40 protein-coding genes (2 of these 40 running past the window's edge) are annotated in these 57,671 nt (G+C 66.5%); 25 read left to right on the plus strand and 15 right to left on the minus strand.

The window, feature by feature from the left end; translation table 11 throughout:
* Positions 1-477 carry the end of a non-ribosomal peptide synthetase gene (locus tag LOY42_RS10495; protein ID WP_258600528.1) on the plus strand. The gene continues 5,865 nt to the left of window position 1, outside the view, so the window shows 477 of its 6,342 coding nt (coding positions 5,866-6,342); its start codon lies off the left edge, out of view; its stop codon occupies positions 475-477.
* 34 nt (positions 478-511) lie between these two features.
* Here the strand turns inward: LOY42_RS10495 and LOY42_RS10500 are convergent, their stop codons facing one another.
* Positions 512-1,156 (minus strand): metalloregulator ArsR/SmtB family transcription factor, encoded by a 645-nt coding sequence (locus LOY42_RS10500; protein ID WP_139670371.1) that lies wholly within the window; start codon positions 1,154-1,156, stop codon positions 512-514.
* Between the two features lie 312 nt (positions 1,157-1,468).
* Between LOY42_RS10500 and LOY42_RS10505 the strand changes: the two genes are divergently transcribed.
* The 7 genes from LOY42_RS10505 to ribD all read left to right on the plus strand — a co-directional run bounded on the left by LOY42_RS10505 (position 1,469) and on the right by ribD (position 8,411).
* Positions 1,469-2,512, plus strand: coding sequence for a methyltransferase (locus LOY42_RS10505; protein ID WP_110701543.1), 1,044 nt, complete (start codon positions 1,469-1,471; stop codon positions 2,510-2,512).
* Positions 2,512-3,405 carry a VOC family protein gene (locus tag LOY42_RS10510; RefSeq protein ID WP_139670373.1) on the plus strand — a complete coding sequence of 298 codons (894 nt, stop codon included), beginning with the start codon at positions 2,512-2,514 and terminating at the stop codon, positions 3,403-3,405. The genes LOY42_RS10505 and LOY42_RS10510 overlap by 1 nt, the downstream gene beginning before the upstream one ends.
* Before the next feature lie 65 nt (positions 3,406-3,470).
* A complete protein-coding gene (locus LOY42_RS10515) occupies positions 3,471-4,481 on the plus strand; it encodes an SUMF1/EgtB/PvdO family nonheme iron enzyme (RefSeq protein ID WP_139670375.1) in 1,011 nt (336 codons plus the stop codon).
* A 34-nt stretch (positions 4,482-4,515) separates the two neighbouring features.
* A complete protein-coding gene (gene ribA / locus LOY42_RS10520; RefSeq protein ID WP_102685058.1) occupies positions 4,516-5,112 on the plus strand; it encodes a GTP cyclohydrolase II RibA in 597 nt (198 codons plus the stop codon).
* Positions 5,113-5,136: 24 nt separating this feature from the next.
* On the plus strand, positions 5,137-6,828 hold the full coding sequence (locus tag LOY42_RS10525; RefSeq protein ID WP_139670377.1) for a WD40 repeat domain-containing protein: 1,692 nt from the start codon (positions 5,137-5,139) through the stop codon (positions 6,826-6,828).
* Positions 6,829-6,840: 12 nt separating this feature from the next.
* Positions 6,841-7,500: a cyclopropane-fatty-acyl-phospholipid synthase family protein gene (locus LOY42_RS10530; protein ID WP_102685056.1), complete on the plus strand. Its 660-nt coding sequence runs from the start codon at positions 6,841-6,843 to the stop codon at positions 7,498-7,500.
* Positions 7,497-8,411, plus strand: a complete 915-nt coding sequence (gene ribD / locus LOY42_RS10535; protein WP_139670379.1) for a bifunctional diaminohydroxyphosphoribosylaminopyrimidine deaminase/5-amino-6-(5-phosphoribosylamino)uracil reductase RibD — start codon at positions 7,497-7,499, stop codon at positions 8,409-8,411. The genes LOY42_RS10530 and ribD overlap by 4 nt, the downstream gene beginning before the upstream one ends.
* Before the next feature lie 123 nt (positions 8,412-8,534).
* Here ribD and LOY42_RS10540 read toward each other — a convergent pair whose 3' ends face one another.
* Both LOY42_RS10540 and LOY42_RS10545 read right to left on the minus strand, forming a co-directional pair.
* A complete protein-coding gene (locus tag LOY42_RS10540; protein WP_258600541.1) occupies positions 8,535-9,263 on the minus strand; it encodes a trans-aconitate 2-methyltransferase in 729 nt (242 codons plus the stop codon).
* Positions 9,264-9,265: 2 nt separating this feature from the next.
* Positions 9,266-10,687 (minus strand): MFS transporter, encoded by a 1,422-nt coding sequence (locus tag LOY42_RS10545; protein WP_139670382.1) that lies wholly within the window; start codon positions 10,685-10,687, stop codon positions 9,266-9,268.
* A gap of 135 nt (positions 10,688-10,822) precedes the next feature.
* Between LOY42_RS10545 and LOY42_RS10550 the strand changes: the two genes are divergently transcribed.
* The 3 genes from LOY42_RS10550 to LOY42_RS10560 all read left to right on the plus strand — a co-directional run bounded on the left by LOY42_RS10550 (position 10,823) and on the right by LOY42_RS10560 (position 12,003).
* On the plus strand, positions 10,823-11,143 hold the full coding sequence (locus LOY42_RS10550; protein ID WP_023632483.1) for a YbjQ family protein: 321 nt from the start codon (positions 10,823-10,825) through the stop codon (positions 11,141-11,143).
* 140 nt (positions 11,144-11,283) lie between these two features.
* Complete coding sequence (locus LOY42_RS10555; protein ID WP_023632482.1) at positions 11,284-11,472, plus strand: hypothetical protein; 189 nt, start codon at positions 11,284-11,286, stop codon at positions 11,470-11,472.
* Positions 11,473-11,697: 225 nt separating this feature from the next.
* Positions 11,698-12,003, plus strand: coding sequence for a hypothetical protein (locus tag LOY42_RS10560; RefSeq protein WP_139670384.1), 306 nt, complete (start codon positions 11,698-11,700; stop codon positions 12,001-12,003).
* Between the two features lie 53 nt (positions 12,004-12,056).
* Here LOY42_RS10560 and LOY42_RS10565 read toward each other — a convergent pair whose 3' ends face one another.
* On the minus strand, positions 12,057-12,389 hold the full coding sequence (locus tag LOY42_RS10565) for a hypothetical protein (protein WP_046855208.1): 333 nt from the start codon (positions 12,387-12,389) through the stop codon (positions 12,057-12,059).
* A 343-nt stretch (positions 12,390-12,732) separates the two neighbouring features.
* Positions 12,733-13,872, minus strand: coding sequence for a class C beta-lactamase (ampC, locus tag LOY42_RS10570; RefSeq protein ID WP_258600544.1), 1,140 nt, complete (start codon positions 13,870-13,872; stop codon positions 12,733-12,735).
* A gap of 133 nt (positions 13,873-14,005) precedes the next feature.
* Here ampC and LOY42_RS10575 point away from each other — a divergent pair, with 133 nt between their 5' ends.
* Entirely contained in the window at positions 14,006-14,998 is a 993-nt protein-coding gene (locus tag LOY42_RS10575; RefSeq protein WP_258600545.1) for a bile acid:sodium symporter family protein, read from the plus strand.
* A gap of 34 nt (positions 14,999-15,032) precedes the next feature.
* Here the strand turns inward: LOY42_RS10575 and LOY42_RS10580 are convergent, their stop codons facing one another.
* A complete protein-coding gene (locus tag LOY42_RS10580; protein ID WP_258600547.1) occupies positions 15,033-16,349 on the minus strand; it encodes a hypothetical protein in 1,317 nt (438 codons plus the stop codon).
* 219 nt (positions 16,350-16,568) lie between these two features.
* Here LOY42_RS10580 and LOY42_RS10585 point away from each other — a divergent pair, with 219 nt between their 5' ends.
* The 9 genes from LOY42_RS10585 (at position 16,569) to LOY42_RS10625 (ending at position 27,843) form a co-directional block, all read left to right on the plus strand.
* On the plus strand, positions 16,569-17,783 hold the full coding sequence (locus LOY42_RS10585) for a sugar transporter (RefSeq protein ID WP_102685047.1): 1,215 nt from the start codon (positions 16,569-16,571) through the stop codon (positions 17,781-17,783).
* Between the two features lie 240 nt (positions 17,784-18,023).
* Positions 18,024-18,509 (plus strand): DUF2165 family protein, encoded by a 486-nt coding sequence (locus tag LOY42_RS10590; RefSeq protein ID WP_110701571.1) that lies wholly within the window; start codon positions 18,024-18,026, stop codon positions 18,507-18,509.
* Between the two features lie 14 nt (positions 18,510-18,523).
* Positions 18,524-19,618 (plus strand): efflux RND transporter periplasmic adaptor subunit, encoded by a 1,095-nt coding sequence (locus tag LOY42_RS10595; RefSeq protein ID WP_258600552.1) that lies wholly within the window; start codon positions 18,524-18,526, stop codon positions 19,616-19,618.
* Between the two features lie 18 nt (positions 19,619-19,636).
* Positions 19,637-22,720, plus strand: coding sequence for a MexW/MexI family multidrug efflux RND transporter permease subunit (locus LOY42_RS10600; protein ID WP_102685044.1), 3,084 nt, complete (start codon positions 19,637-19,639; stop codon positions 22,718-22,720).
* Entirely contained in the window at positions 22,717-24,111 is a 1,395-nt protein-coding gene (locus tag LOY42_RS10605) for an efflux transporter outer membrane subunit (RefSeq protein WP_102685043.1), read from the plus strand. The genes LOY42_RS10600 and LOY42_RS10605 overlap by 4 nt, the downstream gene beginning before the upstream one ends.
* Positions 24,112-24,274: 163 nt before the next feature.
* Positions 24,275-24,496, plus strand: coding sequence for an MbtH family protein (locus LOY42_RS10610; RefSeq protein ID WP_054889282.1), 222 nt, complete (start codon positions 24,275-24,277; stop codon positions 24,494-24,496).
* Between the two features lie 4 nt (positions 24,497-24,500).
* On the plus strand, positions 24,501-25,220 hold the full coding sequence (locus tag LOY42_RS10615) for a thioesterase II family protein (protein WP_139670394.1): 720 nt from the start codon (positions 24,501-24,503) through the stop codon (positions 25,218-25,220).
* Positions 25,221-26,212: 992 nt separating this feature from the next.
* Positions 26,213-26,764 (plus strand): hydrolase, encoded by a 552-nt coding sequence (locus tag LOY42_RS10620; protein ID WP_139670396.1) that lies wholly within the window; start codon positions 26,213-26,215, stop codon positions 26,762-26,764.
* 8 nt (positions 26,765-26,772) lie between these two features.
* Positions 26,773-27,843, plus strand: a complete 1,071-nt coding sequence (locus LOY42_RS10625; protein ID WP_408981076.1) for a DUF1615 domain-containing protein — start codon at positions 26,773-26,775, stop codon at positions 27,841-27,843.
* 81 nt (positions 27,844-27,924) lie between these two features.
* Here LOY42_RS10625 and LOY42_RS10630 read toward each other — a convergent pair whose 3' ends face one another.
* The 9 genes from LOY42_RS10630 to LOY42_RS10670 form a co-directional block, all read right to left on the minus strand.
* The gene (locus LOY42_RS10630) at positions 27,925-28,794 is read right to left on the minus strand and encodes a metal ABC transporter solute-binding protein, Zn/Mn family (protein WP_139670398.1); all 870 of its coding nucleotides are present in this window, start codon (positions 28,792-28,794) and stop codon (positions 27,925-27,927) included.
* Positions 28,791-29,690 carry a metal ABC transporter permease gene (locus LOY42_RS10635; protein ID WP_110703812.1) on the minus strand — a complete coding sequence of 300 codons (900 nt, stop codon included), beginning with the start codon at positions 29,688-29,690 and terminating at the stop codon, positions 28,791-28,793. The genes LOY42_RS10630 and LOY42_RS10635 overlap by 4 nt, the downstream gene beginning before the upstream one ends.
* Positions 29,690-30,436 carry a metal ABC transporter ATP-binding protein gene (locus LOY42_RS10640; protein WP_110703810.1) on the minus strand — a complete coding sequence of 249 codons (747 nt, stop codon included), beginning with the start codon at positions 30,434-30,436 and terminating at the stop codon, positions 29,690-29,692. Before LOY42_RS10640 ends, LOY42_RS10635 begins: the two co-directional genes overlap by 1 nt.
* A complete protein-coding gene (locus LOY42_RS10645; RefSeq protein ID WP_139670400.1) occupies positions 30,433-31,344 on the minus strand; it encodes a metal ABC transporter substrate-binding protein in 912 nt (303 codons plus the stop codon). Before LOY42_RS10645 ends, LOY42_RS10640 begins: the two co-directional genes overlap by 4 nt.
* A 10-nt stretch (positions 31,345-31,354) precedes the next feature.
* Positions 31,355-31,924 (minus strand): DUF6162 family protein, encoded by a 570-nt coding sequence (locus LOY42_RS10650; RefSeq protein WP_111533129.1) that lies wholly within the window; start codon positions 31,922-31,924, stop codon positions 31,355-31,357.
* Complete coding sequence (locus LOY42_RS10655; protein WP_028692195.1) at positions 31,921-32,238, minus strand: hypothetical protein; 318 nt, start codon at positions 32,236-32,238, stop codon at positions 31,921-31,923. The genes LOY42_RS10650 and LOY42_RS10655 overlap by 4 nt, the downstream gene beginning before the upstream one ends.
* Entirely contained in the window at positions 32,235-32,771 is a 537-nt protein-coding gene (locus tag LOY42_RS10660) for a thiamine pyrophosphate-binding protein (protein WP_094012606.1), read from the minus strand. The genes LOY42_RS10655 and LOY42_RS10660 overlap by 4 nt, the downstream gene beginning before the upstream one ends.
* Complete coding sequence (locus LOY42_RS10665; protein ID WP_258600553.1) at positions 32,768-33,952, minus strand: PepSY domain-containing protein; 1,185 nt, start codon at positions 33,950-33,952, stop codon at positions 32,768-32,770. The genes LOY42_RS10660 and LOY42_RS10665 overlap by 4 nt, the downstream gene beginning before the upstream one ends.
* A 114-nt stretch (positions 33,953-34,066) precedes the next feature.
* Entirely contained in the window at positions 34,067-35,260 is a 1,194-nt protein-coding gene (locus tag LOY42_RS10670) for a PepSY domain-containing protein (RefSeq protein WP_139670404.1), read from the minus strand.
* A 246-nt stretch (positions 35,261-35,506) separates the two neighbouring features.
* On the opposite strand from LOY42_RS10670, the gene LOY42_RS10675 reads away from it, so the two are divergent.
* The 4 genes from LOY42_RS10675 to LOY42_RS10690 all read left to right on the plus strand — a co-directional run.
* Entirely contained in the window at positions 35,507-36,490 is a 984-nt protein-coding gene (locus LOY42_RS10675; RefSeq protein WP_139670407.1) for a TauD/TfdA family dioxygenase, read from the plus strand.
* A 383-nt stretch (positions 36,491-36,873) separates the two neighbouring features.
* The gene (locus LOY42_RS10680) at positions 36,874-40,278 is read left to right on the plus strand and encodes an amino acid adenylation domain-containing protein (protein WP_258600554.1); all 3,405 of its coding nucleotides are present in this window, start codon (positions 36,874-36,876) and stop codon (positions 40,276-40,278) included.
* Entirely contained in the window at positions 40,275-51,227 is a 10,953-nt protein-coding gene (locus LOY42_RS10685) for a non-ribosomal peptide synthetase (protein WP_258600556.1), read from the plus strand. The genes LOY42_RS10680 and LOY42_RS10685 overlap by 4 nt, the downstream gene beginning before the upstream one ends.
* Before the next feature lie 15 nt (positions 51,228-51,242).
* Positions 51,243-57,671, plus strand: the 5' portion of a protein-coding gene (locus LOY42_RS10690; protein ID WP_309475688.1) for a non-ribosomal peptide synthetase. It continues 3,243 nt past the right edge of the window; the window shows 6,429 of its 9,672 coding nt (coding positions 1-6,429); its start codon is at positions 51,243-51,245; its stop codon lies off the right edge, out of view.

Here is a 57,671-nt window from a genome sequence, read left to right on the forward strand (position 1 = left end):
AGTTGCCGCGATAACCACGACGCGCCAACACCTGAGGCGTTGCGTGGCTACCTGCTGGCGCGCCTGCCGGCCTACATGGTGCCGTCGGCCTACGTGCTGCTGGCCGAGCTGCCGCTGAGCGCCAATGGCAAGGTCGATCGCAACGCCTTGCCGGTGCCAGGCGCTGCGGCGGTGATCAGCCGGGCCTACCAGGCACCGCGTGATGAGCTGGAGCAGGCCTTGGCGCAGATCTGGACCGAAGTGCTGAAGATCGAGCAGGTCGGTCGCGACGACAACTTCTTCGAGCTGGGCGGGCATTCACTGCTGGCGGTCAGCCTGGTGGCACGCATGCGCCAGGCCGGCTTGCACGCCGATGCGCGGTTGCTGTTCAGCCAGCCGACCTTGGCGGGCCTCGCGGCCAATACCCGCCGCGAGCAGGTACAGGTGGAGATCGCTCAGACCACCATCCCGGCGCTCAAGGGCAGGCGGCGGATCTGATGGAGCGGCGTGACGAGCACTGCCTGGGGGCGGGCTACCGCGGCGAGATGCGATAGACGCAGCGCCGGTCCCCCGAGATCAGGTGCTCGCAGCGCTCCACCAGCCCTTGCTCACCGATTGCCGCCTGGAACACCTGCAGCTCGCTGCGGCAGAACCCTTGGCAACGGGTGGCGGCAATGCAGATCGGGCAGTGGTTCTCGACGATCAGCCAGTTGTCGCCGTCGGCCTGGATCTCGGCCATGTAGCCTGCGCGTTCACGCAATTGCACAAGGATGCGCACCTTGTCTTCCAGGCTTTCGGCTCCTGCGCAAGCTTGCTGATACTCGCGGCTGTTGCTGTCTTCCATGCGGCTGATCAGGCGGTCGACGCCATCGCTGCCGAACACCTGCTCGACACTCTCGATCAGTTGCAGGGTTAGCACGCTGTGGGAATCGGGGAAGCGGCGCTGGGCGGTGGCGGTCAACGCCCATTTCTGCGAGGGCCGCCCGGCGCCCTGGGCCGGCACGCTGATGCCGCTGATCAGCTCGGCCGCCTGCAGTTTCTGCACCTGCTGGCGGGCGGCTTCGAAGGTGATGGCGAGCAATTGGGCAAGATCGGCGGTCTTGAGCGGCCCGCGGGTCTTGAGCAGGAACAGGATGCGGTCGGCGGTGCAGTTCGAATCTACGGTGGTCGAGGTCATGGAGCGCTGGAAACCGGGCGTGAATGAGCGGATCGGGCACTCTCCTGGGCCATCCTTTGCGCAGGCAAGTGGGCGAAGGATAGCCCGGATTCGCGGTGATTTGTGCAAGGGGGAACGATTATCGATGAGAAAATTCATATGCGATAAAAATATAAAAGGTATTAGTTGTATTTATTAGATCCGCGTCTAGGCTGATCTGCGGAGCCTGTGCTTGCCGGTCCCAGGGAGGGGTGCGTGCAAGTGCGTCAACACCTTGCTGGCAAATGCCGGGCATGGGCCCATCAAACAACAACTCGACAGGGATGTGAGTGCATGAATGCCCAGAAACCCGTGACCATCTATGAACACGCCGATGAAGTGAGCAGCCTGCAGGGCGTGGTCGACCTGGTGAAGCTCTCCGACCAGTACCGCCAGTCCGCCATCCTGCATTCGGCGCTGGCCCAGCGCGTGTTCGACCACACCCGCCAGCCAGTCGGTGCCGAGGCATTGAGCGATGCGCTGGGTTGGGTGCCGAACAAGGGCCGTATCTTCCTCAACGCGCTGGTGGCCATGGGCCTGCTCAAGCGCACCGCACAAGGCTTCGAGAACCTGCCGCTGAGCCAGCGTTTCCTGGTTAGCGACAGCGCCGAGTTCATCGGCCCGATCATCGACCATCAGCGCCTGCAGTGGCACAACTGGCCACGCCTGGACGAAGTCCTGCGCAGCCGCGATTCGCTGGACTTCCAGCAGGAAAATCGCTTCAAGCACGACCTGGCGGCCCGCGATGCCTTCAACGACGCCATGGTCCGTTTCAGCCAGCCGATGGTGGACGTGCTGCGTGACCTGCCGCTGTTCGACAAGGCCCGTCGGGTGATCGACCTCGCCGGCGGCCACGGCACCTACCTGGCCGAGATCGCCAGCCGCCATCCGCAGGTCAAAGGGGAGGTCTGGGACCTGGAGCCCACCCGCGAGGCGGCCGCGGCCACCTTCGCCAAGTACCGACTCGACGAGCGCCTGGGTTTCCATGCCCGCAACCTGCTGGACCTGGCCCAGTACCAGGGCGAGCGCGCCGATGTGGTGATGCTCAACGACTGTCTGCACTACTTCACCCGCGAGCAGGTGCGCACCCTGATCGCTGGCGCCGCTGGCATGGTCGAGGGCGACGGCGCGCTGCTGGTGCTGAGCATGGCCCTGGAAGACGATGAGATTCATCCGGCCCTGTCGGCCGACTTCTCCCTGCACATGATGCTCAACACGGTCAACGGTGAACTGCACCCCAGCCGTTACCTGATCGACAGCATGGCAGCGGCGGGGCTCACGGTGGAGCAGGAACCGATCGGCCGCTACACCCTGCTGATCGGGCGGAGGGCTGCCTGATGTTGCGTCTATTGGCATTGCACGCCGCGCCGCTCGGTGACGCCGCTGCCCAGGCCCTGGACAGCCTGGGCAGCGCCGCGGCCGCAGCGGGTTTCAGCCTGCAGGTCAGCCAGAAGCCGGTCGGCCAGGGTCCGGTGGACGCGGTCTGCCTGTTGCTCGACAGCGCCACGCCCGCCACGGCGCTGAACACCCTGCTCAGTGAGGCCGCCGGGCTGTGCCGGAATACCGCGCTGGTGCTGGTGCGGGTGCAAGGCACGCTGGCGCAGCTGCCGTCCGCCACGGGGGTGATCGCCCAGTGGCAGCAGGCCAGCCAGGGCTTCCTCTACCCGTACCCGCTGGATATCGCCAGCGGGCAGGTACCCGGGGTGGCGATCAAGGACTGGCTGGCGGGCTTCGCCAAGTTCGCCGCGGCAACCAAACTGTGGCGTTCCCTCGACGGCCTGGAGCTGGACGAGGCGGCGCGGGCCAGGCAGCGTCCGGAAATGAACCACGTGAACATCCTGACCCGCGACCTGGAGGCGTCCAAGGCCTTCTACAGCGACATACTCGGCGCCAACTACTGCTACAACCTCGGCCCGCGCAAGGCAGTCATGGAGCTTAACGGCTTCGACTTCTTCATCGAACAGAGCGAGTCGTTCAGCTACCCGGCCGGCTACCACATCGGCATACGGGCACTACCCGAGGATGTAAGGCGCATTGCCGACCAGGTCACCGCCGCCGGCACCATCAAGCTGGTCAAGGGCAACGGCCCGGCACCGGGTTATCACCATGGGCCGGACAACGTGCGCAGCGCCGTCTACTTCGAAGACCCCGATGGGCTGGTGATCGAGGTGTACAGCGCCGAAGTGGAGATGATCGAAAGCAACCCGCGGTTGCTCCTCGACCGTCTCTGACCCCACGTCGTCACACGCCTGCCGTGCCTTTGCGCGCGCAGGTGTGTGCCCAGGCAGGTATTCGCATGAACAGCTACAAACAGTGGCATTGGCCACGGCTGCCCAGCCCGTTGCCCAAGGATGTCAGTGACCGGGCGTTGATGGGCTATTCCGAGCAGTACCAGGAGCATCCCCTGCAGGCCAAGGTCGGCGAAGCGTTCGCCGATCTGCTCCAGGCTCCGCTGGATGTCCTGCTCGCCATCCTGGAACAGCCGCGCCAGCCTTTGGCGCGTCGCATCGGCGCCGGCGAGGTGCTGGCGCTGCGCGGTGATCCACGCATCGACACCTTCGCCCCGGACATGATCGACATTCCCGCGGCGCGGGTGCACATCGGCCTGGACCCAGGCGCGGTGGCGCAGGTGATGGACCAGTTCGACGGGCTGGGCCTGGACCGCAGCTGGATCGAAAAGGAGACCCCGCGCCATGCGGTCGAGCTGGCGGCGTTCCGCATCGCCCGCTTCCCGGTGACGCACCAGGAGTATCGCCAGTTCCTGCTCGACAGCGGTCATGCCGGCATCCCCGACGGCTGGGCCTTCGGCCGTTACCCACGACACCATGCCAACCACCCGGTGTACAGCGTCTCGGCCAGCGATGCCGATGCCTATGCCCGCTGGCTCAGCGAGCGTACCGGCCGGCGCTTCGCCCTGCCCACGGAGGCGCAGTGGGAGTATGCCGCCGCCGGTGCCGAAGGGCGCCAGTTCCCCTGGGGCGACGCCTACCAGGTCGAGCACGCCAACACTGCCGAGCTGGGCTACCTGGACAGCACGCCGGTCGGTGTGTTCATCGATGCGGCCTCGCCGTTCGGCGTGCTGGACATGGCCGGCAACGTGGAGGAGTACGTTGCCGAGGACTACCAGCCTTACCCCGGTGGCCCCCGCATCGAGGACGACCTGGTGCTCGATGTTGGCACCCACCGCGTGGCCCGTGGTGGCAGCTTCACCCGTTTCCGCGACCTGGCGCGTACCGCGCGCCGCCACGGGCGTTACCCGCGACCGATCTACGTTATGGGTTTGCGCCTGGTTGAAAACCACAACTGAGTTTTTCCGTCTTCCGTGCAAGAGGTCTGATTACATGAACAAGGATGTTTCGCTTCACACCATCGTGCCGATTTCCATCCTCGGCGGCGATGTCGATGCTCATTTCTTCGGCTTCCACGGCTTCGAGCGTGACCAGGAGCATTTCGCCGTGGGTATCGGGCGCGATCAGTGCGACGTGCCGCTGGTGCGGGTGCATTCCGAATGCATCACCGGCGATGTGTTCGGCTCGCAGCGCTGCGATTGCGGCCCGCAGCTGCAGGAGGCCCTGCGCACTCTCAAGGAGGTCGGCGGCTACCTGATCTACCTGCGCCAGGAAGGGCGCGGTATCGGCCTGTACTCGAAGTTCGAGGCCTATCTGCTGCAGGACTCGGGCCTGGACACCTACGAAGCCAACCTGCGCCTCAACCACCTGGCCGACTCACGCTCCTTCGACCCTGCCGTGCAGATCCTGCGCGCCCTGGGCGTGGACCAGTGCCGGCTGCTGACCAACAACCCGGAGAAGGTCGCCCAGTTACGCGCCGGCGGCATCGATGTGATCGAGCAGGTACCCACCGGGGTGTTCCTGACCAACCACAACCGCAACTACCTGCAGGCGAAGGCCGTCAAGTCCGCCCATTCGATCAAGCTCTGACCCCCAGCGAAAAAGGATCTTTCGATGAAACACATTGGCCCTATCAGCGGTATCGCCGCCCATGCCGCGCACTTCGTCGCCACCGCAGGCTACGACAATCAGGTGATCCTGTGGAACGCCGCCACCGGCGAGCCGATCCACCGTGTGCACCATGACCACCTGGCCAACCAGTGCGCCTTCAGCAGCGACGGCAAGCACCTGGTCAGCGCCAGCAGCGACTACACCGCGCGTATCTGGGAAGTGCCGAGCATGCGCCTGAAGGCCGTGTTGCAGGGGCACAACGACGACGTCGAGATGGCGGTGTTCTCGCCTGACAGCCAGCGTGTGGCGACCTGCTCGCGTGACCACGTGCTGCGCATCTTCGACCTCGATGGCGTGCAGCTGCAGGCATTCCATGGCCACCAGGCCGACGTGATCTCGGTGGTCTGGTCGCCGGATGGCCAGCGCCTGATCTCCAGCAGCGATGACGGCACCGTGCGCCAGTGGGACACCCACAGCGGCCAGCAATGCGACGAGGTGGACATCGGCGGCGTGGAAACCGATACCATCGCCATCACCCGCGAAGGCGTGGTGTTCGCCGGCGATGACGAGGGGCGCATCTCGATCATCGCCGACGGCCAGGTGCAGACCGTGCCGGCCCATGCCGCAGGGATCAAGCGCATTGTCTGGAACGACGACAAACGCCTGCTGGTGAGCCTGAGCTACGATCGCTCGGCGATACTCTGGACCTTCGACGCCGGGCGCAACCTGGTCAAGCGCCGCAGCACCGCGCTGCCGAGCATCGTCTGGCCACGCAGCTGCGCCTTCGTCGGCGACGAGCAACTGGTGTTCGCCACCTTCGGCTCGCGCTACGCCACCTGGAACTACGAGCAGGACCAGTGGCAGGTATCGGGCATCGAGCCGGCGGTGAGCATCAATGCCGTGGTGCGCAGCGAAGAGCGCCAGTACAGCATCGGCGACGCCGGTATCCTGCACCGTGACGACCAGCCGGTGACCTGTGTCGGCAGCCTGTGCAACTTCCTCCTGCCGTTCGGGCCGCTGCTGCTGACCGGTGGTCAGATGGGCCAGGTGTTCGATGGCCTGTCCGGGCGCATGCTCTACCAGCACCGTTCGCCGCTCAACTGTGGCGCCACCTTCGTCAAGCAGGGCGAGGACCTGGCGCTGATCGGCACCTACACCGGCGAAGGCCTGGTGTTCGGCCATGACGGCAAGGGCGGCCTGCGCCTGGTGGCGTCGATCCCCATGCACGACAACGCGATCAAGGGCGTGGCCGCCGACGAGCGTCACCTGTTCAGCGTCTGCGCCTCGGCCGACGCCGCGTTGCACAGCATCGCCGACTTCAGCTGCGTGCGGCACATCGAGGCGGCGCACACCCGCATTTCCAACGGCTGCTGCCCGATCACCGGCGGTTTCGCCAGCATCGGCCGCGACCTCAAGTTGCGCCTGTGGCTGGAGACCGGCGACGAGGTGTTCGATTCGCCGCACCAGCACTCGATCAAATGCATCGCTGCCTCCAGCGATGGCCGGGTGATCGCCACCGCCGCCTACAACGGTACCGTGGCGCTGTTCGACCTGGCCTCGCGGCGCTGGCTGCCGGTGCAGCGACCCACCGCCAGCGGCATTTCCTGCCTGACCCATGACGCGGCCAGCGATGCGTTCCTGGCCAGTTCCTATGACGGGCGCATCTACGGCATCGACGCCCGCCTGGCATCCTGAAGGAGCAGCACGATGAGCAAGCAAGCAAGCGACTTCATGCCCCAGGGCGACTACCGCAAGGCCCTCGACACCTCGTTCGTGCACCGCTACAGCCATGGCGAGGACGAGTGGTCGTGGGATGTCGGCATGATCCAGGCGGCCCAGGCCTTCCTTGAACGGCTCGACCCGCAGGGCGACCAGCATGTGCTGGATATCGGCGTGGGTCGCGGCCGCGACGCCTCCACCTTTATCCTCGCCGGGCACCGCGTCACCGGGCTGGATATCGTCGAGAACTCCAGCTGGCCGTTGCTGCGCAAGCGTTGGGGCGATCGCCTGGACCTGGTGAACAAGGCCATGCAGGACTGGCAACCGGCGCCGGGAACGGTGTTCGACGCGGCCCTGGACAACGGCTGCTTCCACCACCAGCACCCGGATGAATGGGGCCCTTACCTGGCCCATGTGCGCCGGCTGCTGCGCCCCGGCGCCTTGGTGGGGCTGAACGTGTTCGGGGTTGATGATGCCCACCCCGAGGCGGGGTGGCGGGAAATGGACAACCAGCGCCAGGGCTATTTCTTCACCGACGATGGCATCCGCCAGACACTGGAGGCCCACGGCTTCACCTGGCAGGGCCTGGAGGTGATCGAGCGTCAGCATGGCGAGGCCCGCTATCTGCTGGCGCTGGTCCGCACGTGAGTGCGCTCGACCGCCATTACCTGGACATGGCCCTGGCGCTTGCCAGCCAGGGCCTGTACAGCACCATGCCCAACCCGCGCGTCGGCTGCGTGATCGTCAACGATGGCCAGGTGGTGGGGCGCGGCTGGCACCAGCGCGCCGGCCACGCCCATGCCGAGGTACACGCCTTGCAGGAGGCAGGCCCGGCGGCGCGGGGGGCCACCGCCTATGTGACGCTCGAACCTTGTGGTCACCATGGGCGCACCCCGCCGTGTGCCGATGCCCTGGTGGCCGCCGGGGTGCGCCGGGTGGTCACGGCCAGTGCCGATGCGTCGCAGAGCATCGGTGCGGTTCGGCTGCGCGAAGCGGGCATCGCGGTCGAGGCCATGCCCTGTCCCACGGCGCGAGCACTCAATCGCGGGTTTTTCTCGCGCATCGAGCGCCAGCGCCCCTGGGTGCGGGTGTTGCGGCCGGCGGCGCTGGCCATCGGCGCGATGGGTGAGGGCGCGATGCTCAGCCATTGCGACGAGCAGGCGCCGCTGGAGCACTGGCGGGGCAGGGCGTCGGCGTTGTTGACCACCTGTGACTGGGTCAAGGCCTGCGACCCGTCGTTGCTGGCGCAGGTACCGGCACAGCGAGTCGAGCCGGTGACTCCGTTGCGGGTGGTGGTCGATCAGGGGCTCGATTGCCCTGCCTCGGCCAAGGTGCTGGATGGCCTTGCACCGACGCTGGTGCTGCATGCGGCGCAGGCGACACGTGACGGGCGCTATGCCCGAGCGCGCTGCCAGGTGATCGAGGATGTCGATGCGCGGCGGGTGTTGCAAGCGTTGTACGAGCTCGACTGCAATGAAGTCCAGGTCGAGGCGCAGCCGGCGTGGTGCGAGGCTCTGGCGCGCCAAGGGCTGGTGGATGAGTGGCTGGTACAGGTCTGAGCGGGGACGCCTTGTGCGTCCCATCGCTGGCAAGCCCGTTCCCACAGGATGGCGCATGGCTTGAGGTTGACGCGATCGGTGTGGGCTTGCCGGCGATGCGTCGCGTTAGCGGCGCCAGTGATCTCAGCGGCTGCAGATCAATCCGACCTGCAGGCTGTTCTGCTCGAACAGGTCCCAATACCCCGGCGGATGCGCCTTCTTGCGGATGCCGCTGATCAGCGGGGCGATCCAGCGCACATTGCGCAGCCCCACGTCATGGGCGGCTTGCTCGTAGACAGCCTTGTGCCAGCGGTAGTAAGTAAAATCCGCCGGCGGCGTGCTCATGAACTGTCCCTGGCAGCGGAAGCCACCTTCGACCGGCTGTTCGTCCAGTACGTGGATGCCGTACTCGGTGAAGTTGCCGCGGGCCAGGTTGAAGGACGGATTGGCAGTGTAGGCAATCAGCTGACCGAACGGCTTGAGGTTGAGGGCGACGCTTTCGAACATGCGACGCAGCTCCTCGACGCTGCTGGCGTAGTTGAACAACCAGGCGGCGGTGACCTTGTCGTACTGGCCGATGCGGCCCATCTGCGCCACGTCGCGCACTTCGTAGGCGATGCCGTCGTTGGCCTGGCGCGCCTGATAGATCATGCTCGGCGAGATGTCCACCCCATGCACCCGCGCCGCGCCCCAGTCCTTCAGGCGGCGGCTGAAGAAACCATGGCCGCAGGCCAGGTCGAGGATCTCCTCGCCGATCACTTCGCCGGCCATGTAGCGAAAGGTGTCGACCTCGACCCCGCGCTGGCTGGCGTGGCTGGTGAAGTCTTCGAACTGCTCGCTGATGCGCTCGTAGACTTCCTTGGATTCCTTCATGGTCACTCCTTGCGTTCAGAGGTGAGGCGCAGCGCCAATGGCAGGGCCAGCAGCGGTGCGCAGGCGAATACGGCGAACAGCCACAATGCCGCCCGGCGCGCGCCCTCGACGCCACCGGGCTCGACCAGCCCGGCGCTGTTGGCTACCAGGCCGGCCAGGGCCGCGGCCAGCGCGGTGGCATACAGCTGCACGGTGGTGATCGAGGCCGAAGCGAGGTTTTCCTCGCCGGGGCGCGCCGCTTGCAGCACGCGGGTAAGCAAGTGCGGCCAGCCCAGGCCGATGCCCAGGCCCACGCCGGCCAGGGCCAGGGCAAACACGGCCAGGCCCGGCGTGCTGGCCACCCACGTCACGGCGGGTGTCAGCAGAGCCAGGGCCAGTAGCGCCAGGACCACCAGCAGCGGGCCGCAGCGGATCTGCCAGGCGCCGCCATCGCGGTCACGCCCGGCGCTGGCCAGGGCGCCGACCGTCCAGCCGGCGGCCATCACGGCCGTCAGGTAGCCTGCGGCCAGGGGGCCGAAGCCATGGATGCGCTGCAGGAAATAGGGCACATAGATCTCGGTGGTGATGGCCGCCACCAGCAGGCACATCATGGCGAACAGCGCGCCCATCGGTTGCCTGAGACTGTAGGCGCCGGTGGGCAGCAGGTGGTGACGGGCACGGGGATCGAGGCGGGCGATCAGCGCGGCGATGGCCAGCCCGGCGACGATCCCGGCCAGATTGACCCACAGTGAGTCGGCCAGGCTGGCCGCGCAGATCGCCAACACCGAGGCCACCAGGCAGGCGATCAGGCCATAGGCCGGGCGTGCGCCATTGTCGTCCAGCGCCTGGCGCGCCGGCAGGCGCAGGCAGACGATCAGCGCCAGGGCGGCGGCCACCGGCAGTAGCGACCAGAATGCCCAGCGCCAGTGCCCGCCCTCGGCGAACACACCGCCCACGGCGGGGCCGCACAGCGTGGCCACCCCCCACATCGCCGAGACCAGGGCCATGGCGCGGGGCCACAGGCGGCTCTCGAACACCAGGTGGATCAGTGCATAGCTCAAGGCGAACAGGATGCCACCGCCCAGGCCTTGCACGCTGCGCCCGATCAGCAGCAGCGGCATGCTGGTGGCCATTGCGCACACTGCCGAACCGAGGGTGAACACCAGCAGTGCCAGCAGGTAGGCGACCCGTGGCCCACCGCGGGCCAGCAGGCGGGTGGAAAGGGTGGAGCCGATGATTGAGGCCACCACGAACAAGGTGGTGTTCCAGGCATAGAAGGCCAACCCGCCGATTTCGTCGATCACCGTGGGCAGCAGCGTGGTGACGATATAGACATTGACGGCGTGCAGGGCGACCCCGCCGGCCAGGGCGATCGAGCGCAGCGCGTTGCCGCCGCTGAGCAGTTCGCTCCAGCGTGCGGGGGGCTGTTCGGGGATGGCGGTCATGAAGGCTCCTTGCGTGATCCTGCGTTGGGAGTCTAGGAGCCGGAAAATCATTATTCAAGAAGTTGCTTGTGTAATTTGGCTGCAGTGGATTTGTTAGGATCGTGCTCTTTTTGTCTTGTTCCAGGAGCTTCACCCATGATCATCAGCACCACCAGCCAGCTCGAAGGCCGCCCCGTTGCCGAATACCTCGGTGTGGTCAGCGCCGAATCGGTGCAGGGGATCAACTTCGTGCGCGATTTCTTCGCACGCTTTCGCGACTTCTTCGGTGGCCGTTCGCAGACCCTGGAGAGCGCGCTGAAGCTGGCCCGCGAGCAGGCCACCGAGGAGCTTGTGGCGCGGGCACGGCAGTTGCAAGCCGATGCGGTGGTAGGCGTGGACTTCGAGATCAGCATGCCGTCGGTGCAGGGCGGCATGGTCGTGGTATTCGCCACCGGTACGGCGGTGCGGTTGAAGTAAGGCCAGTTGCCACTGGTCGGGCAAGGAGGTTTTGCCCGGCTGGTCTGCAAATGACCGGCTAGTCTCACTTCAACGGGCCGCTGCTTCACTAGGCAGGTGCATTGCCTGCCGGCACGGTCGCCATTGGAGGGAGTCAGGGCATGAGCGAATCTTTTTTTGAAGACCTGAACGATGCGTTTCCGATCAACAGCCAGGTGCGCTGCGGGCAAGCGGCCTTGCGCCTGGGCTTTGCCAACATGACCCTGGACGAGTCGGAGCAATTGCAGCCGGCGCACCTGCAACGGGCCAAGAAGGGGCGGTTCACGCCGCGTGTCCCGTCGAAAAAGTGAAACAGCACATTAGCGGGGCAAGCCTGCTCCCACAGACCTTGCTAGAAATCTGTGGGGGCGGGCTTGCCCCGAGATCATGTTTGTCCGAACACTGCAAAACCGCCCAACGGCACGCATTTTCCGTCATTTCTTGATCCCGCTCATGGTATCGGTGCGTCCCCCTCGCCGCCGGCTTGAGGCTGTGCTTTTCTTGCGCGGCATTTCAGACACGGAGTATCGACTTCAATGCGAATCAGGGAAGAGACCTACTGGCAATGGGCCGATGCGCAGTTGCACAGCCGCAGCCATGACGAGGAGTTGAGCGACGGCACCAGCATCGATGTGCAGGTGCGCCTGTCCAGGGTTGGCGCCACGCAGCTGTTTCTCGGGCTGTACGCCCGCGACGGCAAGGCACTGCTGGAGGAGTACTACCCCTCGCGTCCGGGCGAAACCATGACACGGGCCCTGGTGTGGGGCGTTGACCGTGCCCGCGCCCTGGCCACGGGCGCCTTGCCGCTGCCCGAAGCGATGCCGCGCAGGCGCCAGGCATGAAAAAGCCCGGCCTTTGTCGGGCCGGGCTCAAGAAACGGTGTAAAGCCGCGGGATCAATTCAACGCGTCGATCACCTTGATTGCCTGCCGCTCACGGGCGGTCGGCCATTCTTGTTGCAGGGTCTCGAGTACGCGACCGACGAAGGAGGTGTCGGCGGCGGCCTTCTTGCCGACGTAGCCCTGGCCACGGCGGTAGACCTTGAAACGGGCGCGCATGCTGGGCATGTGCGATTCGAACTCGTCTTCGACCGTGTTCGGCGGCAGGCGATCCAGGCGGACCTCGCCGGATTGGCTGACCCACAGCAGGTGGTCGTCGAGGCTGTCCTTGCGCGCGGCGAACAGCTGGGCCAGTTGGTCGATGGTTGGATTGTTGTTCAAGTTCATCATAAAGCCCCCATTACTCACATTCGTTGGTGAAGTTCGTCTGAAGTTCACATTGGCGCCACACCATGTAGCGCGCTAACCAAGGCTGCTACAGCAGCTTCGCAACAGGGGCTTTCTCACGCTGCCTTCTGGGCAGTTTCCCTCTCCACGGACGGCCTGCGTTACCGCGCAGGCCGTCTGGAACACCCTTGCCACCGCTCCCGATCAGGGAGACGGCCTCATCATGCCCAAGGCGCGGGAAGGGCGTCAACCGTTTTGTAGTGATTATTTTTAGTCACTACATCTTGTCGGACAATCCTCTTCGTTGTGTCTGTCGAGTCCGTTCGCCGGCGTCGGGAATCGGCCGTCATGGCTCCAGGCTTGAGAGGATGCGTTGCGCGACACGTACCCGCTCCTCGTTGGGGTAGTTGCGGTTGGCCAGCAGTACGATGCCCATCTGTTTCGACGGCACGAATGCCACGTAGGCGCCAAAACCGCTGGTTGCGCCGGTTTTGTTGTACCAGGCGGCAGGCTCGGCGGGCAGCGCCGGGTTCAACGCCTTTATCGGGTTTTCTCCGCGGATGATCTTTGCGCCGTTGTATTCCAACAGGGTGTCGAGGTTGACCGGGTAGGGGTAGCGCTCCCAGCCCAGGCCCTGGGTCATGGCGCCGACCTGGAAGTAGCCGGCCTGTGTGATGGCGATGGCCTGGCGTAGGGCAGGGTCGAGCGCGGCCGGTTGCAGTTGCAACTGGACATAGCGCAACAGGTCGCTGGCGCTGGTCTTGATGCCGTAGGCCTGCTCGGCGTAAGGGCCCGGGCTGACTCGCACAGGCTTGTCCTTGGCGTCGTAGCCCTGGGCATAGAGGCCCCGGAGGTTGGCCGGTACTTCCAGGTAGGTATGCTCGAGGCCCAACCGAGGCAGCAGCCCCTGGGTCATCAGCTCGGCGAATGGCCGCTGTTGCGCACGCGCCGCCAGGTCGCCGAACAGGCCCAGGCTGGGGTTCGAGTAGCAGCGCTGGGTGCCGGGTTCGGCGCGGCGTTGCCAGTGCTGCAACCAGGCCAGGGTCTGCTCAGGCGTTTGCACCTCGTCGGGAAACTGCAGCGGCAGGCAGTCGCCGCTGTAGGCGCCCAGCTCAAGCACACTGGCGCTGCCGATCGGCGCCTTGGCCAGGGCGGGCTGGTAGCGGCTGGCGGGCGCCGCGAGGTCGAGCTTGCCCTCGGCGCTGGCCAGGGCGGCGAGGGTGGCGGTGTAGGTCTTGCTCACCGAGCCGACCTCGAACAACGTATCGCGGGTCACTGCCTGGCCGCGGGCCTTGTCGGCCAGGCCGTAGTTGAAATAATGCGATTGGCCATTGGCATACACTGCCACGGCCATGCCGGCGATGCCGTGCTCGCGCATCAGCGGCTGGATGACGCCATCGACGCTGTGCTGCAGGTCGCCTGCCAACAGTGGTGGCGCGGCCAGCGTCAGGGCAGTGGCCAGCAGCAGGTGCGGGGGACGTTTCATGGTGCAAGGTTCCTTTTCGTGATTCAGCCGCCGGGTTGTCCGTTGGGCGACACTGGCAGGGGTTCCGGCGTTAGCGGCAGAAATGCCGAGACCTTATCGTCCAGGCTTGCACAAAGACAAGACGGAACCTGTGATGAGATATTTGCGCATGCTGTTCGACAACTTCACCCTGGCCCTGCTCGGGGTGGTGTTCATCGCCACCGTGCTGCCGTGTTCCGGCGAGGGCGCGGTGCTGTTCGGCTGGCTGACCAACCTGGCCATCGGCCTGCTGTTCTTCCTGCACGGCGCCAAGCTATCGCGCGAGGCGATCATCGCCGGTGCCGGCCACTGGCGCCTGCACCTGCTGGTGTTCTCCTGCACCTTCGTGCTGTTCCCGCTGCTGGGGCTGGCGTTCAAGCCGCTGTTCGTGCCGCTGGTGGGCAATGAGCTGTACCTGGGCGTGCTCTACCTGTGCGCCTTGCCGGCCACGGTGCAGTCGGCCATCGCCTTTACCTCGCTGGCCCGTGGCAACGTGCCTGCGGCGATCTGCAGCGCGGCGGCCTCGAGCCTGCTGGGGATCTTCCTCACGCCGCTGCTGGTGGTGATGTTGCTGGGCGCCTCGGGCGACACCGGCTCCGGGCTGGACGCGGTGCTGAAGATCACCCTGCAGTTGTTGGTGCCCTTCGTCGCCGGACAGGTCGCCCGCCGCTGGATCGGTGCCTGGGTCCAGCGCAATGCGCGCTGGCTGAAACTGGTGGATCAGGGCTCGATCCTGCTGGTGGTGTACACCGCCTTCAGCGAGGCGGTGGTGACCGGGTTGTGGCACACGGTGTCGCCGCAGCACCTGGCGGGCCTGTTCGCCGTGTGCGGGATCCTGCTGGCGGTGGTGCTGCTCGGCACGCGGCTGCTCGGGCGGCTGCTGGGCTTCAATGTCGAGGACCGCATCACCATTCTCTTCGCAGGGTCCAAGAAGAGCCTGGCAACCGGCGTGCCCATGGCCCAGGTGCTGTTCGTCGGCGGTGGCATTGGGGCGATGATCCTGCCGTTGATGCTGTTCCACCAGATCCAGCTGATGGTCTGCGCGGTGCTGGCGCAGCGTTATGCCGCGCGGGTCGAGGAAGGCGCGCGGGCGTCGGCGGCTTCCTGAGACGGATTCGTTGCCGCAGGCCCGCGCCAGCGACCTACCAGGCCAGCGGCCGGTCGAACCCTTTCCAGCACAACCAGCGGCGCACCTCGCCATGCGCCCCCGTGCCGATCTGCCACTGCGGTCGGCCACGGTCCAGGGCGATCTGCGAAATGAACCCGGCATGGCTGGCCACCACCAGGGTGCGGCCGTCGGCGCTGATGTCCATGGCGCTGATGGTCGAACCAAGATAGTGCTGCCAGTGCTCGTGGCCGTCCTCGCCGAAGGCGCGCAGGTAGCCATGGGCGTCACCGACGATGTATTCGCCATCGCGGGCCACCCCGGCGTAGACCCTTGCGCCGTCCTGCAGCAGTGGCGTGCGCGGGTCATTGCTGTAGAAACCGGTATCCAGCCCCGGCAGGTCGGCCAACCGCACGCCGACGGTGCCGCCCTGATAGAAGTGGCAGGCATTGAGGATCAGCTGGTCGCCCCGGCGGTTGAACAGCGCGAAGTGCGGGTACTCGCTGGCCGGGCCGACCTCTGCGATGCGCCTGAACTGCTCGTCGAGCACCAGGTGACGGCCGCATTGTTCGCCCAGGGCGACCAGCCTGCCGTCCGGTGACAGCGCGGCATGTGCCATCGTCAGGCCCAGGGCGATGTCGTCCGGGTCAGTGCCCTGGCGCAGCTCCTCGAGAATATCGTCCTCGCGTGGCAGCAGCCGCGTGGCACCAGCGGCGGCAAGCACGAAGATGCCGTCGCTGCTGACCAGCAGGACCCGCTGGCCATCGGGGAAGGGCAGCAGCGCAGTGGGCGTCGGCGGCAGGTCGAAGGGGTCGAACGGGTAACCCGCCGGTAACCCTTCCAGACCATGGGGCCAGGCCAGCCGCGCCACTTGCGGGCCACCCCAGCCATCGGTCACGCGTACCCCCTCGGCGTTGCCCAGGGCGAAGTAGCGCCGCCCTGGGCAGCGCCCGAAGTGCTCGACACCGATCACCGGGGTGACGCCCTGGTCGTCGAGGCGCAGCACCTGGCCGCGCTCGAACGGCATGCCGATGCGCACCAGCAGGCTGCCGTCGTCGAGCAGCAGCAGGTTGCCGATGCCCTGGGCCTGTTCGTCGAGCAATGGCAACAGCGGCAGATGCGCCGGGGGCCAGGCTTCGCGGAACAACTGGCGTTGCTGTTCGTCGGTGCCCGGGCGGTTTATGGCCAGCAGCGCCGCCTGCCAGGCGTCAAGCAGGTGCTCGGTGGCCGGCGCCTGTGGTTCCTCCAGATCGTCCCAGCCTTGCGCGCGGCCCTGCGCGACATAGCGGTTGATGGCCTCGGCATAGGCGATGACCGCCTCGCGCCATTGCTGCTGGGGGTGCTGCTTGTCCATGGGCGGATCGAACTCCTTGTTCCGCAGGGTAGGTGATGTGCGACAAAAGGGTGCACGCAGGCGCGCATGGTACTCCGTCCGCGCCCGCGGTTGTGAGGCTCGGCCTTGATGCGTACCATGCCGGACATCCTTTCAATAAGAAAACGTGCGTCACCGGCCTGGAACCTGGGCAGGCGATGCGCGTCCTGTTGCCTTGTCCGCGGAGAAAAACATCTTCACATGAATGGTCCCGTCCCCACCTCCATGCCTCCCACCGCCGGCAGCGGCAGTTGGCTGAGCGTCATCGCCCTGGCGCTGGCGGCGTTCATCTTCAATACCACCGAGTTCGTCCCGGTGGCGCTGCTCAGCGATATCGGCCGCAGCTTCGAGATGACTACCGCACAGGTCGGCCTGATGCTGACCATCTACGCCTGGGTGGTGGCACTGGCCTCGCTGCCGATGATGCTGGTGACCCGCAACATCGAGCGCCGCCGCCTGCTGCTGCTGGTGTTCCTGGTGTTCATCGTCAGCCACTTGATGTCGTGGCTGTCGCAGAGCTTCGCCATGCTGCTGGTCAGCCGCATCGGCATCGCCCTGGCCCATGCTGTGTTCTGGGCCATCACCGCGTCGCTGGCGGTGCGCGTGGCGCCGCCCGGCCAGCAGGCCAAGGCGCTGGGCCTGCTGGCCACCGGCACCACCCTGGCGATGGTCATGGGCATCCCGCTGGGGCGTGTGGTGGGTGAGGCGCTGGGCTGGCGCATTACCTTCCTGTGTATCGCCGGGGTGGCGCTGGCGACCATGCTCTGCCTGATGAAGTCGCTGCCGCTGCTGCCGAGCCAGAACTCCGGCTCGCTGCGCAGCCTGCCGGTGCTGTTCAAGCGTCCGGCGCTGGTGATCACCTACATGCTGGTAACCCTGGTGATTACCGCGCAGTTCACTGCCTACAGCTACATCGAACCCTTCGCCCTGCACGTGGCACGGATCAGTGGCGAACACACCACGTTGCTGCTGTTGCTGTACGGCGGTGCCGGCGTGTTCGGCTCGGTGTTGTTCAGCCGCTACAGCGAGCGTTTCCCCCATGGCTTCCTGGTGGGCGCCATCGGCGCGCTTGCCGCGTGCCTGCTGCTGCTGTTGCCGCTGTCGGGCAATTTCCAGGTGTTCGCCGCCCTGAGCATGGTCTGGGGCGTGGCGATCCTGAGCTTCAGCCTGGCCTTGCAGTCCAAGACCCTCAAGCTTGCCTCGGATGCCACCGACGTGGCCATGGCGTTGTTCTCCGGTATCTACAACATCGGTATCGGTGGCGGTGCGTTGCTTGGCAGCATTGTCAGCAGCCAGGTGGGCGTGGCGCATATCGGCCTGGTGGGGGGCGGCGTGGCGGTTGTCGGCCTGGTGCTGGCGCTGGCCAGTACCCAGCGCTTTCGCGAAGCCCTAACTCGGGTGCCTGGGCAGGCGTGAACCACGCCTTCTGCAGGAGCGGTCAAAGCCGCTCTTGCAGGATTTCCATTGACCAAGAATCCCGGTTCCTGGCACCTCCAGCCCTGGAAATGTCTCCCGACTGATCCGCATCAACTTCCCTGTCAACACGCGCCCCTGTAATAGGGGCGCTTGTGTATCGGCAAGGCTGCCTCTAATATCCAAGCGTTTTCTTGTGTAATTGCCTGGCGTCCCGCCCAGGCCATCAATACGGACGTTGATATGGATTTGCACACCTCCCTGTGGCTGTTCCAGGCCATCCAGGCCGTGGGCCTGGCGTTGTGGCTGAGCATCGCGGTATTGAACAACCTGCAGGCCTTCGCCAGCTCCGTCGGCGCCATTGGCGCCACCTTGGCCATGGCGCCACTGCGCCAGCCGCCGGCCATCGAATTCCCCTTGCTGCGCAGGGCCTGTCATTCGGCGGGCCTGGCCCGCGCCGCGCTGCTGGTGATCCTGCTGCTGCAGATCGTCGCCAGCCTGGCGGCCTGGGTCGGCACCTATGGGCTGATCGTCGCCCAGGATCCGCTCCTGGCCCGGGCCTGGTTGAACCTGGCACTTGGCGCCTTCCTCGCCTTCACTTTCGCCATGCTGCTCGGGGGCCTGTGGTTCGGCTACTGGATACGCCAGGAAGGCCTGCAGCTCACCCACCTGGTGCTGGTGCTGTGGGCGACCCTGGCGTTCTTCCTGTTCAACCTGGATTGGGCCTGAGGCGAGGACGCGCAATGAATAGCAAGGCAATACTTGGCAGTGCCCTGGTGCTGGCCCTGGCCACCGCCGGTGGCCTGGCCTGGCGCCACACCGGGGAGGCCCAGGCAACGGCAGCCGCGCCGCGGCACCTGGTCAAGGTGGCCCTGGCCACGGTACAGAAAGCACCGCAGAAACGCGCCTTCGCCGGCGTCGGCGAGCTGGAGGCGGTGCACCAGGTGCTGGTGTCGGCCGAGATCGGCGGGCGGGTGACGGCGATCAACTTCAGCTCCGGCCAGCAGGTGCGCAAGGGTGATGTGCTGGTCACCCTCAACGATGCCCCGGAGCAGGCCGAGCGCCTGCGCCTGAAGGCCCAGCTGGACAATGCGCGGACCAACTACCGGCGCGTCAAGGACCTGCTGCGCGAGAACGCCGCCACCCAGGAACAGCTGGACAACGCCCTGGCGGCCCGCGACATGGCCCAGGGCGAGCTGGCCCGTACCGAGGCGGTGATCGCCCAGAAGGCGGTGCGCGCACCCTTCGACGGGCGCCTGGGTATCCGCCGGGTGAACCAGGGCCAGTACCTCAATGTCGGCGACCCGGTGGTCAGCCTGATCGACACCCGCCGCCTGTACGTCAACTTCTCCCTCGAGGAGCAGCTCAGCGCCCAGCTGCGCACCGGCCAGGCGGTCGAGGTGCGGTTGGATGCCTTCCCCGATACGGCCTTCACCGCGCACATCACCGCCATCGACCCCTTGATCGGCCGTTCGCGCACGGTGCAGGTGCAGGCCACCCTGGCCAAGCCCGATGCGCGCCTGTCGGCCGGCATGTATGCCAGCGTGCAGGTTGCCAGCCCCGATGACGGCCAGGTGCTGACCGTGCCGGAAACCGCCGTTGCCTATACCGCTTACGGCGACACGGTGTTCGTCGCCCGCCACGATGCCGCCGCCGATGCCCTGGTGGTGCAGCGTGTGGCGGTGCGGACCGGTGAACGCCAGGCCGGGCGGGTGGTGATCGAGCAGGGCTTGCGCGAGGACGACCAGGTAGTGGTGTCCGGGCAGTTGCGCCTGAGCGACGGCGCCGCCGTGCAAGCCACCGAAGACACCCTGCAGGCCCCGGCCAGCGGCGCCTGACCCCAGCGAGAAAACGCCATGACATTCACCGACCTGTTCGTGCGCCGGCCTGTGCTGGCGCTGGTGGTCAGCACCTTGATCCTGCTGCTGGGGCTGCTGTCGCTGCTGCAGTTGCCGATCCGCCAGTACCCCTTGCTGGAAAGCTCGACCATCACCGTGACCACCGAGTACCCCGGCGCCCCCGCCGAGCTGATGCAGGGTTTCGTCACTCAGCCGATCGCCCAGGCGGTGTCGTCGGTGGAAGGTATCGACTACCTGTCGTCCTCGTCGGTGCAGGGCCGTAGCCTGGTGACCGTGCGCATGGAGCTGAACCGCGACTCGACCCAGGCCCTCACCGAGGTGATGGCCAAGGTCAACCAGGTGCGTTTCCGCCTGCCGGAGCGGGCCTACGATCCGGTGATCGAGCGTTCGGCGGGCGAGTCCACGGCCGTGGCCTACATCGGTTTTGCCAGCGCGAGCCTGCCGATCCCGGCCATGACCGACTACCTCACCCGGGTGGTCGAGCCGCTGCTCAGTACCATCGAGGGTGTGGCCAAGGTCCAGGTGTTCGGTGGCCAGACCCTGTCCATGCGCCTGTGGATCGACCCGGCGCGCCTGGCCGCCCGGGGCCTGACCGCGGCCGACGTGGCCGAGGCGGTGCGCCGCAACAACTACCAGGCGGCGCCGGGCAAGGTGAAGGGCCAGTATGTGATCGCCAATATCCGCGTCGACACCGACCTGACCTCGGTCGGCGACTTCCGTGAGCTGGTGATCCGCAACGACGGCAACGGCCTGGTGCGCATCCGCGACATCGGCACGGTCGAGCTGGGCGCGGCTTCGGCCGAGACCAGCGCCAGCATGGACGGCGTGCCGGCGGTGCACCTGGGGTTGTTCGCCACCCCGGGCGGCAACCCGCTGGTGATCGTCGACGGCATTCGCCAGTTGCTGCCACAGATTCGCCAGACCCTGCCGCCGGACGTCAAGGCGGAGCTTGCCTTCGAGACGGCGCGTTTCATCCAGGCCTCCATCGACGAGGTAACCAAGACCTTGCTTGAGGCCTTGGCAATCGTCGTGGTGGTGATTTACCTGTGCCTGGGCTCGCTGCGCACGGTGCTGATTCCGGTGGTGACCATCCCGCTGTCGATGCTCGGGGCCGCGGCGCTGATGCTGGCCTTCGGTTTCAGCGTCAATCTGCTTACCCTGCTGGCCATGGTGCTTGCGGTGGGGCTGGTGGTGGACGACGCCATTGTCGTGGTGGAGAACGTCCACCGCCATATCGAGGAAGGGCGCACGCCGGTGGCGGCGGCATTGATCGGCGCCCGTGAGGTGGCCGGGCCGGTGATCGCCATGACCATCACCCTGGCTGCAGTGTACGCGCCGATCGGCATGATGGGCGGCTTGACCGGCGCGTTGTTCCGCGAGTTTGCCCTGACCCTGGCCGGGGCGGTGGTGGTCTCCGGCGTGGTGGCCCTGACCCTGTCGCCAGTGATGAGCTCGTTCCTGCTCGACGCCCGCCAGTCCGAGGGGCGCATGGCCCATGCGGCCAACCGTTTCTTCGACTGGCTGGCCGAGCGCTACGCCCATGTGCTGGGCTTCTCGCTGAAACACCGCTGGATCAGCGTCGGTTTCGCCTTGCTGGTGCTGGTCAGCCTGCCGCTGTTGTACGCCTTGCCGCAGCGCGAACTGGCGCCGACCGAGGACCAGGCCGGGCTGCTCACCGCGATCAAGGCGCCACAGCACGCCAACCTGGCCTATGTGGAGCGCTTCGCCGACAAGCTCGACGCGGTCTACCGGACCCTGCCAGAGACCGTCAGCACCTGGATCATCAACGGCAGCGACGGCATCGCCTCGGGCATCGGCGGCATCAACCTGCAACCATGGGGCGAGCGCGAACGCAATGCCTCGCAGATCCAGCTCGACCTGCAGGCGGCGGTGAACGATGTCGAGGGCACCAGCATCTTCGCCTTCCAGCTGCCCGCGCTGCCGGGCTCCACCGGTGGCCTGCCGGTGCAGATGGTGCTGCGCAGCTCGCAGGACTACCGGGTGCTGTTCGACACCATGGAGCAGGTCAAGGCCAAGGCGCGGCAGAGCGGCCTGTTCGCCGTGGTCGACAGCGACCTGGACTACAACAACCCGGTGGTGCAGGTGCGGGTCGACCGGGCCAAGGCCAACAGCATGGGTATCCGCATGCAGGACATCGGCGAGTCGCTGGCGGTGCTGGTGGGCGAGAACTACCTCAACCGCTTCGGCCTGGATGGCCGCTCCTATGATGTGATCGCGCAGAGCCCGCGTGACCAGCGCCTGACCCCGCAGGCCCTGACCCGGCAGTACGTGCGCAGCGAGGAGGGCCGGCTGGTGCCCCTGTCCACCGTGGTGCAGGTCAGCGAGCAGGTCGAGCCCAACCGCCTGACTCAGTTCAACCAGCAGAACGCCGCGACCTTCCAGGGTATTCCGGCGGCCGGCGTCACCCTGGGCGACACCGTGGCCTTCCTCGAGCAGGCCGCCGCCGAACTGCCGGCGGGCTTCAGCATCGACTGGCAGTCCGACGCGCGCCAGTACCAGCAGGAGGGCAACGCCCTGATGCTGGCCTTCCTCGCCGCCGTGGTGGTGATCTACCTGGTGCTGGCGGCGCAGTACGAAAGCCTGGTCGATCCGCTGATCATCCTGATCACCGTGCCGCTGTCGATCAGCGGTGCCCTGCTACCGCTGGCGCTGGGGGTGGCCACGGTGAACATCTACACGCAGATCGGCCTGGTGACGCTGATCGGTCTGATCAGCAAGCACGGCATCCTCATGGTCGAATTTGCCAACACCTTGCAGGCCGAGCAGCACCTGGACCGGCGCACGGCCATCGGCAAGGCAGCGCAGATCCGCTTGCGGCCGATCCTGATGACCACGGCGGCCATGGTGGTGGGGCTGATCCCGCTGTTGTTCGCCTCCGGTGCCGGTGCTGCCAGCCGCTTCGGGCTCGGCGTGGTGATTGTCACCGGGATGCTGGTCGGCACCTTGTTCACCCTGTTCGTGCTGCCGACCATCTACAGCCTGCTGGCCCGTGACCATGCCAGCACGGCGCGTTCGGCACGGGCCCGATCGTTGGCCGAAACCCTGGAGGGGCAGCCATGAAGCCGGTATTCGTCGTATCCCTGCTGGCCCTGGCCTTGTCGGCCTGCAGCGTCGGCCCCGACTACCGCAAGCCCGAGGCACCTGCCAGTGGTCTGCACAGTCCGCAGCGCGCCGCCTTCGCCGCCCGTGGCGAGATGCCGGAGCAGTGGTGGCGGTTCTTCGACGATCCGCAGCTGGTGCGTCTGGTCGACCAGGCCCTGGTCAACAACCACGATATCCGCCAGGCCCATGCCAACCTGCTGGCGGCGCGGGCGCTGTTCGACGACCGCAGCCTCGACCGCTACCCCTGGGTCACCGCCCGCGCTGGCTACAACCAGAGCCTGGAGCAGCAGCAACCGGCCGATGGCAGCGACCCGCGGCGCATGCGCACCGAGCAGTACCGCGCCGGATTCGACGTGCAGTGGGAGATCGACCTGTTCGGCCGCCTGCAGCGCCTGACCGACGCCGCCGAGGCGCGTGCCGACGCGGCGGCGGCTGACCTTCGCCAGGTGCGCTTGAGCATCGCCGCCGAGGTGGCGCGCAATTACTACCTCAAGCTCGGGCTCAAACGCAGCCTGGTGGTGGCCGAGGATCAGGTCGAGGCCTGGCGCGAGACCCTGCAACTGACCAGCGCCCAGGTGCGCGCCGGCAGTGGCCAGTACGAAGACCAGCAGAACGCCCATGCCAACCTGTTGCTCAGCGAGGCGGCGGTACCGCCGTTGCAGGCGGCCATCGAGCAGGCGAGCTATCGCCTCGATGTGTTGACCGGGCAGGTGCCGGGCAGCCAGGAGCAGGGCGCCGCGCCGTTCCTGCCGCCATTGGCGCGGCAGTTGCCGCTGGGTGACGTTGATGCGCTGATTGGCCAGCGACCTGATGTGGTCAGTGCCGAGCGTGAGCTGGCGGCCAGCACCGAGGATGTCGGCGCGGCGACGGCCGAGCTGTACCCGCGTCTGGACCTGGGCGGCTTCATCGGTTTCTTCGCCTTGCGCAGCGGCGACCTGGGCAGCGCGGCCCGCGCTTATGAGCTGGCGCCGATGGTCACCTGGCCGGCCTTGCGCCTGGGCAATGCCCGCGCCCGCCTGCGGGTGCGCGAGGCGCTGGCCGAGGGCAGCCAGGCGCGCTACCAGCAGGCGGTGCTGCTGGCCCGCGAGGAAGTGGAGAACGCCGTTACGCAACTGGTGCGCAACCAGGCGCGGCTGCAAAGCCTGGTGGCCTCCGCCGGGCACGGCAGCGAGGCCATCGACATTGCCAACAAGCGCTATCGGCGCGGGGCCGGCACCTACCTGGCGGTGCTCGAGAACCAGCGTGCGCTGTTCTCGATCAAGCGCGAGGTGGCGGAGGCGGAGACGGCCTCGTACCTGGATGCGATTGCGCTGTACAAAGCCTTGGGGTGGGGGAGCGAGGCGATGTAGCCTGTGTTGCCAGGTACGCTGTGGCAGCCCGGCAAGACATGCGGGCTTCCCTCCTTTGGCAAGACCACGAGCAATGGCCTAATTTTCCCCGCGCGCCTTTCGTTTTCATGAAAGCCGCCCTGCGCCCGGCGCGTTCGGCCCTCATCATTCAAGGAGACAGGCAATGACTTCCGTTTTCGACCGCGACGATATCCAGTTCCAGGTAGTGGTCAACCACGAAGAGCAGTATTCCATCTGGCCCGACTACAAGGCGATCCCCAATGGCTGGCGCGCGGTGGGCAAGAGCGGCCTGAAGAAGGACTGCCTGGCGTACATCGACGAAGTCTGGACCGACATGCGCCCACTGAGCCTGCGCCAGAAGATGGCCGAAGCCGTGGCGCAGTAAGGCGGTGTCGACCCTGAACCTGCTGTGCCTGCCGTATTCCGGTGCCAGTGCGATGGTCTACAGCCGCTGGCGACGCAAGCTGCCGGCCTGGCTGCAGGTGCGCCCGGTAGAGCTGCCCGGGCGCGGCGCGCGCATGGGCGATCCGCTGCACACCGACCTGCGGGCCCTGGCCCGGCAGTTGGCCCATGAGCAGCGCGCTGTCACCCATGCGCCTTACGCCGTGCTCGGGCACAGCCTGGGGGCGCTGGTCGCCTTCGAGCTGGCCCATGAGTTGCGTGCACTCGGCTGCCCGCCGCCAGTGGCCTTGTTCGCCTGCGGCACTGCGGCGCCGACCCGGCGCGAGGATTACGCCGGTGGCAAATGGACCGAACCGCGTGGCGATGCCGAATTGATCGCCGAACTGCGCAAGCTCGGTGGCACCTCCGAGGAGGTGCTGGCCAACGAAGAGCTCATGAGCCTGGCCTTGCCGATCGTGCAGGCGGATTTCCTGCTTTGCGGCCGTTATGCGTATGAGCAGCGCCTGCCATTGCAATGTCCCTTGCATGTATTCGCCGGCGAGAACGATCGCGCCAATGATGAACAATTGCAGGCCTGGGGGCGGGAGACGGTTGGCGAGTATTCGCTGGCGAAGTTTCCGGGAGGGCATTTCTTTATACATGAGCATGAAGATCGTGTGCTTGATGTGCTGTGCAGGACGTTGGAGCCATTGCGGCTTTGTGCGTGATGGACAGGGCGGTTTATAGAATTCGTCTTACAGTTTGATAATTCTGCAGTGGCCTCACGCCCGGTTGTCGGCGAGAGGCCTGACTGCATATAAGAACTTCCAACTCCCAGTCCAAAACTTATTTTCTTGCTCTTGCTCTTGCTCTTGCTCTGCTCTTGCTTCTAAGTGCGCGATAGTTCAGGCGACACAAATTGCGACTTCAGGAGGCCGAACGCAGGTCTTGCGGAGGGAGGTGACGGGCATGGATGCCCGTCAAGCGCTGCGCCCCAGGATGGGGCGTTCAGCGCGGTCCTCCCGGGAGCAAGGCCGGAGTGAGGGGACCCCGGAGCGAAGCGTAGGGGCCGGATGAATGGAGCGAGGATTTTTTGGTTCCTTTTTGATCCTTCAAAAAGGGACCCGCCGTAAGGGCGGAAAGGTGATTGTGCGTCACCATCGTAAATGAATGCGTATATAACTTTTAAAACATACGCTGTGTAAGTCAAAGTCAAAGTCAAAGTCAAAGTCAAAGTCAAATGCGATTGGCGTGGGTTTTTACAGTTGTAAGCGCATTCATTTGCTATAATGACGCATATTCACCCTTTCGCCACCCGGCGAGTCACTTTTTGTCAAACGCGACAAAAAGTAACCAAAAAACGCTGCGCTCCATTCATCCGGCCCTCCGCTTCGCTCCGGGTTCCCTCACTCCGGCCTTGCTCCCGGGAGGACCGCGCTGAACGCCCCATCCTGGGGCGCAGCGCTTGACGGGCATCCATGCCCGTCACCTCCCTCCGCAAGACCTCCGTTCGGCCTCCTGAAGTCGCGAAGTTACGGGCGGCGCCTGGGATGACGCAGCTGTCGCTAGCTGGGTAGGGCGCTAGACTCCTGATCGGCAACGGCAACGGCAACGGCAACGGCAACGGCAACGGCAACGGCAACTTGCCCAGGTGCTGCTTTGATTGACGTCATCCCGCGCCTGGGTAAGGCTAGCCTTTTTCCCAGGCATGAGGCTGACAATGCTGATCGATCCTCGCAAGGCCACGCTGTTGGTCGTCGATATCCAGGAAAAGCTCATCGGCGCGATGAGCGATCCCGAGGGCACGGCGGCCCGCGCCCGCTGGCTGCTGGCGGCAACCGCCGAACTCGAGCTGCCCACCGTGATCTCCGAGCAGTATCCCAAGGGTCTGGGCCACACCCTGGCCACCCTCAAGGCCGCGGCGCCAGCCGCTGAGATTGTCGAGAAAATGCACTTCTCCTGCGTCGCCGCCGAATGCCTGCCGCCCAGCCTGCTGGCGCGCGAGCAGGTGATCGTCTGTGGCATGGAGACCCATGTCTGCGTGCTGCAGACCGTGCTCGGCCTGCTGGCCCTGGGCAAGCAGGTGTTCGTGGTCGAGGATACCTGCGACAGCCGCACCCCGGCCAGCAAGGCGGCGGGCCTGGCGCGCATGCGCGATGCCGGGGCGCAGGTGGTCACCCGCGAGATGGTGCTGTTCGAATTGCTGCGCAGCTCCAGCCATCCGCTGTTCCGCCAGATCAGCAAGACCTACCTGGTGGGGGAGCAACCCTGAACGGGCGTCTGTTGGCCTTCGGGCTGCTGGCACTGGGCCTGCTGCAGGGCTGCGCGGGGCGCCGCGAAGAGGCGCCGGAGGCCGACCCGGCCAAGGTCCGCGCCCAGCTCATGCGCCTGCTGCCGGCCCAGGTCAAGGACCGCCAGGGTTGGGCCGAGGATATCCAGGTGGCCTTTCAGGCCCAGGGCATCAGCCCGAGCAAGAGCAACCTGTGCGCCGTGCTGGCGGTGACCGAGCAGGAGTCCACCTTCAATGCCGACCCTCAAGTGCCAAACCTGGGCCGCATCGCCCGGGAAGAGATCGACCGCCGGGCAGCTCGGCTGCATGTGCCCCGGCTGCTGGTCGATGGCGCCCTGAGCACGCCTTCGGCCAACGGCAAGACCTACCAGCAACGCCTGCTCGCCGTGCGCAGTGAAAAGCAGTTGAGCGCCCTGTACGACGAGGTGATCGGTGGCCTGCCGCTGGGGCGTTCGCTGCTGGGCGGGCTGAACCCGGTGCGCACCGGCGGGCCGATGCAGGTCAGCGTGGATTTTGCCGAACAACACGCCAAAGGCTATCCCTACGACCACCCGGGCAGCATTCGCCAGGAAGTGTTCAGCCGCCGTGGCGGGATGTACTTCGGTATCGCCCATCTGCTGGGCTACCCCACCCATTACCCGCGCCAGCTGTACCGCTTCGCCGACTTCAACGCGGGTTGGTACGCCAGCCGCAACGCCGCGTTCCAGGCGGCGCTGAGCCGGGCCAGTGGGGTGCCGCTGGCGCTCGACGGCGACCTGATCGCCCCCGGCGCGATCATGCCCGGCACCACCGAGCAGGCGGCACGCAAGCTGGGGGCGAAGCTGGGGCTGCGCAATCCGCAGATCAGGGCGCAGCTGGAGAAAGAGAATGACCTGGCGTTGGAGGAGACCGAGCTCTACCACAAGGTCTTCGCCCTGGCCGAAGCCAAGGCTGGCAAGCCCTTGCCAAGGGCGGTGCTGCCGGGGATCGAGCTGAAGAGCCCGAAAATCACCCGCAAGCTGACCACGGCCTGGTTTGCCGGCAGGGTGGATGAGCGTTATCAGCGTTGCATGAAGCGCTGAAGCTGTCGCAGCGTGGGAGCGGGCTTGCCCCCCGATAGGGCCGGCATTGCAATCGCGGGTGCAAGCCCGCTCCCATGGCGATCAGCCCTGACCGAGCGCCTTGACCACCTGTTCGACACTGGCCTTGAGCCCGGCCACGGTATCGTCCGCGTCGCTCTCCACCACCAGCAGCTTCGCCCCGGCGGCGGCGATCACTTCTGCCACCTTGGCATCGGGCTGGCGATGGTGCAGCACCAGCGCCACGTCCTGCGCCTTGAGGTTGTCTCCAAGCGCCTTGAGCGCCGCTTCGTCCCACTTGTCGTCGGCCGGCAGCGCCTGCTCGACCACGTCCAGGTTCAGCCCGCTGGCCAGGTAGCCCAGGCGTTCGGACAGGCTGACCACGGTCAGGTTGTCGACCTCGGCCAGTCGCGTCTGGCTGTTGGCGGTCAGCTCCAGCATCTGCCGCTTGATACCGGCCAGGTTGGCCTGGATCTTCGCTTTGTCCGCTGGCGAAAGGCGCTCCAGGTCATTGGCCACCACGTCAGCCATGCGCCCCAGGTTGGTTGGGTTGAGCCAGGGGTAGGCGGCGAAGGCTTCGTCGCCCTTGACCGCGATGCCGGGCAGGGCGCCGTCCACCGGGCGCGCGGCGTCGATCTCGACGATACGGATATTGCTGCGCCGGGCCATGGGGTAGAGCGGGTCGTCGCGCCATATCGAGCGCACGCCGATCACCGCGTCGGCCTGTTGCGCCACCTTCTGCAGGCTGGCGCCACCACGGCCGCTGAAATACGAAGGTTGACGGCTGGCCGGCAGGTTGGCCGGAGCGGCGCGCTTGAGCTGCACCGAGGTTCCCTCGAGCAAGGCGCTGGCCAGGCTGTGGGTCACCGGCAGGGTGGTCAGTACTTCGGTGGCGCCCGCCAGCAGCGGCAGGCCGCTCAGGGCCAGGGCCAGGGTGAGTTTTTTCAGGTTCATGCCGGGTTTCCTTGCAGGCGTGGGACGAGGGCGCGGGCCAGGGCGGCGAGGGCGAAGCAGATCCCGGCGACCAGGATGATCGCCGCGCCCGAGGGCACCGGCAGGTCGAAGACGATCGGCAGCAGGATGCCGAGCAACGTACTGAGGGTGGCGATGATCACCGAGACGAAGAAGAAGCCCTTGAGCGACTGGCTGACCAGCCGTGCCGCCGCCGCCGGGATCACCAGCAGGGCGCCGACCAGGATCGCGCCGATTACCTTGACCGAGGCCACGGTGACCAGGGTCACCAGCACCACGAACAGGTAGTCCAGGGTCTTCACCGCCACCCCGCGCACCGCCGCCAGCTGCGGGTTGAAACTGGCCAGCATGATGCGGTTGTACAACGGCAGTGCCAGCGCCAGCACCAGCACCGCGACGATGCCCAGCACCAGCAGGTCCTGGGCGCTGACGGTAAGCACCGAGCCGAACAGCACGTTCTCGAGGATGTGCACGTTGATCTTGCCGGCCAGCATCAACAACAAGCTTGCGCCCAGGGCCAGCGACACCGAGAGGAACACGCCGATCAGGGTGTCCGGCGACAGACCGGTGCGGTTGCGCAGGAAGTTGAGGAGGATGCCGAACAGCAGGCAGTAGCCGAACAGGCTGCCGTACGGGCCAGTGTAGGGCTCGCCGAGCAGGATGCCGATGGCCACCCCGGTGAGCGCCGCGTGGCCGACCGCCTCGGAGAAGAAGGCAAAGCGCTTGACCACCACCAGGGTGCCCAGGCCGCCGAGTACCGGGCCGATCATCACGCCCGCCAGCAGGGCGTTGACCACGAAGCCATAGGCCAGCGCCTCGGGCAGATAGCCAGCCGTGGCCCAGTCCTGGACCAGTTGGCGCAAGGTTTCGAAACTCATCAGGCAAGGCTCTCGCTGCGCGGGTGGACGGAGAACAGTCCGAGCAGGCGCTCGGGAGTCAAGGCCTGGGCTGGTGGGGCGTCGAACAGCACCTGGCGGCTCAGCCCGGTGACGCGGTCGGCCAGGCGTAGCACCGCTTCGAGGTCGTGCTCGATCCACAGCACGGTGGTGCCGGCCTGGCGCCAGCCGTGCAGCAGTTGCTCGAACACCTGGATACCGGCCTCGTCGAGGGCCGACATCGGCTCGTCCAGCACCAGCAACTGCGGTTCGGGGATCAGCCCCTGGGCCAGCAGCACGCGCTGGCGCTCGCCGCCGGAGAGGGCGCCCATGCGCCGCTTGCGCTTGTCGAGCATGCCCACCCGTTGCAGCGCCGCGTCGATTTCCGGGCGCACGCGCCGCGACAGGCCGAGGAACGCCGGACGGCGCTGGCACATGGCGGCCATGAAGTCGTCCACGGTCATCGGCAGGCCGCGGTCGAACTCCAGGGCCTGGGGCACGTAGCCGATCACCTCGCGCTCGCCGGGCCAGTGCAGGGTCAGCTGGCCCTGGTGCGGCATCTGCCCGAGCAAGGTCTTGATCAGCGAGCTCTTGCCGCCGCCGTTGGGGCCGACAATGGCGTGTACGCTGCCCGGGGCGACACTGAAACGCACGTTTTCGAGGATGCGCGTGCGGCCGAGGGTGAGGTCGATGCCGTCGAACTCGATGCGCGGCCCGCAGGCGCTGGTGAAGTTGGCGGCGGCGGTCACGTGCGGTTCTCCTGGATGGCCTGGACCACGGTGTCGAGGTTGCGCTTCATCTCCACCTCGTACTTCTCCTTGGTGTAGTCGCCGTAGGAAATGTGGGTGAGCGGGTATATGCGCACGCCGGACTCGCGGTGGATGGTGTCGACATAGGCCGAGGGGAAGTCCATCTCCGAGAAGATCACCTTCACGTCCAGCGCCTTGAGCTGGTCGATGGTCTTCTTCAACTGCGCCGGGCTCGGCTCGATACCATGGGCAGGCTCCACCACGGCGGTGACTTCCAGGCCAAAGTCACGCACCAGGTAGTCGTAGGCAGCGTGGATGGTGGCCACGCGGAAGGTCGCGTCCGGCGCCTGGGTGACCTTGGCCAGGGCCTCGGCACGCAAGCCACGCAGGCGCTTGGCGTAGGCACGGGCATTTTGCGTATAGAACCTGGCGTTGTCCGGATCGAGCTTGCCCAGTTCGCGGGCGATGTTGTTGACCTGGGCGATGGTGGCGCTGATCGACAGGAAGGTGTGCGGGTTGACCACCTTGCCGGCGCCGCGGGCGGCGATGCCGGTGGCCGCCAGCAGCGGCACGTTGGCGTTGGACTCGATGGTCCTGATGTCGGGCTTTTCGCTGGCGGCGATCATGCGGTCGGCGAAGTCGTCGTGGCCGACGCCGTTGAGCACGATCACGTCGAGGCTGCCGATACGCTTGATGTCCTCGGCGCGCGGCTCGTAGGCATGCGGGTTGAAACCGGCCGGGATCAGCGGCACCACTTCGGCCTTGTCGCCGACAATGTTGCTCACGTAGCTGTAGTAGGGATGCAGGGTGATGCCGATGCGCAGGGGCTTGCCGTTGTCGGCGAGGGCCAGGGCGGGCAGGGCGCAGGCCAGGAGCAGCGCCAGGGTGTGGCGGGCGAAGCGGAGCATGGGCAGGTCCTTAGTGACGGTGTTGGCGGGTGACCCCGGCGTCGTAGTGGGTGACGATCTGCTGCCAGCCGGCGGCGATCAGCGCATCGCTGTCCAGCGCGTCCGGGGGCAGGGCGGTGCTGTCGCGGCGCAGCCAGACATCCGGCTGGGCATCGCTGGCGGCTGGCAGGATCACCAGGAAGCTGCCGGCCACCTGGGCGTCCTGGCTGCGTCCAAGGTAGGCACCGTTGGCCAACAACGACCACTGGTGGCTGCCGCGGCTCTGGCTGCTGGCGTCGCTGACGAAGGGTGGCAGCCCCTCGTCGGCCAGGGCTTGGGCATCCGGGGCGACGCCATTGTCCTCGCGCAGTGCGCGGATCTCCTCGACGGCCACCCACAGGTCGGTGTGGATGCCCTGTTCGGCGGCATTGAGGTCGCGGCGGGCGTCAAGCTGGTGGGCGGCGATGGCCTGTTCATCCTCGCGTTCGCCGCGCACGGCCACCACGCTTGCGGCCAGCACCACGATCAGCACGGCGGCCAGCAGCACGTAGAGGGTCTCGTGCCCGGCACCGGCCGGGCGCACCACCTGGGCGCGGCTCATGGCGCACCGATGTCGGCGTGGTCGACTTCCACCACGTGGCCGGGGCCGGCGTCGAACAGCACGTAGAACTCGCCGTCGGGGCGCTTGAAGGTCAGGGTCGAGTCATCGCCGAGCTTGCTCGCCACCAGCACTTGTTCGTCGTAGCCGATCACGTCCAGGGTCACCCCCGGTGCGCCGCTGCCGTCGGAGAAACCGCCCTTGCAGGTGATCTGCTCGCCGTGCTCGGTGCACTCGCACATGGGGTTGTGCGCCAGCGCCGGGGTGGCGGCCAGGGCCAAGAGGGGCAGGGCCAGCCTGCGCATCAGCTGTTTCATTTGTTGCCTCCTTGTTTTTCAAGCCAGGCCGCGGTGGCGGGGGATGCCTTGGCCAGCGGCACCGAGGCCTGGTACATCTTGCCGTCCCAGCCTTCGATGGTGATCCAGATGTCGGCGTCGGGGCGGGTGCGTGGCGGGATCGGCAACGAGGTGCCCATGCGCGCCGGCGCGCCGAAGAAGATCGTGCCGGCGGCGCGCAGGCTGCGCGGCTTGCCCACCCGCAGGTAGATGGCCTTGGCGCCGTCGTTGCAGTTGCCGCAGGCGGCGTTGAAAGCCTTGAAGTAGCCGGCCGGGCCTTCGGCGCGCGGGGCTTCGTCGCGCAGCTCGGCCAGGTCCAGTGTCCAGCGCCCGACCTGGACGTCCTGGATGATGTTGGCGCCCAGGCCGCTGTCGCCGCGGAACAGGCTGGCGTCGGCGAAGTACTTGGGCATGAAGCCCAGCGGCACGAGGATCAGCAGGATGTTCAGGTGGAAGCGCCATTTCAGCCACAGCTGCTTCAGGCCGCTGGGCGGCAGGGTGTCGGTCTGGCTCAAGAGTGGGCCTCCAGGGTGATTGGGCGCGCCGGGCGTTCGCCGCGCTTGAGGGCGGCGCGGGTGGCCTGGGCGGTGCGTTTGGTCCAGATCAGCAGGCCGCTGAACACCATCAAGGTCAGCACCAGGCCGAAGAAGAACCAGATCAGCTTGATCGCCAGGCCACCGAAGTCACCGGTGTGCAGGGGGCGCATGGATTCGGTGACGAACTCCAGGGCCGAGCGGTCGCCGAGCAGGAACTGGGCGTCGACGTTGCGCGTGTAGGGGTTGACCTCGGCGGTCTGGAACATCAGCGGGTACCAGCCGCGGCCGCCCATGCTGTAGTGGCTGTAGGCGGTGGCGGGCAGCGAGATGAAGCTGACGTCCAGGCCCGGGACCGCCTGGGTGGCGATGCGCGCCGCCTCGTCCAGGTCGATGCGTGGCGCCGGGCTGCCGTCGGGGGTTTGCGGGACCTGCTGGCGGGCGATCACCGGCGTGACGGGCTCGCTGGAAATCGTCACGTGATTGTCGCCGAGGATCGCCTGGATCAGGAACCAGGTGCCGGTGATGGAGATCACCGCGATGAACCAGATCGACCACACGCCGGCCAGGCGGTGCAGGTCGCCCCAGAAGATCCGCCGGCCATGGCCGGTGCGCACGGGCTTGAAGAAGCCGCGCCAGAATTTCTTGTACACCACCAGCCCGGTGACCAGCGAGGCGAGCATCGGCAGCCCGAGCAGCGACACCAGGTACCAGCCCCAGCTGTAGCCGTTGCTGAAGGGCACCAGCCACCAGCCGTGCAGGGCGCGGGTGAAGGCTTCGAAGTCGAAGTCCGGGCGCTGGCCCTGGATGGCCCCGCTGTACGGGTTGACGTAGAGCAGCGCGTTGGTGCCGTCGGCGCGGGTCACCGAGGCCTGCAGGGCGAAGTGCGAACCGTCCGGCTGGCTGAAGAAACGCACCGCCAGGTCCGGTTCGGCCTTGTGCATCGCGTCGAGCACTTGCTGGTAGCTCATGCGCTGGCTGTCGTCGTCGGGCTTGCTGGCGCGCACGTCGGCGTTGGCCAGCCAGACGATTTCTTGGCTGACCACCGCGAGCATGCCGGTGAAGCAGACGATCAGGACGAAGAACCAGATCGGCAGGGCAAGCCAGCTGTGCACCAGAAACCACAGCTTGGAATTGGATTTCTTTCTCGATTGTCGGGCCATCGGTCGGTCTTCTGCATAAAAAAATACGGTCGAGTCTGTGCTCAACCTGGAGGGCTGCATAAGTAAGGACGAATGAGAATCAGAAAGCTGCCAAAGCAAATGAAAGAAAATGTTTCAAGAACTGGACGTGACCTCCGTTGCAACCGGCTGCTTGGCCGTGCGCGCCTGCTTTTGGCTGCGCTTGAGCGCGTTGGCGGTGGCCAGGGCGGTACGTTTGCTCCAGATCAGCAGGCCGCTGAGCACCATCATGCTCAGCAGCAGGCCGAAGAAGAACCAGATCAGCTTGGTGGTCAGGCCGGCGAACTCGCCGGTGTGCAACGGGCGCATGGACTCGGTGACGATTTCAACCGCCTTGCGATCGCCCAGCAAGCGGCTGGCTTCCATCTTGCCGGTATAAGGGTTGATCTCGGCTTTCTGGTACACCAGTGGATACCAGCTCATGCCACCGATGCTCAGATGGGCATAGGCGTTGCTGGGGAAGCCGACGTAGTCGACGGTGAAACCCGGGATTTCGCGCTGGGTGATCCTGACGGCCTCGTCCGGGCTGATCATCGGCGTCGGACTGCCGTCGGCGGTCAGTGGCACCGTCTCCCGTGCCACCACCGGCACGATGGGCTGGCTGGAGATGGCGATATGGTTGTCGGCGAGCAGGGCCTTGATCAGGAACCAGGTGCCGGTGATGGAAATCACCGCGATGAACCAGATCGACCAGATGCCGCTCAGGCGGTGGAAATCGCCCCAGAAGATCCGCGCGCCCTGATTGAACCGCAAGGTTGGCTTGAAGAAACCTTTCCAGAAACGTTTGTAGATCACCAGGCCGGTGACCAGCGAAGCCAGCATCGGCAGCCCGAGCAGTGACACCAGGTACCAGCCCCAGCTGTAGCCATTGGTGTGCGGCACCAGCCACCAGCCGTGCAGGGCGCGGGTGAATTCCTCGAAGTTGAACTGCGGGGGAACGCCCTGGATATGCCCGGTGTAGGGGTTGACGTAGACCCTCAGCGTGCGGCCGTCAGGGTAAGTGACATCCGACAGCATGGCGAAGTGCGACTCGCTCAGGGTCATCAGGCTGGCCACGGCGATGCCGGGCTCGTCGCGCTGCATGGCCACCAGCAGCTCGTCGTAGGACAACCGCCGGGCGTCATCCGAAGGCGGATTGGCGCGGGTTTCCGGATTGGCCAGCCAGACGATCTCCTTGCTGATCACCGCCAGGGTGCCGGTGACGCAGACGATGAGCACGAAGAACCAGATGGGCAGCGCCAGCCAGCTGTGCACGAGGAACCAGATTTTCGAGCGTGACTTTTTCGACATGGGTACACAGTGTCAATGGCGAATTAAGGGGCGGATTGCCCGGCCGTATCAGAAAGAGACGCATGAGCAGGGCAAAACCTGATGGGGTAATTGCAAGCAAGTGTTTCCAGGTTGCCCTGCCTGTTGCTGCGGGTTCCTGCGCAGGGACTAATTTGCCTGCGCCCCGAAACGTCCCCCTATCACCGGATGCGAGCGTGCCCCTGGGCCGTCGCTCCCTTTTCCTTAGGTGTGTACAGGAGGCCCGTCATGGGTGTTGCTGTGGGATTTACAGTGCGTCCGCTCTTGCCGGAGCAGGGACGTTTGCCATTGCTGGTGGAGGCCGGTGACGACGACACCAGCCTGCTGGATGTGTTCGATGAGCTCAAGGTGCTGGTGGACGAGCACCTGTTGCGCGATGGCGGCATCCTGTTCCGTGGTTTCCGCCTGGAGGGCGCCGAGCAATTCCGTCAGTTCGCCGCCAGTTTCGGCCATCCGCTGCTCAACTACGAGTTCGGCTCCACGCCGCGCACCAACGTCACCCAGGGGGTCTACACCTCCACCGAGTATCCGGCGCACCAGCACATCCCGTTGCACAACGAGCAGGCGTACTCGCGCGACTGGCCGATGAAGATCTGGTTCTACAGCATGATCGCGGCAAAGTCCGGCGGCCAGACGCCGATAGCCGACAGTCGCGAGGTCTATCGCAGGGTACCGGCGCACATTCGCGAGCGCTTCGTCAGCAAGGGCCTGATGTACGTGCGCAATTTTGGCAACGGGCTGGATGTGTCCTGGGAGGATGTGTTCAATACCGAGGATCCGCAGGAGGTCGAGGCCTACTGCAAGGCCCATGGCATCACCTGTGAATGGAAGGATGACGGTGAGCTGCGCACGCGCCAGGTATGCCAGGCGGTGGCCGAGCACCCGGTCACCGGCGACAAGGTCTGGTTCAACCAGGCGCACCTGTTCCATATTTCCAACCTGCCGCCCGAGGTGCGGGAAAGCCTGCTGGACATCGTCGACGAGGAAGACCTGCCGCGCAACGTCTACTACGGTGACGGTTCGCCCATCGAGGATGAAGTGCTCGACGAGATCCGTGCGGTGCTCGAGGGCTGCAAGATCAGCTTCCTCTGGCAGGAAGGCGACGTGATGATGCTCGACAACATGCTCGCCGCCCATGCCCGCGCGCCATTCGAAGGCCCGCGCAAGGTGATTGTGGCGATGGCCGAGGGGCACTCGCTGGGCCAGGGTTGAGGGGGCGGGAGAGTTGCAGCGCCTGTGAGATCGAGCGCCGCCCGCGCGGCGCATCGCGGATGAATCCGCTCCTACATTTGTTGCAACGTGCCGAACCTGTCAGGCCATGGTTGCCAGCCTTGGCGCAAGGCTTGAGACAGGTGGGGCGGCAGCAATGCCCACCGAAACATCGCGTCTAGCGTACAAGGCTTACAACCATGGCCTATCAGGCATGGCCACGTTGCAACAAATGTAGGAGCGGATTCATCCGCGATGCGCCGCGCGGGCGGCGCTCGATCTCGCAGGCGCCGCCTCGCTCAAGCTAAATCATCCCCCCGCCCATTCGTTCTTGTTGATGCGCCCGGACCTTCCGGTCGCGCCGCCGATCAGCAAGGACCCCACACATGAATGCCGCAGACGCCCAGAAACTTTCCCGCCGTTTCATCGAGTTGCCCCTGGACAAGCGTCGCTTGTTCCTCGAGGGGATGCGACGCGAGGGTATCGATTTCGCGCAGTTGCCCATGTCGTCCTGTGTCGGCCTGAGCGAGCGCGACGGCCTGTCCTACGCCCAGCAGCGCATGTGGTTCCTCTGGCAGCTGGAACCCCACAGTGCCGCCTACAACCTGCCGATGGCCGTGCGCCTGGAAGGCGAGCTGCAGGTCCAGGCACTGGAGCGGGCCTTCACCTTGCTGGTCGGCCGCCACGAATGCCTGCGCACCACCTTCGCCCAGGACGGCGAGCGCGCCGTGCAGCGGGTAGCCGAGCCAACGCCGGTAGGCATCCAGCTGTTCGACCTGGCCGATCTGCCCGAAGCCACGCGCTGGGAGCGCGCGCACCAGCAGATGGCGGCCCAGGCGACCCAGGCCTTCGACCTCGAGCGCGGCCCGCTGTTCGGCATCGCCCTGCTGCGCCTGGCGCCCCAGGAGCATGTGCTGCTGCTGACCCTGCATCACATCATCGCCGACGGCTGGTCGATGAACGTCCTGATCGACGAATTCATGCGCAGCTACGACGCCCTGGTGGCGGGGCGCGAGCCTGCGCTGGCGGAAATCAAGGTGCATTACCGCGACTACGCACTGTGGCAGCGCAGCTGGCTGGAGGCTGGTGAGCGCGAGCGCCAGCTGGACTACTGGCGCGAGCAACTGGGCGACGAGCACCCGTTGCTGGAGCTGCCGACCGACCGGCCTTATCCGGCCCAGCCCAGCCACCTGGGCGAGCGCCTGGAGCTGGTGCTCGACGTTGGCCTGCGCGAAGATCTCAAGCAACTGGCCCAGCAGCACGGCGTGACGCTCTCCACGGTGCTGCTGGCGGTGTTCAAGACCCTGCTGTACCGCTACAGCGGGCAGGCCGACATCCGCGTCGGCGGCCTGATCGCCAACCGCAACCGCAGCGAAACCGAGGGGCTGGTCGGCTTCTTCGTCAATACCCAGGTGCTGCGCAGCCAGTTCAGCGCGCAGACGCCGTTCAGCGACCTGCTGCGCAGCCTGCACCAGGCCTCGGTCGGTGCCCAGGCGCACCAGGACCTGCCGTTCGACGCGCTGATCGAAGCCCTGCAGCCCCAGCGCAGCCAAAGCCACACGCCGCTGTTCCAGGTGATGTTCAACCACCAGCCGCTGGTCACCGACCTCAAGGACGTGCGCCTGGACTGCGGCCTGCGCGTGGGCTACCTGAGCGCCGAGCAACTGGCCGGCAGCCGCCGCCAGCATGCGGCCACCAGTGACCTGATGCTCGATACCCGCGAGGAGGGCGAGCAGGTGTTCGCCGCCTTCACCTATGCCACCGATATCTTCGATGAAACCACCATCAGTGCCCTGGCCGGGCACTGGCGCAACCTGCTGCGCGCGGTGTGCAACGATCCGCGCCAGCCCCTGGGCGAGCTGCCGATGCTGGCCGAGGCCGAGCGCCAGGCGTTGCTGTGCCCGGTGGCCGATGTGGCGCCGTGGGAGCCGGTGCAGCGCCTGTTCGAAACCCAGGCCGCGCGCAGCGGCGAGGCCCTGGCGCTGATCCTGGCCAATGGCGCCGAGGCGCCGTCGATGCGCTATGCCGAGCTCAACACCCGGAGCAATCGCCTGGCCCATTTCCTGCGTCGCCAGGGCGTTGGCCCCGACAGCCTGGTCGGCGTGGCCCTGGATCGCTCGCTGGACCTGGCCGTGGCCCTGCTGGCCGTGCTCAAGGCCGGTGGCGCCTATGTGCCGCTGGACCTGCAGGCCCCATCCGAGCGCCTGGACCACGTACTCGAGGACAGCGGCCTGCAGTGGCTGTTGACCACTTCCGGGCAGTTGCCCGGCTTGCCGGCGCGGGAGGCAGTGCGTTGCCTGTGCCTGGACCAGCTGGCACTGGCGGACGAGCCGGCCGCTGACCTGCCGCTGACCGTCGTGCCCGACAACCTGGCCTATGTGATCTACACCTCCGGCTCCACCGGCCGGCCCAAGGGCGTGGCGATCAGCCACGGCGCCTTGAGCGAGTTCATCGCCCGCGCCATCGACTACAGCGACCTGCGCGAAGGCGACCGGGTGCTGCAGTTCGCCACCAGCAGCTTCGATGGTTTCGTCGAGCAGTTCTTCCCGCCGCTGTGCCATGGCGCCTGCGTGGTGCTGCGCGATACCCGCCTGTGGGACAGCGCCGCCCTGCACGAAGTGCTGATCGAGCACGGGGTGACTCTCGCCGACCTGCCGGCCGCCTACTGGTACTGGCTGGTGCAGGACTTCGCCGCGCGTCCGCCGGCCAGCTACGGCGCGCTGCGCCAGATCCACGTCGGCGGCGAGGCAATGGCGGTGGACGGGCTGCGCCTGTGGCAACTGGCAGGGCTGGGCCATGTGCGGCTGCTCAACACCTATGGTCCGACCGAGGCCACGGTGGTTTCGACCATTCACGACTGCACCGGGCTCGGCCACGAGGCAGTGTCCTGGCGTGGCATCCCCATTGGCCAGGGTCTGGCGCAGCGTCGCCTGTACATCCTCGATGATGACCTCGAACTGCTGCCCCAGGGCGCGGTGGGCGAGTTGTACATCGGCGGCCCGGGCCTGGCCCGTGGCTACCACGGCCAGCCGTCACTGACTGCCCAGCGCTTCGTCGCCGATCCGTTCGCCCAGGGCGAACGCCTGTACCGCACCGGCGACCGCGCGCGCCTGGGCAGCGATGGCGCAATCGAATACATCGGCCGCGTCGATCACCAGGTCAAGGTGCGCGGTTTCCGCATTGAACTCGGCGAGATCGAGGCGCGCCTGCAACAGTGCCCGGGGGTTCGCGAAGCGGTGGTGCTGGCCCTGCCGATGACCGGCGGCCTGCAACTGGTGGCCTATGTGGTGCCTGACGCCGCCGAACAGGATGCCGCCGAACAGGCGCGCTTGCGCCAGCAGGTACGCAGCCTGCTCAAGGCCCGCCTGCCCGAGTACATGGTGCCCGGCCACCTGCTGCTGTTGCCGCGCCTGCCCCTCACGCCCAGCGGCAAGCTGGACCGCAAAGCCCTGCCGGCGCCGGACCCTAGTGCGCTGCAGGCCGAGTACCGGGCGCCGCAGAGCGCCGTCGAGCAACAACTGGCGCAGATCTGGATGCAGGTGCTGAACGTGCCGAAGGTTGGCCTGGACGATCACTTCTTTGAACTCGGCGGGCACTCGTTGCTGGCCGCCCAGGTGCTGGCGCGGATCAAGGATCAGCTGGGCCTGGTGCTGCCGTTGCGCAGCCTGTTCGAACAACCGGCGCTGGGTGACCTGGCCGCCGAGCTGGCCCGGCTGCAGGGCGGCGATACGGATGATGACTGGTCGGATATGGACGCGTTCCTGGGTTCCTTGGAAGGGGTTGAGGCATGAGTGGCAACATGGCGGTACGCATTGCGAAACGGTTCGTCAGCCTGCCCCTGGAGCAGCGCCGGCAGTTCCTCGCCAAGCTGCGTGAGGACGGCAAGGACTTCAGCCTGTTGCCGGTGGTCGAGTCACGGCACGAGTTCGCCAGCATCCCCTTGTCCTTCGCCCAGCAGCGCCTGCTGTTCCTCTGGCAGCTGGAGCCGCACAGCGCGGCGTACAACATGGCTGCTGGCCTGCGCCTGAGCGGCCGGCTCGATGTGTCAGCACTGCAGCGCTCATTCGACTACCTGGCGACGCGCCACGAGGCGCTGCGCACGGTGTTCCAGGTCGAGGGCGAACAGCCGCGCCAGGTGATCCTCGATCATCTGGCCGTGCCCCTGGAACAGGTCGACCTCACCGCCATCGCCACTGACCAGCGTGAGGCCGAGCTGGCCACGCGGGTGCGCGAGGCCAGTCACCAGTCGTTCGACCTGCTGCACGGCCCGCTGCTGCGTGCCACCCTGTACCGGCTGGCGGCCGAGGACTATGTGCTGCTGGTGTGCATGCACCACATCGTCTCCGACGGCTGGTCGATGGATGTGATGGTCAAGGAGTTCGTGCACAGCTACCAGGCGTTCAGCCAGAGCCAGGCGCCGCAGTTGCCGGCGCTGGCGGTGCAGTACGCCGACTACGCCATCTGGCAGCGCAGCTGGCTGGAGGCCGGGGAGGGCGAGCGCCAGCTCGACTACTGGCGCCAGCAGCTGGGCGAGGAGCAACCGCTGCTGGAGGTCGCCGCAGACTACCCGCGTCCACTGGCCCAGAGCTTCGATGGCCAGACCCTGGGCTTCGACTTTGGCGTCGAGCTGTCCCGACGCCTGGGCGGCTATGCCCGCGCGCAGGGCATGACCCTGTTCATGTTGGTGCTGACCGGTTTCTCGCTGTTCCTGTCGCGCCAGGCCGGGCAGCGCGATATCCGCATCGGCGTACCCAACGCCAACCGCGGCCGTGCCGAGGTCGAGGGGTTGATTGGCTTCTTCGTCAACACCCAGGTGCTGCGCTGCCAGGTGGACGAGCGCCTGAGCTTCGATGACCTGCTGGCCCAGGTGCGCGAAGCGGTACTCGGCGCCCAGGCGCATCAGGAACTGCCGTTCGAGCAACTGGTGGACGCATTGGTGCCGGAGCGCAACCTCGGCCACAATCCGCTGTTCCAGGTCAAGTTCAACCAGAACGTCGGCATGCAGCGCCAACGCTCGCTGGCCTTGCCGGGCCTGAGTGTCGCCGAGTACCCGCTGGACAAGGTCGGCACCCACTTCGACCTGGCGCTGGACATCACCGACGACGGCCAGCTGATCCATGGCGAAATGACCTTCGCCAGCGACCTCTACCAGCGTTCGACCGTAGAGGCCTTCATTCCGGCCTTCATCGAGTTGCTGGGCCAGCTGCTCGACGCCCCGCAGTTGCCGCTGCACCGCCTGGCCGCGCCGCTGCGCAGCGAGCAGGCGCCGCAGCGTGAGGTGCCGGCGCTGGTGCTGGAACACTGGCAGCAGCAGGTGCACCGGCAGCCCGAGGCGCTTGCCGCTTGCAGCCTGGAGCAGAGCCTGAGCTTCGCCGCTCTGGACCAGGCCGCCAACCGCCTGGCCCATCACCTGCAACAGCAGGGTGTGGTCAGCGGCCAACCGGTCGTGGTGCTGATGGAGCGTTCGCTGGACTGGCTGACCTGCATGCTCGGTATCCTCAAGGCTGGCGCCGTGTACATGCCGCTGGACACCAAGGCGCCTGAAACGCGCCTGCGGCAGATGCTCGACGCCGCGCAAGCCAAGGTGCTGCTGTGTGCCGCCGGCGATGCGCGACTGACCAGCCTGGCCGCCGCCGATCGCCTGACCTTGGCCTATGTCCCCGAACAATGGCAGGACCTGCCGGCCAACGCGCCGGCGCTCACGCTGTGGGCCGAATCGCCGGCCTATGTGATCCACACCTCCGGCTCCACTGGTCAGCCGAAGGGCGTACTGGTCAGCCATGGCGCCCTGGCCAGCTACGTCGCCGGCCTGCTCGAACGCCTGGCGCCTGCGCCGGGGGCGAGCATGGCGCTGGTCTCGACCATCGCCGCCGACCTGGGCCACACCGTGCTGTTCGGTGCCCTGTGTTCCGGACGCCTGCTGCATGTACTGCCCGAAGCGCTGGGCTTCGACCCGGACGCCTTCGCCCGCTACATGGCCGAACACCAGGTCGGTGTGCTGAAGATCGTCCCCGGCCACCTGGCGGCGTTGCTGCAAGCCGGCAACCCCGCCGATGTGCTGCCCGAGCATGCACTGATCGTCGGTGGCGAGGCCTGCACGCCAGCCCTGGTGGAGCAGGTACGCCGGCTCAAGCCGGGCTGCCGCCTGATCAACCACTATGGCCCGAGCGAGACCACGGTCGGCGTGCTGACCCATGAAGTGGCCGCGCTCGCTGAGGGCGCCCGTGCCGTGCCGGTGGGTGAGCCCTTGCCGGGCGCCCATGTGCTGCTGCTCGACGATGTGCTCAACCCGGTGGCCGATCAGGTCGCCGGTGAGCTGTACATCGGTGGCGCCAGCGTGGCTCAGGGTTACCTGGGCCAGCCGGGCCTGACCGCCGAACGCTTCCTGCCGGACCCGACGCGGCCTGGCCAGCGCTTGTACCGCAGTGGCGACCGGGTGCGGCGCAATCGTTCGGGCCAAGTGGAATTCATCGGCCGCGCCGACGACCAGGTCAAGGTGCGCGGTTATCGCGTCGAGCCGGCCGAGGTGGCGCGAGTGCTGCGGGGGCTGGACGGGGTCGCCGAGGCGGTCGTCTTGGCGCAGCCGGTGGAAGGCGACGAAAGCCGTCTGCAGCTGGTCGGCTGGTGCGTGGGCCAGGGGCTGCAGGGTGAAGCCTTGCGCCAGCAACTGCAGGATCGACTGCCGGACTACATGGTGCCGGCGCAGATCCTGGTCCTGGACCGCCTGCCGCTGACCGCCAACGGCAAGCTGGACAAGCGCGCCTTGCCGGCGCCGGGCGTCGCCCGGCGTCAGTACACCGCGCCGGTCGGCGAGATCGAAGAGGCCCTGGCGGCCATCTGGGCCGAGGTGCTCAAGCTCGACCAGGTCGGCAGCACCGACAACTTCTTCGAGCTGGGCGGCGACTCGATTCTGAGCCTGCAGATCATCGCTCGGGCCAAGCGCCAGGGCATCAAGCTCAGCCCCAAGCAGCTGTTCGAGAAACAGACCATCGGCCAGCTGGCGGCGGTGGCCAAGCGCATCGAGAAAAAGGCCGTGGCGGTCGAGCAGGTCAGTGGTTCGATGCCATTGCTGCCGATCCAGGCACGCTTCTTCGAAACCGCTATCCCTGAGCGCCAGCACTGGAACCAGGCCCTGCTGCTCAAACCGACCCAGGCCCTTGGCGCTGACCACCTGCAAGGCGCATTGCAGGCGCTGGTCGCTCAGCACGATGCCTTGCGGCTGCGCTTCACCCAGGGCGAGGCCTGGCAGGCCGAATTCCAGCCCACCAAGGCCGACGATATCCTCTGGGTTCGTCAACTGAGTGACCTGGCCGAGCTGCCGGCGTTGGCCGAGCAGGCCCAGCGCAGCCTCGACCTGGCCCAGGGGCCGCTGCTGCGGGCGCTGCTGGTAGAACTGCCCGAGGGCCAGCAGCGCTTGCTGCTGGTGATCCACCACCTGGTGGTCGACGGTGTGTCCTGGCGGGTACTGCTGGAAGACCTGCAACTGGCCTACACGGCCCTGGCCGCCGGCAAGGCCGTGACGCTGGCAGCCAAGAGCAGCTCGCTCAAGGCCTGGGCCGAGCGCCTTGGCGCCTATGCCCGCAGCCCGGAACTGCTGGCCGAGGCCGAACACTGGCTGCGCGGCCTTGAAGCCGCTGGCGGCGAGTTGCCCCGCGATAACCCGGCGGGCGCCCAGACCAATCGTCACGTCGCCCATGCCTCGTCACGCCTGGACGCCACGCTGACCCGCAAACTACTGCAAGTGGCGCCCGCCGCCTACCGCACCCAGGTCAACGACCTGCTGCTGGCGGCCTTGTCACGGGTACTGTGCGACTGGACCCGAGAGGATTCGGTACTGATCCAGCTCGAAGGCCATGGCCGCGAAGACCTGTTCCCGGAGCTGGACCTCAGCCGCACCCTGGGCTGGTTCAGCAGCCTGTTCCCGGTACGCCTGACGCCGGCCCAAGGGCTTGGCGAGGGGCTGTGCGCAATCAAGGAACAACTGCGTTCGGTGCCGAACAAAGGCATCGGCTATGGTGTGCTGCGCTATCTCGGCGAGCCCGATCTGCGCGAGCGTCTGGCGGCATTGCCGCAGCCACGGGTGACGTTCAACTACCTGGGCCAGTTCGACGGCAGCTTCGCAGAGGTTGAAGGTGCCCTGTTCACCCCGGCCAGCGAGGGCAGTGGCGCCACACAGGGCCTGGACAGCCCACTGGGCAACTGGCTCGGCATCAACGGCCAGGTCTACCAGGGCGAGCTGGAGCTGGACTGGAGCTTCAGCCGTGAGGTGTTCCACCCAGAGACCATCGAAGCCCTGGCGCGCCGCTACGAGCAGGTGCTTGCCGAATTGGTCGAGCATTGCGCCCAGGCGCCGCACCAGGGCGTCACGCCATCGGACTTCCCGCTGGCCGAGCTGACCCAGGCGCAACTGGACAGCCTGCCGCTGGCGGCCGGGGAAATCGAAGACCTCTATCCGCTGTCGCCGATGCAGCAGGGTATGTTGTTCCATAGCCTTTATGAGCAGGAAGCAGGCAACTACATCAACCAGCTGCGCGTGAACGTGCGGGGCCTGAACGTGGCGCGCTTCCGCGCGGCCTGGCAGGCGGTGGTGGACAATCACGAAGTGCTGCGCAGCTGCTTCCCGCAGGACCTGCCGTTGCCTGTGCAAGTGGTACGGCGCCAGGTGCAGGTGCCGTTCGTCGAGCTCGACCAGGCTCAGGATCCGGACGCAGTGGCCCAGGCCGAGCGCCAGGCTGGCTTCGACCTGGCCAGCGGCCCGCTGCTGCGCCTGACATTGATCCGCACGGCTGACGGCGGCCATCACCTGATCTACACCTGCCACCATATCCTGATGGACGGCTGGAGCAGCTCGCGCCTGCTCGGCGAGGTGCTGCAGCGTTACAGCGGCGTCGCCCCGAGCGCCAGGACCAGCCGCTACCGCGACTATATCCAGTGGCTGCAAGGCCAGGACCAGCAGGCCAGCGAAACCTTCTGGCGCGCCCAGGTGGCCGAGCTGGACGAGCCAACGCGACTGGTACAGGCGTTCAAGTCCTCGGCCCAGGGACAAGGCCATGGCAGCCTGGCGCTGCGCTTCGAGCCGCAACAGACCCAGCAGTTGGCGGACTTCGCCCGGGAGCAGCGGGTCACCCTCAATACCCTGGTCCAGGCCGCGTGGCTGTTGCTCTTGCAACGCTACACCGGCCAGGCCAGCGTGACCTTCGGCGCCACCGTGGCCGGCCGCCCGGCGGAGCTCGCGGGCGTCGAGGAGCAGCTGGGGCTGTTCATCAACACCTTGCCGGTGGTCGCCAGCCCGCGCCCGGAGCAGACCGTCGGCGACTGGGTACAGCACGTGCAAGGGTTGAACCTGGCCCTGCGCGAGCACGAGCACACGCCGCTCTACGAGATCCAGCGCTGGGCCGGCTGGAGCGGCGAGGCACTGTTCGACAACATTCTGGTTTTCGAGAACTACCCGGTCGCCGAGGCGCTGCAACAGGGCGCGCCGCAAGGCCTGCAGTTCGGCGAGGTGCAGAACCAGGAACAGACCAACTACCCGTTGACCCTGGTGGTACAGGTGGGTGAGCGCCTGGAGGCGAGCTTCAGTTTTGATCGCCAGTGCTTCAGCGAGCTGGCCATCGACCAGTTGGCGGGGCACTTCCAGCACCTGCTCTCGCAGTTGGCGGCTGATGGTCAGCGTGCCCTGGGTGCGCTTAGCCTGCCGGTGGAAGACCAGCAGATGGTTGCCAGCTATCCAACTACGGCTTGCACCCAGGAGCTGATCGAAGCGCAGGCGGCGCGTACGCCTGAAGCGATCGCCGTGACCTTTGCCGGCCAGGCGCTGAGCTACGACCAGCTCAACCGCCGCGCCAACCGCCTGGCGCACAAGCTGCGCGCGCAGGGCGTGGGGCCGGATGTGCTGGTGGGCATCGCGGTGGAGCGCGGCTTCGAGATGATCGTCGGCCTGCTGGCGATCCTCAAGGCCGGTGGCGCCTATGTGCCGCTGGACCCGGAGTATCCGCAGGATCGCCTGAGCTACATGATGGAAGACAGCGGCATTCAGTTGCTGCTGACTCAAGGCCATTTGCTGGCCGATCTGCCCGTGCCGGCGCACGTGCGCAGCCTGAAGCTGGAAGATGATCTCACCGGCTACAGCGACGAGAATCCGGAGCACCTGACCCGGCCAGACAATCTGGCCTATGTGATCTACACCTCGGGCTCGACCGGCAAGCCGAAAGGGACCTTGCTGCCGCACCACAACCTGCTGCGCCTGTTCAAGGCCACCGATGCCTGGTTCGGCTTCGGCCCGCAGGATGTGTGGACGCTGTTCCACTCGTACGCCTTCGATTTCTCGGTGTGGGAGATCTTCGGTGCGCTGCTGCACGGTGGTCGTCTGGTGATCGTGCCGCGTGAGGTGACCCGTTCGCCGGAGGACTTCCACCAGTTGCTGGTGGAGCAGTGCGTGACGGTGCTGAACCAGACCCCGTCGGCATTCAAACCGCTGATGCGCGTGGCCTGTGACAGTGCATCCGACCTTGCGCTGCGCTATGTGATCTTCGGCGGCGAAGCGCTGGACGTAGCTGCACTGCAGCCATGGTTCGAGCGCTTCGGCGAGGACTGCGACAACCTGATCAACATGTACGGCATCACCGAGACCACGGTGCACGTGACCTACCGGCCGATCCGCTTCGCCGACACGCAACAGGCGGGCAGCCCGATCGGTGCGGCGATTCCGGACCTGTCGATGTACGTGCTGGACGCCGACTTCAACCCGGTGGCCAAGGGCTGCACCGGCGAGCTGCATGTCGGCCACGCCGGCCTGGCACGCGGTTACCACAACCGCGCCTCGCTGACCGCCGAGCGCTTCGTGCCGGACCCGTTCTCCAGCGAAGGCGGGCGCCTGTACCGCACCGGCGACCTGGCGCGTTACCGCGAACAGGGCGTGATCGAGTACGTGGGCCGTATCGACCATCAGGTGAAGATCCGTGGCTTCCGTATCGAGCTGGGTGAGATCGAAGCACGCCTGCAGGAACATGCAGCAGTGCGGGAAGTGCTGGTGCTGGATATCGACGGGGCAGGGGGCAAGCAACTGGCGGCCTACCTGATCGCCCAGGACGCGAATGCAGGCCAGGCAACCCTGCGCGACATGCTGAAACAGCACTTGAAAGCCAACCTGCCGGACTACATGGTGCCGACGCATTTCCTGGTACTGGACCAGTGGCCACTGACCGCCAACGGCAAGCTGGACCGCAAGGCCCTGCCCAAACCGGACGCCAGCCAACTGCAACAGGGCTACGTGGCCCCACGCACGGCGCTGGAACAGCAACTGGCGGCGATCTGGAGCGAGGTGCTGAAAGTCGAGCAGGTGGGCCTGCACGATAACTTCTTCGAACTCGGCGGCCACTCGTTGCTGGCCACCCAGGTCACCTCGCGGATCCGCCAGCGCCTGAATGTGGAAGTGTCGCTGCGCAGCCTGTTCGAATCCGCCGACCTGCAAGCCTTCGCCCAGGCCGCCGGCCAAGGTGCGGCCAGCCAGGCACCGGCGTTCAGCGTCGTGGACCGCAACCAGACGCTGGCCTTGTCCTACGCCCAGCAACGCCAGTGGTTCCTCTGGCAGCTGGAACCGGGCAGTGCCGCCTACAACATCCCGTCGGCCCTGCGCTTGAAGGGCGAACTGGATATCGAGGCACTGCGCAGCAGCTTCGCCGCGCTGGTCGCCCGCCACGAAACCCTGCGCACCACCTTCCGCCAGCAGGGCGACAGTGCCGAGCAGGTGGTGCATGCGCGTCTGCAAACGCCGCTGGACATCACCACGGCGGCCCTGGACGAAGCCGGCGTGCAGGCCTGGGTCGAGACCCAGGTGCGCCATCCGTTCGACCTGCAACACGGCCCGTTGCTGCGCGCCCGCCTGCTGCGCCTGGGCGCCGACGAGCATGTGCTGGTACTGGTGCTGCACCATATCGTTGCTGACGGCTGGTCGATGCCGATCCTGGTCGACGAACTGGTGCGCGGCTATGAAAGCCACCTGCAAGGCCAGGCCCCGCAACTGCCGGCGCTGGCCTTCCAGTATGCCGACTACGCGGCCTGGCAGCGTCAGTGGATGGAAGCCGGCGAACAACAGCGCCAGCTCGACTACTGGCAGGCGCGCCTGGGCAGCACCCAGCCGATCCTCGAACTGGCCACCGATCGCCCGCGCCCTGTGGTGCAGCAGTATGAGGGTGCGCGCCTGCCGGTGGACCTTGAGCCAAGCCTGGTTGCCCAGCTCAAGACACTGGCCGGGCAGCATGACGTGACCCTGTTCATGCTCCTGCTGGCCTCGTTCCAGGCCTTGCTGCATCGCCACAGCGGCCAGTCGGACATCCGAGTCGGCGTGCCGGTGGCCAACCGCACCCGGGCCGAGACCGAAGGCCTGATCGGCTTCTTCGTCAACACCCAGGTGCTGGATGCGCGCTTCCAGCCGCAGATTCGTTTCGACGAACTGCTGCAACAGGTCAAGCACACCGCCCTGGGCGCCCAGGCGCATCAGGAGCTGCCCTTCGAGCAATTGGTCGAAGCCCTGCAGCCCGAGCGCAGCCTGAGCCACAGCCCGCTGTTCCAGGTGATGTTCAACCACCAGACCCAGGTGCTGGGTGAATCCCGCGTACTTGCGGGCCTCAGCCTGCAGGGGCTGGTGTCGGACAAGCAGACCGCACAGTTCGACCTGACCCTGGACACTGCCGAACACGAAGGCGGCCTGAGCGCGACCCTGACCTACGCTACCAGCCTGTTCGAGCCGGCGACCGTAGCGCGCATGGCCGAGCACTGGCGCAACCTGTTGCAGGGCATCTGCCAGGACGCCGGGCAGCGCGTCGCCGAACTGCCGTTGCTGAGCCGCGAGGAGCGCGAGCGCACCCTGTACGCCTGGAACGACAGCGCCGCCGACTACCCGCGCGGGCAGACCGTCCAGCAGCTGATCGAGGCACAGGCTGCCCGCACGCCGCAGGCCGTCGCCGCGGTGCTGGGCGAGCAGTCGCTGAGCTACGCGCAACTGAACCAGCGCGCCAACGCCCTGGCCCACCACCTGCGCAGCTTGGGCGTCGGCCCCGATGTGCTGGTGGGGATCGCGGTGGAGCGGAGCCTCGACATGCTTGTCGGCCTGCTGGCGGTGCTCAAGGCCGGTGGCGCCTACGTGCCGCTGGACCCGCAGTTCCCCGAGGACCGCCTGGCCTACATGATGGAGGACAGCGGTATTGCGCTGCTGCTGACCCAGAGCCCCCTGCTGCAACGCCTGCCGATCCCGCCGCAGGTGCACAGCCTGTGCCTGGACCAGGCGCTGCCGGGCGAGTACAGCCAGGACAACCCGCGCCCGCTGGCGCACCCGGAAAACCTCGCCTATGTGATCTACACCTCCGGCTCCACCGGCAAGCCCAAGGGCGTGACCATCCGCCACGACGCGCTGGTCAACTTCCTCTGCAGCATGGCGCGCCAGCCGGGTATCGATGCTCATGACAAGGTGCTGTCGCTGACCTCGCTGTCGTTCGACATCGCCGGCCTTGAGCTGTACTTGCCGTTGCTGCGCGGAGCCTGCGTGGTGCTGCTGGGCGAGCAGGTGAACAAGGACCCGCAGGCGTTGCTGGCGGTGATCCAGGCCCGGGCGGTCAGCGTCGTCCAGGCCACCCCGTCGACCTGGCGCATGCTGCTGGACGCCGCGGCGCCCGGCGCCTTTGCCGGCAAGAAGGTGCTGTGCGGCGGCGAGGCACTGAGCGCCGAGCTGGCCCAGCGCCTGATCGCCCAGGCCGGGCATGTGTGGAACGTCTACGGCCCGACCGAGACCACCATCTGGTCGGCCTGCCATTACCTGACCGACAGCGACGACGTGTGGCTGGGACGGCCGCTGGCCAACACCCGCCTGCACGTGCTCAGCGACGAGCTCGACGTGCTGCCGCAAGGGGCGCGTGGCGAGTTGCTGATCGGCGGCGACGGCTTGGCGCGGGGCTACCACAACCGCCCGGGCCTGACCGCCGAGCGTTTCGTGCCGGACCCGTTCGCCAGCGAGCCGGGCGCGCGCCTGTATCGCACCGGCGACCTGACCCGCTACCGCGAGGACGGGGTGATCGAGTACGTCGGGCGCCTGGACCACCAGGTGAAGATCCGTGGCTTCCGTATCGAACTGGGCGAAATCGAGGAGCGCCTGCTGTTGCACCCGGCGATCCGCGAGGCCGCGGTGATCGATATCGATGGCCCGGCCGGCAAGCAATTGGCGGCCTACCTGGTGCTGCACGATGCGCAGCAAAGCGTGGAAGCGCTGCGCGGCGAGCTGCGTGCGCACCTGAAGGCCGGCCTGCCGGACTACATGGTGCCGAGCCATCTGGTCGGCCTGACGCGCATGCCGCAGACCCCCAACGGCAAGCTCGACCGCAAGGCCCTGCCACTGCCGGATGCCAGCCAGTTGCAGGCAGCCCACGTGGCACCGGTCACGGAGCTGGAGCGCAAGCTGGCGGCGATCTGGGCCGAGGTGCTGCAGGTCGAGCGGGTGGGCCTGCAGGACAACTTCTTCGACCTCGGCGGGCACTCGCTGCTGATCGTCCAGGTGATCGGCCGGGTGCGCGAGCAACTGGGCGTCGACCTGAGTCTCAACGAGCTGTTCGAGCAGGCCACGCTGGCCGACTTCAGCCAGGTAGTGGAGCGCAAGTCGGGGCAGGTCGCCAACGCCCATGACGAGCTGACTAAATCCTTGGAGGCCTTGAAACGTCTTACTGCACAGGAAATAGATAATCTGATCGCTTAGCGGGAGACATTCAAAGTGCAAGAGCTGCTCGACTCCGTAAAGTCGCTGTCCACCAGGGAGCGCAAGGCATTGGCAGCCTTGCTCAAGCGCCAGGGTGTCAACCTCTACGGGGTCACCCCGATCTTCAGAAGGGACTCGGCGGACGGGGCAGCGCTTTCCTATGCACAGCAGCGCCAGTGGTTCCTCTGGCAGCTCGACCCGCACAGCGCCGCCTACAACATCCCGGCGGCGCTGCGGCTCAAGGGCACGCTGGATGTCGAGGCGTTGCAGCACAGCTTCGACAGCCTGGTGGCGCGCCACGAAACCCTGCGCACCACCTTCCGCCAGGAAGGTGACGGCGCGCTGCAGATCGTCCATCCGCCAATGCCTGTGGCGCTGGCGGTGGAGCCCTTCGTGCCTCAGGACTCGACGGATTTGCAGGCAGCCATCCGCGCGCGCGTGGAGGCCGAGGTGCAGCTGCCGTTCGACCTGGAGCATGGTCCGTTGCTGCGGGTCAGGCTGCTGGTGCTGGGGCCTGAAGAGCATGTGCTGATCCTGACTGTGCACCATATCGTTTCCGATGGCTGGTCCACGCCGATCCTGGTGGACGAGCTGATCCGCCTGTACGAGGGCTTGCGCCTGGGCTCGCCGGTGACCTTGGCCGAGCTGCCGATCCAGTACGCCGACTACGCCCTGTGGCAGCGCGACTGGATGGAGGCGGGCGAGCAGGAGCGCCAGCTCGGTTACTGGCGCGAGCAACTGGCGGGCGAGCAGCCGCTGCTGGAGCTGCCTGTCGACCGCCCGCGGCCGTCGGTGCAGAGCTTCCAGGGCGCACGCCTGGCCATCGATATCGATGCCTCCCTGGCGCAGGGGCTCAAGGCCCTGGCGCGCCAGCAGGGGGTGACCCTGTTCATGCTGTTGCTGGCCTCTTTCCAGACCCTGCTGCACCGCTACAGCGGGCAAGCCGACATCCGTGTCGGCGTGCCGGTGGCCAACCGTACCCGCGCCGAAACCCAGGGGCTGATCGGCTTCTTCGTCAACACCCAGGTGCTCAAGGCCGAGTTCGCGCCGCAGACCACCTTCACCGCGTTGCTGCAGCAGGTGCGTGAAACCTCGCTGCAGGCCCAGGCGCACCAGGACCTGCCGTTCGAGCAACTGGTCGAGGCGCTGCAGCCCGAGCGCAGCATGAGCCACAACCCGTTGTTCCAGGTGTTGTTCAACCACCAGGCCGAAAGCCCGGGCATGGTCCGTGAGCTGGGCGGTTTGCAGGTTGAGGGATTGAGCTGGGAAGGGCAGACCACCCAGTTCGACCTGATCCTCAACACGGCCGAGCACGAGGGTGGGCTGATTGCGGCGTTCACCTACGCCACCTCGCTGTTCGATGCGGCCACGGTCGAGCGCATCGGCCGGCATTGGCGCAACCTGTTGCAGGGCATCTGCGCGGATCTCGCCCAGCGCGTGGCGCAGTTGCCGTTGCTCGATGCGGCTGAGCTGGGGGCATGGACGGCTGATGTGCGGCGCTATCCGAGCACCGAGTGCGCCCATGCGCTGATCGAGCAGCAGGCGGCGCGCACACCTGAAGCGATCGCCGTGACCTTTGCCGGCCAGGCGCTGAGTTATGACCAGCTCAACCGCCGTGCCAACCGCTTGGCGCACAAGCTGCGCGCGCAGGGCGTGGGGCCGGATGTGCTGGTGGGCATCGCGGTGGAGCGCGGCTTCGAGATGATCGTCGGCCTGCTGGCGATCCTCAAGGCCGGGGGCGCGTATGTGCCGCTGGACCCGGAGTATCCGCAGGATCGCCTGAGCTACATGATGGAAGACAGCGGCATTCAGTTGCTGCTGACTCAAGGCCATTTGCTGGCCGATCTGCCCGTGCCGGCGCACGTGCGCAGCCTGAAGCTGGAAGATGATCTCACCGGCTACAGCGACGAAAACCCCGAGCACCTGACTCAGCCGGACAACCTGGCCTATGTGATCTACACCTCGGGCTCGACCGGCAAGCCGAAAGGCACCTTGCTGCCGCACCACAACCTGCTGCGCCTGTTCAAGGCCACCGATGCCTGGTTCGGCTTCGGCCCGCAGGATGTGTGGACGCTGTTCCACTCGTACGCCTTCGACTTCTCGGTGTGGGAGATCTTCGGTGCGCTGCTGCATGGCGGTCGTTTGGTGATCGTGCCGCGTGAAACCACGCGTTCGCCGGAAGACTTCCACCAGTTGCTGGTGGAGCAGGGCGTGACCGTGCTCAACCAGACCCCATCGGCGTTTAAACCGCTGATGCGTGTGGCCTGTGACAGCACTGCCGATCTGGCGCTGCGCTACGTGATCTTCGGCGGCGAAGCCCTGGATGTGGCTGCACTGCAACCGTGGTTCGAGCGCTTCGGTGAAGACTGCGAAAACCTGATCAACATGTACGGCATCACCGAGACCACGGTGCATGTGACCTACCGGCCGATCCGCTTCGCCGACACGCAACAGGCGGGCAGCCCGATCGGTGCGGCGATCCCGGACCTGTCGATGTACGTGCTGGACGCCGACTTCAATCCGGTGGCCAAAGGCTGCACGGGCGAGCTGCATGTCGGCCACGCCGGCCTGGCACGCGGTTACCACAACCGCGCCTCGCTGACCGCCGAGCGCTTCGTGCCGGACCCGTTCTCCAGCGAAGGCGGGCGCCTGTACCGCACCGGCGACCTGGCGCGTTACCGCGAACAGGGCGTGATCGAGTACGTGGGCCGGATCGACCACCAGGTGAAGATCCGCGGCTTCCGTATCGAGCTGGGCGAGATCGAAGCGCGCCTTCAAGAGCATGCGGCGGTGCGTGAAGTGCTGGTGCTGGATATCGATGGGGCAGGGGGCAAGCAACTGGCCGCCTACCTGATCGCCCAGGATGCGAATGCAGACCACGCAACCCTGCGCGACACGTTGAAACAGCACCTGAAAGCCAACCTGCCGGACTACATGGTGCCGACGCACTTCCTGGTCTTGGACCAGTGGCCACTGACCGCCAACGGCAAGCTGGACCGCAAGGCCCTGCCCAAACCGGACGCCAGTCAACTGCAACAGGGCTACGTGGCCCCGCGCACGGCGCTGGAGCAGCAACTGGCGGCGATCTGGAGCGAGGTGCTGAAGGTCGAGCAGGTGGGCCTGCACGACAACTTCTTCGAGCTCGGCGGCCACTCGTTGCTGGCCACCCAGGTCACCTCGCGGATCCGCCAGCGCCTGAATGTGGAAGTGTCGCTGCGCAGCCTGTTCGAATCCGCCGACCTGCAGGCCTTCGCCCAGGCCGCTGGCGAAGGCGCGGCCAGCCAGGCGCCGGCGTTCAGCGTCGTGGACCGCAACCAGCCGCTGGCCTTGTCCTACGCCCAGCAACGCCAGTGGTTCCTCTGGCAACTGGAGCCGGCCAGTGCCGCCTACAACATCCCGTCGGCCCTGCGCTTGAAGGGCGAGCTGGATATCGAGGCGCTGCGCAGCAGCTTCGCCGCGCTGATCGCCCGCCACGAAACCCTGCGTACTACCTTCCATCAGGAAGGTGAACAGGCCTGGCAACGGATCCATGTCGCAGGTGATTTCGACCTGCCGGTCGAGACGGTGGCGAGCGAGGCGCTTCAGGCGCGAGTTGCGCAGGAGACCGCGCAGCCGTTCGACCTGGAGCACGGCCCGTTGCTGCGTGCCCGCCTGCTGCGCCTGGCCGCCGACGAGCATGTGCTGGTCCTGACCCTGCACCATATCGTCGCCGATGGTTGGTCGATGCCGATCATGGTCGATGAAGTGGTGCGCCTGTATGCCGGGTACCGTCAGGGCGCCGAGGCGCAACTGCCGGCCCTGGCGTTCCAGTACGCGGATTATGCCGCCTGGCAGCGCCAGTGGATGGCGGCGGGCGAGCAGGCACGCCAGCTCGACTACTGGCGCCAGCAATTGGGCGACGAGCAACCGGTGCTGGAGTTGCCTGCCGACCGCCCACGCCCGTTGCAGCTGAGTCATGCCGGGGCACGCCTGGATATCCGCCTGGAGCCGGAACTCGCCGAGGCGCTGAAAGCCACCGCACGGCAACAGGGCGTGACCCTGTTCATGCTGTTGCTGGCCTCGTTCCAGGTGCTGCTGCACCGCCTCAGTGGTCAATCGCAGGTGCGCGTCGGCGTCCCGGTCGCCAACCGCAACCGTGCCGAGACCGAAGGCCTGATCGGCTTCTTCGTCAACACCCAGGTGCTCAAGGCTGAGTTCGCGCCGCAGACCACCTTCGCCGGATTGCTGCAACAGGTCCGGCACACCGCCGTGCAGGCCCAGGCGCACCAGGACCTGCCGTTCGAGCAACTGGTCGAGGCGCTGCAGCCCGAACGCAGCCTGAGCCACAGCCCACTGTTCCAGGTGCTGTTCAACCACAAGGCGGAAAACTCCGGCATGGCCCAGGAACTGGCCGGGCTGCGGATCGAAGGGCTGGGTTGGGAAGACCGCAGCACCCAGTTCGACCTGGTCCTGAACACGGTCGAGCACGACGCGGGGTTGAACGCCATCCTGACCTACGCCACTGCATTGTTCGATCCGGCCACTGCCGAGCGTCTGGGTAGGTACTGGCGCAATCTGTTGCAGGGCATCTGCCAGGACAGCGCCCAACGCGTGGCGCAGTTGCCATTGCTCGATGCTCTCGAGTTGGAGGAGTGGCAAGCGAATGTGCGGCGTTACCCAAGCACCGAGTGCGCTCACGCGCTGATCGAGCAGCAGGCGGCGCGTACGCCTGAAGCGATCGCCGTGAGCTTTGCCGGCCAGGCGCTGAGTTATGACCAGCTCAACCGCCGTGCCAACCGCCTGGCGCACAAGCTGCGCGCGCAGGGCGTGGGGCCGGATGTGCTGGTGGGCATCGCGGTGGAGCGCGGTTTCGAGATGATCGTCGGCCTGCTGGCGATCCTCAAGGCCGGTGGCGCCTATGTGCCGCTGGACCCGGAGTATCCGCAGGATCGCCTGAGCTACATGATGGAAGACAGCGGCATTCAGTTGCTGCTGACTCAAGGCCATTTGCTGGCCGATCTGCCCGTGCCGGCGCACGTGCGCAGCCTGAAGCTGGAAGATGATCTCACCGGCTACAGCGACGAAAACCCCGAGCACCTGACTCAGCCGGACAACCTGGCCTATGTGATCTACACCTCGGGCTCGACCGGCAAGCCGAAAGGCACCTTGCTGCCGCACCACAATCTGCTGCGCCTGTTCAAGGCCACCGATGCCTGGTTCGGCTTCGGCCCGCAGGATGTGTGGACGCTGTTCCACTCGTACGCCTTCGATTTCTCGGTGTGGGAGATCTTCGGTGCGCTGCTGCACGGTGGTCGTCTGGTGATCGTGCCGCGTGAGGTGACCCGTTCGCCGGAGGACTTCCACCAGTTGCTGGTGGAGCAGCGCGTGACGGTGCTGAACCAGACCCCGTCGGCATTCAAACCGCTGATGCGCGTGGCCTGTGACAGTGCATCCGACCTTGCGCTGCGCTATGTGATCTTCGGCGGCGAAGCGCTGGACGTAGCTGCACTGCAGCCATGGTTCGAGCGCTTCGGCGAGGACTGCGACAACCTGATCAACATGTACGGCATCACCGAGACCACGGTGCACGTGACCTACCGGCCGATCCGCTTCGCCGACACGCAACAGGCGGGCAGCCCGATCGGTGCAGCGATTCCGGACCTGTCGATGTACGTGCTGGACGCCGACTTCAACCCGGTGGCCAAGGGTTGCACGGGCGAGCTGCATGTCGGCCACGCCGGCCTGGCACGCGGTTACCACAACCGCGCCTCGCTGACCGCCGAACGTTTCGTGCCGGACCCGTTCTCCAGCGAAGGCGGGCGCCTGTACCGCACTGGTGACCTGGCGCGTTACCGCGAACAGGGCGTGATCGAGTACGTGGGCCGGATCGACCACCAGGTGAAGATCCGCGGCTTCCGTATCGAACTGGGCGAGATCGAAGCGCGTCTGCAAGAGCACGCCGCCGTGCGCGAAGTGCTGGTGCTGGATATCGACGGGGCAGGGGGCAAGCAACTGGCCGCCTACCTGATTGCTCAGGACGCGAATGCAGACCAGGCAACCCTGCGTGACACGCTGAGACAGCACCTGAAAGCCAACCTGCCGGACTACATGGTGCCGACGCACTTCCTGATCTTGGACCAGTGGCCATTGACCGCCAACGGCAAGCTGGACCGCAAGGCCCTGCCCAAGCCGGATGCCAGCCAGCTGCAACAGGGCTACGTGGCCCCGCGCACGGCGCTCGAGCAGCAACTGGCGGCGATCTGGTCCGAGGTGCTGAAGGTCGAGCAGGTGGGCTTGCACGACAACTTCTTCGAACTCGGCGGCCACTCGTTGCTGGCGACCCAGGTCACCTCGCGGATCCGCCAGCGCCTGAATGTGGAAGTGTCGCTGCGCAGCCTGTTCGAATCCGCTGACCTGCAAGCCTTCGCCCAGGCCGCCGGCCAAGGTGCGGCCAGCCAGGCGCCT

Origin of the sequence: Pseudomonas sp. B21-023, assembly GCF_024749165.1 — a bacterium.
GTDB lineage: Bacteria > Pseudomonadota > Gammaproteobacteria > Pseudomonadales > Pseudomonadaceae > Aquipseudomonas.

Coding starts and splice junctions, on each gene's coding strand:
- LOY42_RS10500 (WP_139670371.1), bottom strand. CDS start 1,156: ATGACCTCGACCACCGTAGATTCGAACTGCACCGCCGACCGCATCCTG.
- LOY42_RS10505 (WP_110701543.1), top strand. CDS start 1,469: ATGAATGCCCAGAAACCCGTGACCATCTATGAACACGCCGATGAAGTG.
- LOY42_RS10510 (WP_139670373.1), top strand. CDS start 2,512: ATGTTGCGTCTATTGGCATTGCACGCCGCGCCGCTCGGTGACGCCGCT.
- LOY42_RS10515 (WP_139670375.1), top strand. CDS start 3,471: ATGAACAGCTACAAACAGTGGCATTGGCCACGGCTGCCCAGCCCGTTG.
- ribA (WP_102685058.1), top strand. CDS start 4,516: ATGAACAAGGATGTTTCGCTTCACACCATCGTGCCGATTTCCATCCTC.
- LOY42_RS10525 (WP_139670377.1), top strand. CDS start 5,137: ATGAAACACATTGGCCCTATCAGCGGTATCGCCGCCCATGCCGCGCAC.
- LOY42_RS10530 (WP_102685056.1), top strand. CDS start 6,841: ATGAGCAAGCAAGCAAGCGACTTCATGCCCCAGGGCGACTACCGCAAG.
- LOY42_RS10540 (WP_258600541.1), bottom strand. CDS start 9,263: ATGAAGGAATCCAAGGAAGTCTACGAGCGCATCAGCGAGCAGTTCGAA.
- LOY42_RS10545 (WP_139670382.1), bottom strand. CDS start 10,687: ATGACCGCCATCCCCGAACAGCCCCCCGCACGCTGGAGCGAACTGCTC.
- LOY42_RS10550 (WP_023632483.1), top strand. CDS start 10,823: ATGATCATCAGCACCACCAGCCAGCTCGAAGGCCGCCCCGTTGCCGAA.
- LOY42_RS10555 (WP_023632482.1), top strand. CDS start 11,284: ATGAGCGAATCTTTTTTTGAAGACCTGAACGATGCGTTTCCGATCAAC.
- LOY42_RS10560 (WP_139670384.1), top strand. CDS start 11,698: ATGCGAATCAGGGAAGAGACCTACTGGCAATGGGCCGATGCGCAGTTG.
- LOY42_RS10565 (WP_046855208.1), bottom strand. CDS start 12,389: ATGATGAACTTGAACAACAATCCAACCATCGACCAACTGGCCCAGCTG.
- ampC (WP_258600544.1), bottom strand. CDS start 13,872: ATGAAACGTCCCCCGCACCTGCTGCTGGCCACTGCCCTGACGCTGGCC.
- LOY42_RS10575 (WP_258600545.1), top strand. CDS start 14,006: ATGAGATATTTGCGCATGCTGTTCGACAACTTCACCCTGGCCCTGCTC.
- LOY42_RS10580 (WP_258600547.1), bottom strand. CDS start 16,349: ATGGACAAGCAGCACCCCCAGCAGCAATGGCGCGAGGCGGTCATCGCC.
- LOY42_RS10585 (WP_102685047.1), top strand. CDS start 16,569: ATGAATGGTCCCGTCCCCACCTCCATGCCTCCCACCGCCGGCAGCGGC.
- LOY42_RS10590 (WP_110701571.1), top strand. CDS start 18,024: ATGGATTTGCACACCTCCCTGTGGCTGTTCCAGGCCATCCAGGCCGTG.
- LOY42_RS10595 (WP_258600552.1), top strand. CDS start 18,524: ATGAATAGCAAGGCAATACTTGGCAGTGCCCTGGTGCTGGCCCTGGCC.
- LOY42_RS10600 (WP_102685044.1), top strand. CDS start 19,637: ATGACATTCACCGACCTGTTCGTGCGCCGGCCTGTGCTGGCGCTGGTG.
- LOY42_RS10605 (WP_102685043.1), top strand. CDS start 22,717: ATGAAGCCGGTATTCGTCGTATCCCTGCTGGCCCTGGCCTTGTCGGCC.
- LOY42_RS10610 (WP_054889282.1), top strand. CDS start 24,275: ATGACTTCCGTTTTCGACCGCGACGATATCCAGTTCCAGGTAGTGGTC.
- LOY42_RS10620 (WP_139670396.1), top strand. CDS start 26,213: ATGCTGATCGATCCTCGCAAGGCCACGCTGTTGGTCGTCGATATCCAG.
- LOY42_RS10630 (WP_139670398.1), bottom strand. CDS start 28,794: ATGAACCTGAAAAAACTCACCCTGGCCCTGGCCCTGAGCGGCCTGCCG.
- LOY42_RS10635 (WP_110703812.1), bottom strand. CDS start 29,690: ATGAGTTTCGAAACCTTGCGCCAACTGGTCCAGGACTGGGCCACGGCT.
- LOY42_RS10645 (WP_139670400.1), bottom strand. CDS start 31,344: ATGCTCCGCTTCGCCCGCCACACCCTGGCGCTGCTCCTGGCCTGCGCC.
- LOY42_RS10650 (WP_111533129.1), bottom strand. CDS start 31,924: ATGAGCCGCGCCCAGGTGGTGCGCCCGGCCGGTGCCGGGCACGAGACC.
- LOY42_RS10655 (WP_028692195.1), bottom strand. CDS start 32,238: ATGAAACAGCTGATGCGCAGGCTGGCCCTGCCCCTCTTGGCCCTGGCC.
- LOY42_RS10665 (WP_258600553.1), bottom strand. CDS start 33,952: ATGGCCCGACAATCGAGAAAGAAATCCAATTCCAAGCTGTGGTTTCTG.
- LOY42_RS10670 (WP_139670404.1), bottom strand. CDS start 35,260: ATGTCGAAAAAGTCACGCTCGAAAATCTGGTTCCTCGTGCACAGCTGG.
- LOY42_RS10675 (WP_139670407.1), top strand. CDS start 35,507: ATGGGTGTTGCTGTGGGATTTACAGTGCGTCCGCTCTTGCCGGAGCAG.
- LOY42_RS10680 (WP_258600554.1), top strand. CDS start 36,874: ATGAATGCCGCAGACGCCCAGAAACTTTCCCGCCGTTTCATCGAGTTG.
- LOY42_RS10685 (WP_258600556.1), top strand. CDS start 40,275: ATGAGTGGCAACATGGCGGTACGCATTGCGAAACGGTTCGTCAGCCTG.